This window comes from Cytobacillus sp. GQ23 (assembly GCF_059758675.1).
In genome coordinates, this window is record NZ_JCAXER010000014.1 from 1 (window position 1) to 57,671 (window position 57,671).

The 57,671-nt window shown below is 40.9% G+C and carries 54 protein-coding genes and 1 riboswitch (1 of these 55 running past the window's edge); of the genes, 22 read left to right on the top strand and 32 right to left on the bottom strand.

Annotated elements, in window-relative coordinates:
- The 3 genes from AC6CHU_RS12895 to AC6CHU_RS12905 form a co-directional block, all read left to right on the top strand.
- Positions 1-1,191, top strand: a 1,191-nt coding sequence (locus AC6CHU_RS12895) for an FAD-linked oxidase C-terminal domain-containing protein (RefSeq protein ID WP_498121971.1), incomplete at its 5' end; no start/stop codon positions are given.
- Complete coding sequence (locus AC6CHU_RS12900; protein ID WP_159870380.1) at positions 1,188-2,513, top strand: (Fe-S)-binding protein; 1,326 nt, start codon at positions 1,188-1,190, stop codon at positions 2,511-2,513. The genes AC6CHU_RS12895 and AC6CHU_RS12900, both read left to right, overlap by 4 nt.
- Before the next feature lie 111 nt (positions 2,514-2,624).
- Positions 2,625-2,825 (top strand): alpha/beta-type small acid-soluble spore protein, encoded by a 201-nt coding sequence (locus AC6CHU_RS12905; protein ID WP_159870378.1) that lies wholly within the window; start codon positions 2,625-2,627, stop codon positions 2,823-2,825.
- A 54-nt stretch (positions 2,826-2,879) separates the two neighbouring features.
- On the opposite strand, the gene AC6CHU_RS12910 is transcribed toward AC6CHU_RS12905, so the two are convergent.
- The 6 genes from AC6CHU_RS12910 to AC6CHU_RS12935 all read right to left on the bottom strand — a co-directional run bounded on the left by AC6CHU_RS12910 (position 2,880) and on the right by AC6CHU_RS12935 (position 12,590).
- Complete coding sequence (locus tag AC6CHU_RS12910; protein WP_498121974.1) at positions 2,880-4,073, bottom strand: anti-sigma factor domain-containing protein; 1,194 nt, start codon at positions 4,071-4,073, stop codon at positions 2,880-2,882.
- The gene (gene sigI, locus AC6CHU_RS12915) at positions 4,070-4,798 is read right to left on the bottom strand and encodes an RNA polymerase sigma factor SigI (RefSeq protein WP_396398227.1); all 729 of its coding nucleotides are present in this window, start codon (positions 4,796-4,798) and stop codon (positions 4,070-4,072) included. Before sigI ends, AC6CHU_RS12910 begins: the two co-directional genes overlap by 4 nt.
- A gap of 275 nt (positions 4,799-5,073) precedes the next feature.
- On the bottom strand, positions 5,074-5,550 hold the full coding sequence (locus tag AC6CHU_RS12920; RefSeq protein ID WP_251283137.1) for a hypothetical protein: 477 nt from the start codon (positions 5,548-5,550) through the stop codon (positions 5,074-5,076).
- 143 nt (positions 5,551-5,693) lie between these two features.
- The gene (locus AC6CHU_RS12925; protein ID WP_498121977.1) at positions 5,694-8,978 is read right to left on the bottom strand and encodes an efflux RND transporter permease subunit; all 3,285 of its coding nucleotides are present in this window, start codon (positions 8,976-8,978) and stop codon (positions 5,694-5,696) included.
- Positions 8,979-9,219: 241 nt separating this feature from the next.
- Entirely contained in the window at positions 9,220-10,617 is a 1,398-nt protein-coding gene (gene nhaC / locus AC6CHU_RS12930; protein ID WP_159870336.1) for a Na+/H+ antiporter NhaC, read from the bottom strand.
- A gap of 395 nt (positions 10,618-11,012) precedes the next feature.
- Positions 11,013-12,590, bottom strand: coding sequence for a peptide chain release factor 3 (locus AC6CHU_RS12935; RefSeq protein WP_159869449.1), 1,578 nt, complete (start codon positions 12,588-12,590; stop codon positions 11,013-11,015).
- A 189-nt stretch (positions 12,591-12,779) separates the two neighbouring features.
- Between AC6CHU_RS12935 and AC6CHU_RS12940 the strand changes: the two genes are divergently transcribed.
- Together AC6CHU_RS12940 and AC6CHU_RS12945 are read left to right on the top strand one after the other, a co-directional pair.
- Complete coding sequence (locus tag AC6CHU_RS12940) at positions 12,780-13,655, top strand: metal-dependent hydrolase (protein ID WP_498121980.1); 876 nt, start codon at positions 12,780-12,782, stop codon at positions 13,653-13,655.
- Between the two features lie 193 nt (positions 13,656-13,848).
- Positions 13,849-15,066: a NupC/NupG family nucleoside CNT transporter gene (locus AC6CHU_RS12945; RefSeq protein ID WP_159869455.1), complete on the top strand. Its 1,218-nt coding sequence runs from the start codon at positions 13,849-13,851 to the stop codon at positions 15,064-15,066.
- Positions 15,067-15,113: 47 nt separating this feature from the next.
- Here AC6CHU_RS12945 and treC read toward each other — a convergent pair whose 3' ends face one another.
- The 5 genes from treC to AC6CHU_RS12970 form a co-directional block, all read right to left on the bottom strand.
- Complete coding sequence (treC, locus tag AC6CHU_RS12950) at positions 15,114-16,799, bottom strand: alpha,alpha-phosphotrehalase (protein ID WP_159869458.1); 1,686 nt, start codon at positions 16,797-16,799, stop codon at positions 15,114-15,116.
- Positions 16,800-17,015: 216 nt separating this feature from the next.
- Positions 17,016-18,692 carry a glycoside hydrolase family 13 protein gene (locus AC6CHU_RS12955; RefSeq protein ID WP_498121982.1) on the bottom strand — a complete coding sequence of 559 codons (1,677 nt, stop codon included), beginning with the start codon at positions 18,690-18,692 and terminating at the stop codon, positions 17,016-17,018.
- A gap of 86 nt (positions 18,693-18,778) precedes the next feature.
- Positions 18,779-20,185 (bottom strand): PTS system trehalose-specific EIIBC component, encoded by a 1,407-nt coding sequence (gene treP / locus AC6CHU_RS12960; protein WP_498121984.1) that lies wholly within the window; start codon positions 20,183-20,185, stop codon positions 18,779-18,781.
- 271 nt (positions 20,186-20,456) lie between these two features.
- Positions 20,457-20,630 (bottom strand): twin-arginine translocase TatA/TatE family subunit, encoded by a 174-nt coding sequence (tatA, locus tag AC6CHU_RS12965; protein ID WP_035327434.1) that lies wholly within the window; start codon positions 20,628-20,630, stop codon positions 20,457-20,459.
- Between the two features lie 110 nt (positions 20,631-20,740).
- Positions 20,741-21,463, bottom strand: coding sequence for an NAD-dependent deacylase (locus AC6CHU_RS12970; RefSeq protein ID WP_159869467.1), 723 nt, complete (start codon positions 21,461-21,463; stop codon positions 20,741-20,743).
- Positions 21,464-21,611: 148 nt separating this feature from the next.
- Here AC6CHU_RS12970 and AC6CHU_RS12975 point away from each other — a divergent pair, with 148 nt between their 5' ends.
- From AC6CHU_RS12975 to AC6CHU_RS13005, 7 genes are all read left to right on the top strand, one after another.
- Positions 21,612-22,025, top strand: coding sequence for a YkvA family protein (locus tag AC6CHU_RS12975; RefSeq protein ID WP_159869470.1), 414 nt, complete (start codon positions 21,612-21,614; stop codon positions 22,023-22,025).
- A 77-nt stretch (positions 22,026-22,102) separates the two neighbouring features.
- A riboswitch (TPP riboswitch) is annotated at positions 22,103-22,211 on the top strand.
- Positions 22,212-22,321: 110 nt separating this feature from the next.
- Entirely contained in the window at positions 22,322-23,320 is a 999-nt protein-coding gene (locus AC6CHU_RS12980) for an ABC transporter substrate-binding protein (RefSeq protein ID WP_159869473.1), read from the top strand.
- Positions 23,321-23,334: 14 nt separating this feature from the next.
- The gene (locus AC6CHU_RS12985; RefSeq protein WP_159869476.1) at positions 23,335-23,628 is read left to right on the top strand and encodes a thiamine-binding protein; all 294 of its coding nucleotides are present in this window, start codon (positions 23,335-23,337) and stop codon (positions 23,626-23,628) included.
- Positions 23,625-24,392 carry an ABC transporter permease gene (locus tag AC6CHU_RS12990; RefSeq protein WP_159869479.1) on the top strand — a complete coding sequence of 256 codons (768 nt, stop codon included), beginning with the start codon at positions 23,625-23,627 and terminating at the stop codon, positions 24,390-24,392. Before AC6CHU_RS12985 ends, AC6CHU_RS12990 begins: the two co-directional genes overlap by 4 nt.
- Positions 24,389-25,123 (top strand): ABC transporter ATP-binding protein, encoded by a 735-nt coding sequence (locus AC6CHU_RS12995; protein WP_498121987.1) that lies wholly within the window; start codon positions 24,389-24,391, stop codon positions 25,121-25,123. The genes AC6CHU_RS12990 and AC6CHU_RS12995 overlap by 4 nt, the downstream gene beginning before the upstream one ends.
- A gap of 11 nt (positions 25,124-25,134) precedes the next feature.
- A complete protein-coding gene (locus AC6CHU_RS13000; RefSeq protein ID WP_159869485.1) occupies positions 25,135-25,902 on the top strand; it encodes a TatD family hydrolase in 768 nt (255 codons plus the stop codon).
- A 125-nt stretch (positions 25,903-26,027) separates the two neighbouring features.
- Positions 26,028-26,768, top strand: coding sequence for a hypothetical protein (locus tag AC6CHU_RS13005; RefSeq protein WP_498121989.1), 741 nt, complete (start codon positions 26,028-26,030; stop codon positions 26,766-26,768).
- A gap of 36 nt (positions 26,769-26,804) precedes the next feature.
- Here AC6CHU_RS13005 and AC6CHU_RS13010 read toward each other — a convergent pair whose 3' ends face one another.
- The 5 genes from AC6CHU_RS13010 to AC6CHU_RS13030 all read right to left on the bottom strand — a co-directional run bounded on the left by AC6CHU_RS13010 (position 26,805) and on the right by AC6CHU_RS13030 (position 31,622).
- Positions 26,805-27,674 (bottom strand): carbohydrate ABC transporter permease, encoded by an 870-nt coding sequence (locus AC6CHU_RS13010; protein WP_159869491.1) that lies wholly within the window; start codon positions 27,672-27,674, stop codon positions 26,805-26,807.
- Entirely contained in the window at positions 27,671-28,648 is a 978-nt protein-coding gene (locus tag AC6CHU_RS13015; RefSeq protein ID WP_159869494.1) for a carbohydrate ABC transporter permease, read from the bottom strand. Before AC6CHU_RS13015 ends, AC6CHU_RS13010 begins: the two co-directional genes overlap by 4 nt.
- 349 nt (positions 28,649-28,997) lie before the next feature.
- Complete coding sequence (locus AC6CHU_RS13020) at positions 28,998-30,290, bottom strand: ABC transporter substrate-binding protein (protein ID WP_159869497.1); 1,293 nt, start codon at positions 30,288-30,290, stop codon at positions 28,998-29,000.
- A 209-nt stretch (positions 30,291-30,499) separates the two neighbouring features.
- Positions 30,500-31,111 carry a hypothetical protein gene (locus AC6CHU_RS13025; protein WP_159869500.1) on the bottom strand — a complete coding sequence of 204 codons (612 nt, stop codon included), beginning with the start codon at positions 31,109-31,111 and terminating at the stop codon, positions 30,500-30,502.
- Positions 31,086-31,622 carry an RNA polymerase sigma factor gene (locus AC6CHU_RS13030; RefSeq protein WP_159869503.1) on the bottom strand — a complete coding sequence of 179 codons (537 nt, stop codon included), beginning with the start codon at positions 31,620-31,622 and terminating at the stop codon, positions 31,086-31,088. Before AC6CHU_RS13030 ends, AC6CHU_RS13025 begins: the two co-directional genes overlap by 26 nt.
- A gap of 698 nt (positions 31,623-32,320) precedes the next feature.
- On the opposite strand from AC6CHU_RS13030, the gene AC6CHU_RS13035 reads away from it, so the two are divergent.
- Positions 32,321-36,619 (top strand): S8 family peptidase, encoded by a 4,299-nt coding sequence (locus AC6CHU_RS13035; protein WP_201306599.1) that lies wholly within the window; start codon positions 32,321-32,323, stop codon positions 36,617-36,619.
- A 54-nt stretch (positions 36,620-36,673) separates the two neighbouring features.
- Here the strand turns inward: AC6CHU_RS13035 and abc-f are convergent, their stop codons facing one another.
- From abc-f to AC6CHU_RS13065, 6 genes are all read right to left on the bottom strand, one after another.
- The gene (gene abc-f, locus AC6CHU_RS13040) at positions 36,674-38,437 is read right to left on the bottom strand and encodes a ribosomal protection-like ABC-F family protein (protein WP_498121992.1); all 1,764 of its coding nucleotides are present in this window, start codon (positions 38,435-38,437) and stop codon (positions 36,674-36,676) included.
- Between the two features lie 334 nt (positions 38,438-38,771).
- Positions 38,772-38,972 carry a hypothetical protein gene (locus tag AC6CHU_RS13045; RefSeq protein ID WP_159869512.1) on the bottom strand — a complete coding sequence of 67 codons (201 nt, stop codon included), beginning with the start codon at positions 38,970-38,972 and terminating at the stop codon, positions 38,772-38,774.
- A 246-nt stretch (positions 38,973-39,218) separates the two neighbouring features.
- A complete protein-coding gene (locus AC6CHU_RS13050; RefSeq protein ID WP_019381584.1) occupies positions 39,219-39,356 on the bottom strand; it encodes a YjcZ family sporulation protein in 138 nt (45 codons plus the stop codon).
- A 45-nt stretch (positions 39,357-39,401) separates the two neighbouring features.
- Positions 39,402-39,506 (bottom strand): YjcZ family sporulation protein, encoded by a 105-nt coding sequence (locus AC6CHU_RS13055; protein ID WP_076256869.1) that lies wholly within the window; start codon positions 39,504-39,506, stop codon positions 39,402-39,404.
- Between the two features lie 198 nt (positions 39,507-39,704).
- Positions 39,705-41,237 carry a flotillin lipid rafts scaffold protein FloT gene (gene floT / locus AC6CHU_RS13060; protein WP_498121995.1) on the bottom strand — a complete coding sequence of 511 codons (1,533 nt, stop codon included), beginning with the start codon at positions 41,235-41,237 and terminating at the stop codon, positions 39,705-39,707.
- Between the two features lie 16 nt (positions 41,238-41,253).
- Positions 41,254-41,775 (bottom strand): NfeD family membrane protein, encoded by a 522-nt coding sequence (locus AC6CHU_RS13065; protein WP_159869627.1) that lies wholly within the window; start codon positions 41,773-41,775, stop codon positions 41,254-41,256.
- Positions 41,776-42,064: 289 nt separating this feature from the next.
- On the opposite strand from AC6CHU_RS13065, the gene AC6CHU_RS13070 reads away from it, so the two are divergent.
- Both AC6CHU_RS13070 and AC6CHU_RS13075 read left to right on the top strand, forming a co-directional pair.
- Positions 42,065-42,367 (top strand): hypothetical protein, encoded by a 303-nt coding sequence (locus AC6CHU_RS13070; protein WP_159869518.1) that lies wholly within the window; start codon positions 42,065-42,067, stop codon positions 42,365-42,367.
- A 90-nt stretch (positions 42,368-42,457) separates the two neighbouring features.
- Positions 42,458-43,264, top strand: a complete 807-nt coding sequence (locus tag AC6CHU_RS13075) for a glycerophosphodiester phosphodiesterase (RefSeq protein ID WP_236566312.1) — start codon at positions 42,458-42,460, stop codon at positions 43,262-43,264.
- A gap of 43 nt (positions 43,265-43,307) precedes the next feature.
- Here AC6CHU_RS13075 and AC6CHU_RS13080 read toward each other — a convergent pair whose 3' ends face one another.
- A complete protein-coding gene (locus tag AC6CHU_RS13080; protein ID WP_498121997.1) occupies positions 43,308-44,771 on the bottom strand; it encodes a UDP-N-acetylmuramoyl-L-alanyl-D-glutamate--2,6-diaminopimelate ligase in 1,464 nt (487 codons plus the stop codon).
- Positions 44,772-44,987: 216 nt separating this feature from the next.
- Positions 44,988-45,728, bottom strand: a complete 741-nt coding sequence (gene tgl / locus AC6CHU_RS13085) for a spore coat transglutaminase TGL (RefSeq protein ID WP_159869527.1) — start codon at positions 45,726-45,728, stop codon at positions 44,988-44,990.
- 224 nt (positions 45,729-45,952) lie between these two features.
- Here tgl and AC6CHU_RS13090 point away from each other — a divergent pair, with 224 nt between their 5' ends.
- The 3 genes from AC6CHU_RS13090 (at position 45,953) to AC6CHU_RS13100 (ending at position 47,949) form a co-directional block, all read left to right on the top strand.
- Entirely contained in the window at positions 45,953-47,389 is a 1,437-nt protein-coding gene (locus tag AC6CHU_RS13090) for a carbon starvation CstA family protein (protein ID WP_251283131.1), read from the top strand.
- Positions 47,390-47,545: 156 nt separating this feature from the next.
- Positions 47,546-47,668, top strand: a complete 123-nt coding sequence (locus AC6CHU_RS13095) for a 3-methyladenine DNA glycosylase (RefSeq protein ID WP_159869532.1) — start codon at positions 47,546-47,548, stop codon at positions 47,666-47,668.
- 14 nt (positions 47,669-47,682) lie between these two features.
- Positions 47,683-47,949 (top strand): YczO family protein, encoded by a 267-nt coding sequence (locus tag AC6CHU_RS13100; protein WP_159869535.1) that lies wholly within the window; start codon positions 47,683-47,685, stop codon positions 47,947-47,949.
- Positions 47,950-48,125: 176 nt separating this feature from the next.
- Here the strand turns inward: AC6CHU_RS13100 and AC6CHU_RS13105 are convergent, their stop codons facing one another.
- Complete coding sequence (locus AC6CHU_RS13105; RefSeq protein ID WP_251283130.1) at positions 48,126-48,695, bottom strand: HAD-IA family hydrolase; 570 nt, start codon at positions 48,693-48,695, stop codon at positions 48,126-48,128.
- A gap of 194 nt (positions 48,696-48,889) precedes the next feature.
- Here AC6CHU_RS13105 and AC6CHU_RS13110 point away from each other — a divergent pair, with 194 nt between their 5' ends.
- Together AC6CHU_RS13110 and AC6CHU_RS13115 are read left to right on the top strand one after the other, a co-directional pair.
- On the top strand, positions 48,890-49,123 hold the full coding sequence (locus AC6CHU_RS13110; RefSeq protein ID WP_076256850.1) for a helix-turn-helix domain-containing protein: 234 nt from the start codon (positions 48,890-48,892) through the stop codon (positions 49,121-49,123).
- A 154-nt stretch (positions 49,124-49,277) separates the two neighbouring features.
- Positions 49,278-49,610 carry a hypothetical protein gene (locus tag AC6CHU_RS13115; RefSeq protein ID WP_159869541.1) on the top strand — a complete coding sequence of 111 codons (333 nt, stop codon included), beginning with the start codon at positions 49,278-49,280 and terminating at the stop codon, positions 49,608-49,610.
- A 258-nt stretch (positions 49,611-49,868) separates the two neighbouring features.
- Here AC6CHU_RS13115 and AC6CHU_RS13120 read toward each other — a convergent pair whose 3' ends face one another.
- From AC6CHU_RS13120 to AC6CHU_RS13130, 3 genes are read right to left on the bottom strand one after another with little or no spacing between them, the layout of a single operon-like run.
- On the bottom strand, positions 49,869-50,597 hold the full coding sequence (locus AC6CHU_RS13120) for an exonuclease domain-containing protein (RefSeq protein WP_498122000.1): 729 nt from the start codon (positions 50,595-50,597) through the stop codon (positions 49,869-49,871).
- Complete coding sequence (locus AC6CHU_RS13125; protein WP_159869547.1) at positions 50,597-51,577, bottom strand: DUF294 nucleotidyltransferase-like domain-containing protein; 981 nt, start codon at positions 51,575-51,577, stop codon at positions 50,597-50,599. Before AC6CHU_RS13125 ends, AC6CHU_RS13120 begins: the two co-directional genes overlap by 1 nt.
- A gap of 33 nt (positions 51,578-51,610) precedes the next feature.
- On the bottom strand, positions 51,611-52,879 hold the full coding sequence (locus tag AC6CHU_RS13130) for an ammonium transporter (protein ID WP_159869550.1): 1,269 nt from the start codon (positions 52,877-52,879) through the stop codon (positions 51,611-51,613).
- A gap of 265 nt (positions 52,880-53,144) precedes the next feature.
- Between AC6CHU_RS13130 and AC6CHU_RS13135 the strand changes: the two genes are divergently transcribed.
- Together AC6CHU_RS13135 and AC6CHU_RS13140 are read left to right on the top strand one after the other, a co-directional pair.
- Entirely contained in the window at positions 53,145-53,339 is a 195-nt protein-coding gene (locus AC6CHU_RS13135) for an alpha/beta-type small acid-soluble spore protein (RefSeq protein ID WP_009331132.1), read from the top strand.
- Between the two features lie 77 nt (positions 53,340-53,416).
- Positions 53,417-53,542: a hypothetical protein gene (locus AC6CHU_RS13140; protein WP_268891682.1), complete on the top strand. Its 126-nt coding sequence runs from the start codon at positions 53,417-53,419 to the stop codon at positions 53,540-53,542.
- A 53-nt stretch (positions 53,543-53,595) separates the two neighbouring features.
- Here the strand turns inward: AC6CHU_RS13140 and AC6CHU_RS13145 are convergent, their stop codons facing one another.
- The 4 genes from AC6CHU_RS13145 to AC6CHU_RS13160 form a co-directional block, all read right to left on the bottom strand.
- Positions 53,596-54,504 (bottom strand): COX15/CtaA family protein, encoded by a 909-nt coding sequence (locus tag AC6CHU_RS13145; RefSeq protein ID WP_159869553.1) that lies wholly within the window; start codon positions 54,502-54,504, stop codon positions 53,596-53,598.
- A 165-nt stretch (positions 54,505-54,669) separates the two neighbouring features.
- The gene (menC, locus tag AC6CHU_RS13150) at positions 54,670-55,782 is read right to left on the bottom strand and encodes an o-succinylbenzoate synthase (RefSeq protein WP_251283125.1); all 1,113 of its coding nucleotides are present in this window, start codon (positions 55,780-55,782) and stop codon (positions 54,670-54,672) included.
- Positions 55,783-55,800: 18 nt separating this feature from the next.
- Positions 55,801-56,607 (bottom strand): GNAT family N-acetyltransferase, encoded by an 807-nt coding sequence (locus AC6CHU_RS13155; RefSeq protein WP_498122003.1) that lies wholly within the window; start codon positions 56,605-56,607, stop codon positions 55,801-55,803.
- 44 nt (positions 56,608-56,651) lie between these two features.
- Positions 56,652-57,671 carry the 3' portion of a YjiH family protein gene (locus AC6CHU_RS13160; protein ID WP_498122005.1) on the bottom strand. Its footprint extends 363 nt past the window's final position, so 1,020 of the gene's 1,383 nt are visible here — the last part of the coding sequence; the start codon falls outside the window, past its right edge; the stop codon is at positions 56,652-56,654.

Here is a 57,671-nt window from a genome sequence, read left to right on the forward strand (position 1 = left end):
AATTTATGTGCAGGCACCTGCCCTACAGAAGGAGGAATTGTACTTCTGTTTAAGCATATGAATAAAATTATTGAAATCGATCAGGAAAACCTTACAGTTACGGTACAGCCTGGTGTCATCACACTTGATATGATTAATCATGTTGAAGCAAAAGGACTTTTTTATCCTCCCGATCCAAGTTCAATGAAAATAAGCACAATCGGCGGAAACATCAATGAAAATTCAGGCGGACTCCGAGGATTGAAATATGGCGTTACAAGGGACTATGTGATGGGGCTGGAAGCTGTACTTGCAAACGGAGACATTATCAGAACGGGTGGCAAGCTTGCAAAAGACGTGGCAGGATATGATTTTACCAGGCTGCTTGTAGGGTCTGAAGGAACTTTAGGGATTATTACAGAAGCCACATTAAAATTAATCCCGCTTCCTGAAGCAAAAAAAACAATGCTTGCTCTCTTTCAGGATCTGGAACAAGCTGCAAAATCCGTCTCAAAGATTATCGCGGGCAAAATCATTCCTGCCACTCTGGAATTTTTAGATCAGCCTACACTAAAAGCAGTAGAGGACTTCGCTCAAATCGGATTGCCAACCGATGTTAAAGCTGTTCTTCTTATCGAACAGGATGGGCCGGTTGACGTTGTTGTTAAGGATATGCAAAAAATGGCGGAAATCTGTCAGGAGCAAGGTGCTGTTTCAGTGCAGCTTGCAAAATCCGAACAGGAAGCCGAAGCTTTAAGAACTGCAAGACGTGCCGCCTTATCGGCTCTTGCTCGCCTAAAGCCGACAACCATTCTTGAAGATGCTACAGTGCCAAGATCTGAAATTGCCAATATGGTAAAAGCCATCAATGAAATTTCCGAGAAGTACGATCTTTCAATCTGTACTTTTGGCCATGCCGGAGATGGCAACCTGCATCCAACATGCCCTGCAGATGCAAGGGATAAAAATGAAATGGAACGTGTTGAAAAAGCCTTCGAAGAGATTTTTATTAAAGCGATAGAACTGGGAGGAACAATTACAGGCGAACATGGAGTGGGGGTCATGAAAGCGCCTTATCTTGAACTGAAACTTGGCCAGGCAGGAATTAATGCCATGAAAGCGGTAAAAACAAGTTTAGACCCTAATAATATTTTAAATCCAGGCAAAATTTTTGCCAAGGACAACAGGAAACGTGTGGTGGTTACACGATGACAACATTAAAAGAGCAGAAAGTTATTCAGGATGAATTTGCGAAGCGAATGGATGAAGACGAGCTATTGAATTGCATGCGCTGTGGTTTCTGCCTCCCATCATGCCCCACTTATGTCGAATCCGGCTATAAAGAATCTCACTCCCCAAGGGGGCGGATTGCGCTAATGAAAGCTGTTGCTGACGGTTTGATTGAACCGGACGAAGATGTAGAGAGATCACTCGATCTTTGTCTTGGCTGCCGTGCATGTGAGCCTGTATGTCCTTCTGGGGTTAAGTATGGACACTTACTTGAAGATGCGAGGGATATCATTAATCAGAATAAGAAACACTCCCTGCCGGTCAGAGCAGTTCGCAATTTGGTCTTTGAAGGCCTTTTCCCCCATCAGAACAGAATGAGGGCAGCTGCTGGGCTTGTTGGTTTCTATCAGCGCTCAGGCCTGCAGGCAGCCGCCAGAAAATCTGGGATTCTGAATTGGCTTCCTGAAAATCTCAGCGCGATGGAAAAGGTACTTCCTCAAGTACCGAAATTAAAAGAAATGAAAAACAGGCCATCCTATCTCTCAGCAGATAAGCCGGTAAAGAAAGTAGCCTTTTTTACAGGGTGCTTAATGGATACGATGTTCATGGAAACAAATAATGCAACAATAAAACTTCTCCAGCTTGCCGGATGTGAAATTCATATTCCTGGAAATCAAGCTTGCTGCGGTGCTCTTCACGGTCATAGCGGCGAAAAAGAGACAGCTAAAGATCTGGCTAAGAGGAACATAGAAGCCTTTGAAAAACTGGAAGCAGATTATATCATCACAAATGCAGGCGGATGCGGGGCATTCCTTATTGACTACGGGCACCTCCTTAAAGATGACAGGGAATGGCATGAAAGAGCAGTAAAGTTTTCGGAAAAACTTAAAGATATAAGCCAAATTCTTTATGAACTTGAATTTCATAAAAAAGTTTATCTTAAGCTGCCTGGACAGATCGTAACCTATCAGGATTCATGCCATTTGCGCAATGTCATGAAAACCGCCATAGCACCCCGTACCCTTCTGAATTCAATCGAGGGCGTTGAATTCAGAGAAATGAAGGATGCAGACAGATGCTGCGGTTCTGCCGGTATTTATAATATTGTTGAATCTGAAATGTCTATGCAAATACTTGATCATAAAATGATTCAGGCCAAATCTGCAAATGCTGCAATGATTGTAACCTCTAATCCAGGCTGTCTTCTTCAGATGAAGCTGGGGATCGAGCGTGAAAGGTTGCAGCATAAGATTAAAGCAGTGCATATCGCAGACATCCTGTTAGAGGCTGCCAGTGAAAAATAAACCTGCTGCATATGCCGAAATTTTACCACTTATGAAACCCCCTTTTTAATTCATACTAGAAATACAGAGGGATAGTAACTCTGTAAGACCAATTAAAAGGAGTTGAATACAATGGCAAGAAGCAGCAATAAACTTTTAGTTCCTGGTATTGAACAATACATGGACCAGGTTAAATATGAAATTGCCCAGGAATTTGGTGTTCAATTAGGCTCTGATACGGTATCCCGGGCTAATGGGTCTGTTGGAGGAGAAATTACTAAACGTCTTGTCCAGCAAGCTCAGGCTCAAATGTCCGGGCATAATAATCAATAACAACTTCATATAAATGGAAAAGGTCCGGAGCATGCTCCGGACTTTGCTTTTCTTTTATCGTTTTCCTCTCTCCTGGTGTTTCCCTTGTTTATTTCCGCCGTGGTTATTTCGTTGGTCCCTTTCTTGATGCTTTCCCTCAGGACCGTTTCCGCCACTTTTATTCCACTGTTTTTTATCATCTTTATGATTTCTGTCAGGTTTACCCCTTTTTTCATTATCCGGCGCCGTGCGGCGAAATTGATTTTGATTATTTTGAGCTTTCCCCCTAAAATCTTTCTGATGTTTCTTATCTATATTATTTTGTCTATACTCATGCTTATTTTGATTGTGACTGCCATTTTCGTTCATTTGGCTGTTTTTTCCGCTGTTTTTCTTAACTTTGTTATTGTGCTGATTTTCGGATTTCTTACTCTGCCCTGGAACAGCTGGCTTTTTTTCCTTCTCTTTCTCTACACTAAGCTCTTCTTTTTTTATTTGGCTTTGTTGTGTTTTAGCAGACTTTTTTGGAGAATTTGACGGTTTATCAGCCTGTTTATTTTGATTCACCGGCTCAGATATTTTCTTATTGACACCGTCAGCCTTTATTTTATTTTCTTTATATAAACCAGGCGACAGTCCTTTATCAATAGCTTCGTCTCTTTCCTCTTTGCTTGCTTCCAATAAAGTTACTTCAAGCTGCTCTTTTTGTGCAGCTAGTTTTATATCTGCTAACTCTTTCTGAATACGCTCATCCGCTTTATTATTCTGATCTGTATAAACGGCAGCAATGACTACTTCCTTGTTTTCCTTAAAATAGCCCTGCTCCTTTATCTGGAGAAGAATTTTGTCAGCTACTTCATGAATACTGTTCTTTTTCCAGTCCTTTATATTCTGTATAATCCGTTTTCCTTCTTCATTGTAAGGAACAAGTTTCACTACCTGATATTCCTGATTGACCCCTAATTCAATGCTTGGATTAACGTCTATTGACATATAAGCGTAAACTTCGTCCTTTTGTAATAAGGGCAGAAAAGACACAATTGCGAGCATGATCGCAAATACTGCTGCCATTATTCCTTTTCCTCTTGATAAACTAAGGATAGGTAATAGACGCGACAACATTCCGTTTTTCAGTTCTATTGGGAAGAATACAATTTCCTGGCCTATTGCGTAAGCACGATTTTGTTTTCGGGCACGCAGAAATTCTCCTTCCGGGGTTAATAGTGTTAAAAAACGTTCGTTAATTTCCATGATTATACCTGTTTTCACGTTTCTAACACCCCTTTGATATAATCCTTTAAAAAGACATAATCGCCAGTTAATATCAATGATATGGCAATTATATATTTTCTATTTCTCTCTATTGTTTTTCTGCTTAAAGATACATAACCCTCCAGCTGCTTAATCGGCAGCTTTTTTTTATCCAAAAGAATACTTTTAAGTTCTTCATTTTCAACCAGAATTTTAGCAACTGTCATGGCATTTTTTCGTGCATCCGCATGTTTGGGGGACTGTTCGATCAGATCACTGAATGTCAGGCCGAATTCCTGAAGAATTTGCGTAAACTGGATAATTTCTTCTTTCCTCAGTTGTTCATCTGTTTTTTTTCTGTAGTCTTCAATGGACAATTCGTCTTCTATTGCCGAACCGGCCGTATCATCATCTTCAGGATTAGAAACTCCATTAAAACTGAGATTCTGAAATTTGGATTGTTTACGAATATAATCAATAACGCGCCTTTTAATCAGAACTTCAGAAAAACTGATGAGTGAACTGCCCTTATCTGGACTGTACTTTTGAATGGCTTCATTAAAAGCTATGAGGCCTATGCTAAATTCATCATCAGATTCATGAATATACCTTTTGCAGACTGATGATACGGTTTTTGCAATAAATGGCTTGTATGATTCTATTAGCTCATTATTTAATGCTGCATTTCCCTGCTGTATTAACTCTACCGTTTCTTCGAGCGATTTTTTTCGCTTTTTCGGCATAAACAATAAACCCAGCAATAGCCCCACCTCTTTTCAAAAAACATTATATCATACGGTGTCCATTCGTATTATGGATAGGGGCTATTGTAAAAGTATTGTAAAAGCTTTAATTCTCTATAAGATTTCACCTCATGATTTAAGTTATAGCGGCCGCTTGTTCATTACAACTGTACGGATTCATGAAGCAGGTTTGTGGGGGTAATGGAGGAAAATATAAAAAAAAGCCTTAACATCACTAAAGCACCAGTGTGTCAAAGCTTTTTCATTAAATTAACTTAAGTACTAACAGCCCGCTTTCTTAATTTTAGGATCAGCCACCTGACCAACAGGCCAGTTGCAACACCAGGAATAACAAAGAGCATGGGAAGAAAGACCGGACCAAAAAAAACCCCAAACAATTTCAGCCTAGTTGAGTACATAAGTCCTACAGTGACAAAATAGGCACTGAATACAAAAGGAAGGAATGATAATTCTTCCTTTTCCGGCATTGCACTGCGGTATGCATCCCACATTGCAAACATATAAAGACAAGGATAAAACATGAGCCACTGATAATTAAGGACATGAACAGCTTTATCAATTTCTCCCATGAAACTAAACATGATAGCCGAATTAAAATGGCTGTATACATTAATGATAAATTCAAGGACAACAAACAATGTCCCCTTCCACAGCTGCCCCACCAATAATTGGCTAAAACCTGGCAATGCAATACTCCAAAAAACTGCTTCTAGTTTACTGAGTTTTTTCATTTCATTACCACCAGCTACAAGTCGATAACTTTATTGTGCTCCGAATATTGGCCAATTATCAATTAATTTTCCAGCTTTTTTCCTAATACACATTCATAGGAGTGAAAAAGGACTCCTTCATCGGAAGGAGCCTTCATAAGGTTTTAGGAATTATCATTCCGTTTTTCTGTGTTCTTTTCTTCGCCATCTCTTTTTACAATTTTTAATAAGTCCTCCAGAATAGCTGCCAGATCCTCTCTGCTGTATGATTTAGCATCTGAGGATTGAAGCTGATTATTGTCATCATCATTATCGTTATTCCAGTTTCTGTCCACTCTTTCTTCTAGCAGGTAAGCAGGCACTAAGTGGCCATCCGGTGTGGCATACATTTTATTTAAACGCCGTGTATCCCTGTCAAAAAAGCTATATACAACAGGTATCACAAATAGCGTCAAAAACGTACTGCTAATCAGCCCGCCAATCAGCGTAATTCCCATCGGCTGGTTAATTTCTGTTCCTTCACCAATACCAAGAGCCAGAGGCACCAGTCCAAGTATAGTAGTTAAGGCTGTCATAAATATTGGCCTTGCACGGTCCTTAACTGAAATAATTATGGCATCATAGCTTTTAAGACCCTGTTCTTTCTTTTGGTTAATATAATCAACAATAACTATTGCATTATTAACGACAATTCCTGCAAGCACAATTATCCCGATTATGGCTGTTAAACTGATCGGTGTTTGGGTTATAGTAAGAGCAATTGCCACCCCTATCACCATGAGCGGCACAGTAACCATGATAACTAACGGATACTTCAGCGATTCAAATTGAGCTGCCATGACAAGATAGATAAATACGATTGCCAGTACAAATGCGAGAATCAGATCATCAATTGATGATTCCAGTAATTCCCGGTCACCGCTGAAAACAACCTCTGTTTCGTCCGGCAAGTCCAGATCAGCAATTTCTTTATCCACTTCTTTTGATATGGCACCCATGTTTGTAGAAGACTTGTACTTTAATGTAAATTGGACAGCATCCTGCTGATTAATGCGCTGTATATTTACCGGTCCTTCTCCCCGCTCTATATTGGTTACATCACTTAGAGCAGCGTAATTGCCATCAGGCTTTTTAATAAGCAATTTCTTCAAATTCTCTATATCCTGTGTGACTTCCCGATCGTACTCTACAAAAACGCCGTATATATTGGATTCTTCATCTATCATTTGTGTAGCACGATTGCCCCGGGTAACATCATTTACTGCCATTGCCACTTGGGCTGGAGCCAGCCCCTGCTCAAGAGCCTTATCACGATCCACAGTAATTTGAATCTCTTCAATGGTATCCATAAGATCAGTCGACAATTCGGTTACATCATCAAGGTTTTTCAGTGCATTATAAATTTTATCTACATTTTCCTTTAAACGGTTTGGATCTGTATCCCTCACACTGAAGGCCAGTGTATTAGGCGATGTACCTGCTGTTGATTGGGTATTAAACGAGAGTTCTGCAGTTGTATTTACCTTTGATGCAGCACTTTCCAGATCTTTTTTTACATCATCTGCAAATTCAAACGTAGACCTTTCCCTCTTGTCCAGCTCCTTCATCTTGATATACACTTCTGCGATATTGGCATTTTTCGAACCACGAAAGGATCCTTCCTGTGTAGTTCCGATGAGGCTGACAAATGTATCAATATCCTCTTCATTCTTTAATTCTTCCTCTAAAGCCGAGATAACCTTTTCTGTTTCTGAAAGTGCAGTACCGTTCTCAAGCTCAACTCTTACCGTAAAGAAGCCTTCATCTGCATTTGGGAGAAATTGTGTGCCTACCGTGGTCATTCCATAGCTCCCCGCTGCCAGCAACAGCATGGTAATAGCTATGACCGCTGCACGATTCCGCAAAGCCCACTTAATTGATTTTTCAAGTGAACGCATTGAGCCTGTTTCCTGCCTTCTTGCTTCCATGTTGGTTTTTGGAGCCTTCAGCAGCCTGCCCGCAAGCATCGGGACAACTGTCAGGGCAACAGCCAGAGATGCAAATAAGCTAAAGGAAATGGTCAGAGCAAACTCCTTAAACAATTCACCAATGATGCCAGTTATAAATACTACGGGAAGGAATACTGCAACTGTCGTAAGTGTGGAGGCAGTAATTGCACCTCCTACTTCTTTTGCCCCTTCACTTGCAGCCGTTTTAGGATCTTTTCCCATTGATAAATGGCGGTAAATATTCTCTATAACAACAATGGAATTATCCACAAGCATTCCTATTCCAAGTGCCAATCCTCCGAGAGTCATAATGTTTAAGGTGAAATCGGAAAAATACATTAAAACAAATGTAAAAATAACTGAATAAGGAATAGAGATGCCAATGATGAGCGGACTTTTAACATTTTTCAAGAAGAAAAACAGGACAATCATGGCAAAAATACCGCCGAGAATCAATGAATTGGAGATATTCCCTATTGCAAGATTTATGTAATCTCCCTGGTCAAAAAGTATTTCTGATTCAATATTTTTAAACTGTTCCTTTTCAAGAAGAGTATCCAATTGTTTTATAAATTGATCTGAAACCTCTGCTGTATTAGCATCTGACTGCTGCAGAACACTAAGCAGGACAGATGGAGCCTGGTTTGTGCGTGTAATAGTGCGATCATCCTGGCTGGTCAGCTGAACCTCCGAGATGTCGTCAAGGCTTACTTTATTTCCTGATGCGGGGTCAACTGTTACTGTTAGCTTTTTCAGAGTGTCAAGAGAATCAATGGAACTGATAATTCTGGTTGTCAGCTCTTTTCCCTCAGTCAAAACCGGATCACCCGGCATGGAAATATTATTGGATTCAATTACATCCACTACATCCGCCTGGCTTAATTTGAAGTCCCTCAGTTTATCCTGGTCAAGCTCCACTCTTACTTCCTTAATGGCCGTTCCGGAGAGGTTAACACTTGCTACTCCCTCAATTTTAGCCAGCTCGAGATTCAGTTCGTCTGCAAGCTTTCTTAATGCTTCAGGTTCCTCTTCTCCACTAAGGGATAATTGAATTATCGGAAACTGGGCAGGATCAAATTTCATAAATCGCGGTTTATCAGCTTCATCAGGAAGCTGTGTCTGATCCAGTCTTTGAATTACTTCACTTTGTATTTCATCAATATTTGTAGTCCATGAAAATTGCATTAAAATGAAGTTTGCGCTTTCCTGCGAGGTAGAGGTCAATGTTTTAATCCCCGGCAATGTTGCCAGATTTTCCTCAAGCGGCTTAGTTACTTTTTCCACCACTTCATCGGGACTTGCTCCAGGGTAGGAAGTTACTACAACTCCTACAGGAGGGTTAAGGTCTGGAATGAGTTTTAATGGAATATTTAAGAGGGAGACAACCCCTAAAATAAGCACTAAGAACATGGTAACCAATGTAAAAATTGGCCTTTTGATTGAAAAATCGCTTATTCGCACACTTTTCTGCTCCTTTCAATGACTGTATGGATAACTGACCTATGCATTTGGTAGAATAACACATTCTAACTATATTAAAGCAGGTACAGCGATGCAAGCAATCAGTGTGCTGTATGAGTAATCAATTTGCAGAATTTCTATCTCCAGAAAAAAAACGCTTCATCATAATAAATTACCGCGGTGAATTGATGAGGTTAATGATAAAAAAAGCTGCCGAGAGTTTCTCGACAGCCTGAGCAGCCTAATCAGCTGCTTTTCTTTGTAATTTTTCAATCTTAAAGCCAGTAAATCCATAGATTAAGGTGATTACAGGACTGAGCAGACAGAATAAGGCAAATGGAAGGTAAGCTGTTGTTTCTACACCTAATACTCCTGATAAAAATACTCCGCAGACACTCCAAGGAACTAATGGATTTACAACAGTGCCTGCATCTTCAAGAATTCTGGAAAGATTCTTTGGATGAAGCCCGGCTTTTTCAAAGGGCTCCCTGAAGGTATTTCCTGTTAAAAGAATTGAAAGGTACTGCTCGCCTAGCAGGAAATTAATTCCGACTGCTGTTCCTGCTGCTGCCGCTACTAGAGTTGACACCCGATTCAAAAACCGTTTGATTCCTTCAAGCAGAGCTGGAAGTATGCCAAGCTTAAAGAATAAACCGCCCATAGAAAGCGCGAGCAAAACCAGAGAAATAGAAAACATCATGCTTTCCATGCCGCCTCTTGATAAAAGGGCGTCAACTTCCTCTGAACCGCTTGTCGAAGCATATCCCGAAAACAGCAATGTCATAACTTTTTCAATGCCAAAGCTGCTTTGGACGATAACAGCTAAAATTAATGCGGATATAATGCCAGCAGACAGCGTAATAAAAGCTGATACTTTTTTCAGGGCCAATATAGCCAAAATCACAAAGGGAATTAGGGAGTACCAATGTACTAATCCCTCATCCAGTAAAACTTTTTTCAATTGGGCAATCTTTGAGAAATCAGACGCTGCTTCCGATGGTGATAGAAAAGCAAAGATTGCCAGTGAAATGATAAACGAAGGAATGGTTGTCCAGGCCATCGTCTTGATATGCTCAAATAAATCCACCTTAACTGTCGATGATGCCAGGTTGGTTGTGTCGGATAGGGGCGACATTTTATCACCAAAAAATGCACCTGAAATAACTGCACCAGCCGTAATTGCATCCGAGAGGCCCAATGCGGAACTGACTCCCATAAAGGCCACTCCCAATGTTGCAGCTGTTGTAAGTGAGCTTCCTATGCTCATTCCGATCACAGATGTTACCATAAATACAATGGCATAAAAGAACTTTCCATTGACAGCTTCCAGAGCCATGTAGATAAATGTAGGAATCGTGCCGCTCGCCATCCAGCTGCTTATCAGCATCCCGATTAAAAAGAAGATAAAAATTGCTCCTAATCCGGACTGAGCACCTTCAATAAGCCCCTTTTCCAGCTCTGCTATAGATACTTTTCTTAATAAACCGTAGGCTATTAATCCCATTATCGCGAAAACAACAGGAATATGGGGAACTGCCCCGGCAAAAATAATTGAATAGCTGATTCCGCCTAAAATTATGAAAGTGACAATAAGTGCCTCCAAGGGCTTTATATTTAATACTGCCTTATCTTGATGCATAACGTTTTCCTCCTAAAGTTGCCTGTAATTTAATACAAACAAAAAGAGCCCTCTCGCCTATAGGGACGAAGGAGCTCCGCGGTACCACCCTAATTGATAAGCAATTGCTGCTTACCCACTTAAAAATATATTGTCCATTTTGGTTGCAGTTGTATTTCGACCATTGCTGCCTGGATTTTCATCAGCCATCCAGTTTCTGTTTGCTGCCGGCAATTACTCTACTTTTGCTGCGGACAAGTTCTTCAGTTGAGATTACACTTTCTGCTTTTAAACTTAAACGCTTTTTAGCGTTAAAGTGCATGTGTTAATACTATATTATCTATTAATAAATATGTCAATAGGATTGAGTAAGGAATATATGTATAGCTAAAACGGCCCTTAAAGGGCCGCCATTTTTATTCCGAATCCATCGGGTTATATAGATTTACATCCGGATTTTTTTCCTGGAACCATCTTAGTGCAAAGTCATTTTCAAATAAGAAAACGTTTTTGCCATAACGGTCTTTAACCAGGAGACTTCTTCCGCTGGAAAGGTTTTCGTTGACCTCATCGCCTTCTACCCAGCGTGCAATCTTAGAGCCTTGTCTTTCCATATAGACTTCTGTGTTATATTCATTTTTCATTCGGTGCTCAAAAACTTCAAACTGAAGCTGGCCCACTGCACCCAGGAGATATTCTTCCATTTTGACAGTCTTAAATAGCTGGATGGCTCCTTCCTGAACCAGCTGCTGAATGCCCTTATGAAAATGTTTTTGCTTCATGACATTTTTAGCTGTTACTTTAACAAAGAGTTCAGGTGTAAACTGAGGAAGACGCTCATATTGAAAATTATTTTTGCCAACTGTTAATGTATCGCCTATTTGGTATGTTCCCGGATCATAAATCCCGATGATATCCCCGCTTACTGCCGAATCAACTGTACTCCGGTCATCAGCCATGAATTGAGTGGACTGCGCAAGCTTAATGGACTTCCCGATTCTTGGAATATTCACGGCCATGCCCCGCTCAAATTGGCCGGAACAAATTCTTAAGAATGCTATCCGGTCGCGATGTGCAGGATTCATATTTGCCTGAATTTTAAATATAAATCCGGAAAATTCCTCTGATAGCGGATCAATTTCCCCTGCAGTCGAATTTCTCGGCTGCGGCGGAGGTGCAAATTGCAAATAAGACTCAAGAAAAGTCTGTACACCAAAGTTTGTCAGTGCACTCCCGAAAAACACTGGGGTCAGTTCTCCATTTGCGATTTTCTCTCTTGAAAACTCATTGCCTGCTTCATTTAAGAGCATAATCTCTTCAAGCGTCTGATCATATAGCCCAGTATCCTTAATCGAATGGCTTCCCTCTATTTCTCCGTCCTGATTTAAGGGAAGAAAGCGCTCATCGTCCTCTACTCTGAACTGCTCGATTCGATTATTAAACCTGTCATAGATTCCAAGGAATTCTTTCCCCATTCCAATTGGCCAGTTCATTGGGTAAGATTCAATTCCCATAACTTCTTCTAATTCAGCTAGGAGCTCAAGAGGTGCTTTCCCCTGGCGGTCAAGCTTATTCATAAAAGTAAAAATCGGAATTCCTCTCATTCGGCAGACTTTGAATAATTTGAGTGTCTGCTCCTCAATACCTTTTGCTGAGTCGATGATCATAACAGCACTGTCAACGGCAGTCAGTGTGCGGTACGTATCTTCACTGAAATCCTGGTGACCAGGCGTATCAAGAATATTAACGCGTGCACCCTCATATTCAAACTGCATCACACTGGAGGTAACAGAGATACCACGCTGCTTTTCAATTTCCATCCAGTCGCTAGTCGCATATTTGCCTGTCTTCTTCCCTTTAACTGTTCCTGCATCACGAATGGCACCCCCGAATAATAGGAGCTTTTCGGTCAGCGTGGTTTTACCGGCATCCGGGTGGGAAATGATCGCAAACGTTCGGCGGGATAAAACTTCTTCTTTAAAATTTTTGGACATAGTCGTTCCTCACTTACTTATATGAAAATTTGTTGATCTAGCAATCAATGTGTCACTTAATTATTGCAATACCTTCAATTTTATCTCTCTCATGTAAAGTTTGCAACGCATTTAAGATTGCATATTTCTTTTTATTACTCTTTTTGAGGCTTATAATAGGGAAACTAAATGTAAAAAAGAGGTGAAAACATGGACACAATTACTCATACTCTATTCGGCTTGAGTCTTTATGGTGCAGTTGATAAGCGGAAGATGGATAAAAACTCTAGAAGAGCGTATTTGCTTACCACTGTTGGGGCAAGCCAAATTCCGGATATTGATGTCATTTCGCGCTTATGGGATACAGAAGGACTTTATCAAATGTGGCACAGAGGGATTACCCATTCCGTTTTCCTGACTCCACTGTGGGCTATACTGTTTCTGCTGCTGTCTTATCTGCTTTTCAGAGTCAAGGATAAGAAGCTTTTTCTGCTGGGATGGCTTGCCGTTTTCATACATAATACAAGTGATTTATTCAATGCATGGGGAACGGGTTATTTAGAGCCATTTTCATCTATGAGGGTAACTTTTGGAACGATTCCAATTGTTGATTTAGTGTTTTGGATTATAATAGGAGCGGCCTTTTTCTTTACAAAGAGGAATAAATCAAAATCACCCTATTATTTTAAAATGGCATGGGCTTTTATGCTGCTGCACGTGGTAATCCAAAGCACACAGGGATACCTGATTTATAAGCAGTATGATGTTCACTATGAGCAGGTTGCTCTATCGGCAGAATTTATACCATGGACTTACTCTGTTATTACAAAAAAAGATGACGAAGTGACCATATTTAAAGATGCTCTTTTTACCGAAAAGAAAACCCGGTATGTGCTTAAATCGAAAGAAACTGCTGATTTGGACAAGTTGTTTTCACAAGCTCCTGAAGCTAAAACCCTTTATGAATGGTCCCCATTTGTTGTACTTGTTGATGATGATGAAAGGCTCGGACTCTACGATCCCCGTTTTTACAGGAACGGCCAGTCATTTTTATTCGAATATATTGAAAAAAATGCTAAAAGATGAGCTCAGCGCTCATCTTTTTCCGTTTATTCCCATTATTTTCTTCATGCATACTGGTTTCATGAATTTATTCCTTTTGCACATAATACAAGTATTGAGCTTTACAAGCAGTTTCATAAGGGAATAGGATTACTGGCCAGAACTTTCCCCGCTGATTTGGCCGGGGGAAACTACTACATAGTGAAGAGGTGTTAACATGAACTTTATTTGGGGGATTTTCGGTATTATTGTTGTTTTAGGAATTGCTTTCCTGCTTTCAAGCAATAGAAGGGCAATAAGTTTAAGAACAGTAGCGGGAGGTCTTGCCATTCAGCTGATTTTCGCCTTTCTCGTTCTCAAGTGGGAAGGCGGCAGAAAGGCATTAGAATGGCTCACAATGAAGGTAAACGATATAATCAATTACGCCAATCAGGGGATAAATTTTCTATTTGGCGGCTTGTTTACAGATGAATCGGGCATTACTTTCGTTTTCGCACTTCAGGTTTTGCCTGTTGTAATCTTTTTTTCATCACTGATTTCTGTCCTTTATTACTTAAGGATTATGCAGTTTTTTATTAAAATTCTCGGCGGGGGGCTTGCAAAGCTTCTCGGAACCAGAAAAGCTGAATCGATGTCGGCAGCAGCCAATATATTCGTGGGTCAAACGGAGGCACCACTTGTGGTCCGCCCATATATCGCCAATATGACAAAATCAGAGTTATTTGCGGTCATGACTGGAGGCCTGGCTTCTGTGGCAGGATCTGTTTTGATTGGCTATTCCTTATTGGGAGTGCCTCTCGAATATCTTCTGGCCGCAAGCTTCATGGCTGCACCGGCTGGGCTGATCCTTGCCAAAGTAATGATTCCTGAAACCGAAGAAAAAGAAGAGCCTAAAGAATTTGATATGGAAGTGGATAGCGATTCTGCTAACGTCATTGATGCTGCTGCAAAAGGAGCTAGTGTCGGATTGGAGCTCGCTTTAAATATCGGAGCCATGCTGCTGGCCTTTATTGCATTGGTTGCTTTGATTAACGGACTACTTGGATGGGTTGGAGGATTATTTGGATTAGAAGGCTTAACGCTCGAAATCATTCTTGGATATGTTTTCTCACCTCTCGCGTTCGCTATAGGAGTTCCATGGTCGGAAGCCGTACAGGCAGGAAATTATATTGGCCAGAAGCTGATTTTGAATGAATTTGTTGCTTATTCTGCTTTTGCGCCGGATATCCCAACCTTATCTGATAAAACAGTGGCGATCATTAGCTTCGCCCTTTGCGGATTTGCCAATATCTCTTCATTAGGCATCCTTCTGGGAGGGCTTGGCGGTTTAGCCCCAAACCGCAGGCAGGACATTGCACGTCTTGGCTTAAAGGCAGTCGCTGCAGGCGCTTTAGCATCTTTGTTAAGTGCCTCAATAGCTGGAATGCTGTTTTAAAAAAACTAAGAAAATGAAAAATCCTCCCTTCAGCGGGAGGATTTCTTTTATTTCTTTAAGTAATAGATAACGGATTCGTATGGCCTTAACTGGATGGTCTCAGCAGCTGAAGGTGACTGCTTGTAGTTGGTCAGTAAGATTTCTCCTTTAAATTCATTTGCGTGAATATGTTCAGGAAGGGGAAATGATGTTTCTTTCCCATAAAAATTATTTACGACCAACAGCTTTTCATTATCACCATTTCGAACATAAGCAAATACATCAGGATGATCTTCTGAAATCAGTTCATAGTCGCCATAGGTGATAATATCGTACTGCTTGCGAAGCTGAATCAGCTTTTTATAATGATAAAATACAGAATTCTCGTCCTTCAAGGCTTTTTCGGCGTTGATTTCCCTGTAATTGGAAGCAACATGAATCCAAGGCGTTCCATCGGTGAAGCCGGCATTTTCAGAGCTATCCCACTGAACCGGCGTCCGGGAGTTATCGCGCGATTTGCTTTTGAGAATATTAATAATTTCTTCCTCATCCATTCCCTTTTCCTTAAGGATAGAATAAACGTTCAGTGATTCCACATCTCTGTAGTCCTCAATGCTCTCAAAGCCCGGGTTCGTCATGCCAAACTCTTCACCCTGGTAAATATATGGAGTCCCCTGCATCATATGAATGGCTGTCGCCAGCATTTTTGCAGATTCCCGATGATATTCTTTGTCATCACCATATCTTGATACAATCCGAGGCTGGTCATGATTGCACCAAAACAAGGCATTCCAGCCTCCGCCCTTGTGCATTTCTGTTTGCCATTTCGATAATATCTGCTTTAAGGCCTTAAAATCAAATTCTGCGAGTGCCCATTTCTCCCCATTGGGGTAGTCCACTTTTAAATGATGGAAATTGAACGTCATGCTTAATTCTTCCCGCTCGGGGTTTGAATATTTTATACAATGATCAATTGTAGTGGATGACATTTCCCCGACCGTCATACTGCCGTACTTTGAGAATACTTTTTCATTCATTTCGTGCATGAATTCGTGAACACGGGGGCCGTCAGTATAGAACTTCCTGCCATCACCCGGAGGGACTGAACCGTCATCATCAGGAAAATCCTGATCTTTAGAAATTAGATTGATTACATCAAGTCTAAATCCATCTACACCTTTTTTAAACCAAAATTCCATCATGTCATACACTTTACGGCGCAGGTCTTCATTTTCCCAATTGAGATCTGCCTGTGTAACATCAAAAAGGTGAAGATAGTATTGGCCAGTTGCTTCATCATATTGCCATGCATTTCCGCCGAATTTGGATTCCCAGTTTGTCGGCTCGCTTCCATCCTCCTTAGGATCTTTCCAGATATAAAAATCCCGGTATGGATTGTTTTTTGCTTTTTTTGCTTCCTGGAACCATTCATGTTCAGTGGAAGTATGGTTAACAACAATATCCATAATGATTTTTATGTCACGATTATGGGCTTCTTCAAGAAGCTTATCAAAGTCTGCCATTGTTCCATATTCTTCATGGATGCTGAAATAATCGCTGATGTCATACCCGTTATCACGCTGTGGAGATTTATAGATCGGTGTCAGCCAGACAACATCCACACCTAATTCTTTTAAGTAATCCAGTTTGGCAATGATTCCAGGAATGTCTCCAACTCCATTTCCTGTCGTGTCGTTAAAGCTTTTCGGATAAATTTGATAGACTACTGCTTTTTTCCACCACGGTTGTTTCATTTAGAATCACCCTGTTTTATTTTTTTTGAAATTTTTTTCAAAGCTTGCTGTTTTTTGTTTTGAATTATGCCCGTTGATTTGCAGCCAACCCGCGGGAAGTAATGTGAGCCTCCTCGGCTTAGCCTGAGGAGGCTCAGCTGTCCTGTCCCTTACCTGCCACCCCGGATTACATTTAACAACATGAGTGAACCATGCTGCTCATCAACTTATCTTTTATCAGCAGTTAAATAGAAGCACTTGAGCTTCATAAGGACGAAGCTTGATTGTTCTGCTGATTTGTACATCTTTATAATTTCCAATCAGTTGTTCGAATTTTTTATCCTGGATGTCTGCAGGAAGTACTGCTTCAGTGTTTTCAACATAGAAGTTGCACATAACAAGGAGTATCTGATTGCCAAGTGTTCTTGTATAGGCATAGACTTCGGGATGATCATCTAGTATAAGGTTATACTTTCCGTAAACAATAACCTCATTTTTCTTCCTGAGTTCAATAAGCTTTTTATAATACTGAAAAACAGAGTCAGGGTTTTTCATGGCCTTTTCGACATTAATCTCTTTATAGTTAGGGTTTACTTTTATCCATGGTGTTCCTTCCGTAAATCCTCCGTGCTCAGAAGAATCCCATTGCATTGGTGTCCGCGCATTATCACGCCCTTTTGCATAGATAGCTTCTAATGCCTTTTCCTCGGTCCAGCCATCATCAAGAGCTTCATTATAAAAATTAAGTGTTTCTATATCTCTGTATTCATCTATGCTTGAGTAGCGGACATTGGTCATTCCAATTTCTTCGCCCTGATAAATATAAGGAGTTCCTTTCATCATATGCAGCAATGTTGCCAGCATCTTTGCCGACTTCTCCCAAAACTCTTCATCATTCCCTAATCTTGAAACAGAGCGTGGCTGGTCATGATTATTAAAGTAAAGACTGTTCCAGCCAATTTCATCCAGCTCATTTTGCCATTTGGTCAGATTTGTTTTTAAGTCAAACAGATTGAGGGGTTTAAGGTCCCATTTGCCGTTTGGCCCGTTATCCAGGCTAACATGTTCAAACTGGAAAACCATATTTAATTCATTGCGTGATTCTCCTGTATACTGCCTTGCCCACTCAGGATTAACACCAGGCATTTCGCCGACAGTCATAACATCATACTTCGATAAGGCCTTTTCATTCATCTCCTGCAAGTATTCATGAATTTTTGGGCCATTTCGATAATACTTGCTGCCAGAAGCATACTTCTTCCCGGGCTTTGGTTCATCATCAGGGAGTCCCTCCACTTTGGAAATAAAGTTGACTACATCCATTCTGAACCCATCAATCCCTTTCTCAAGCCACCAGGTCATCATGTCGTATATTTCTTCTCTTAATTTTTGATTCTCCCAGTTTAGATCAGGCTGTTTTTTTGAGAACAGATGCAAATAATATTCTCCTGTACTTTCATCAAGCTCCCAGGCAGATCCGCCGAAATTACTGCCCCAGTTATTCGGCTCTTTTCCATCTTTTCCTTCACGCCATATATAGTAATCCCTATATGGATTATCCTTCGATTTCCTTGCTTCTGAAAACCAGATATGTTCATCTGAACTATGGTTTACCACCAGATCCATTATGAGTTTAATGCCTCTTTTATGCAGCTCGTCAAGAAGCAGTTCCCAATCCTTCATGGTGCCAAACTCTTCCATAATATCCTGATAATCACTGATATCGTAGCCATTATCATCATTTGGCGATTTATAAACCGGTGATAGCCAGACCACATCAATTCCGAGCTCTTTCAAATAATCCAGTCTTGAGATAATTCCCTGCAAATCTCCTATTCCATCTCCATTGCTGTCCATGAAGCTCCGAGGGTAGATTTGGTAAACTACACTTTCTTTCCACCAATGCTTCTTCATAATGCGACCTCCGGTATAATAAAATTTCGAGAAAGCCTAAAAATGGTGATACCATGGAATCATAGAACCCCATGGCATCTTCAAGTTTATTCGGCTTTTTTAAATTTTGAGAAAGCTAAAGTTAATAGAAACGGAACTATGAGTGCAATTCCCATTCCAATAAAGAAAGGAATCCAATTTTCCGCAAAGATGGAGAAGAACGCCGGCAATCCGCCTACACCTATTGACGGTGCCTTAACTCCATTAATAGTGATGAATATGCCAGCAATCGCCGACCCAATAATCGCTGCAAAGAACGGATACTTAAAGCGAAGATTTACCCCAAACATAGCCGGCTCGGTAACGCCCAGCCATGCTGATATTGAAGATGTAAGCGCAAGACCTTTCAGCTTTTCATTTCCTCTGCTAAGCAGCATCATGGCAAAAGCTGCGGAACCCTGTGCAATATTAGACAATGCAACCATAGGCCATAAAAACGTGCCGCCAATGCTGCCGATTAACTGCAAATCAACAGCAAGGAAAGTATGATGCATGCCAGTGATTACAAGCGGTGCATATAACCCCCCATAAATTAATCCTCCAAGTGCCGGAACAGCATCAAAGATTCCGACAACACCATTTGTAATCCAGCTGCCGATTGTAAAAGTAATTGGTCCAATGGCAATAAAAGAAAGAAATCCTGTTACTAATAATGCAATCGGTGCAACAGTCAGAAGCTGAAAAGCATCAGGAATTCTTTTTCTCAGGAATACTTCTATCTTAGCCAACACATATGAAGCAAATAATACCGGCAATACCTGACCCTGGTAACCTACTTTCTCAATTTCAAAACCAAATAAATTCCACTTTGGAACTTCCTCTGCAGCACCATAGCCCCATGCATTTAAAAGATCCGGGTGCACGAGCATCAAACCAAGCACAATACCCAGAAGCGGACTTCCGCCAAACCTGTTAACAGCACTCCATCCAATCAAACCGGGTAGGAATACGAAAGCAGTATTGGCAATCAGGTTAATGATCGCAGCCAGATCAGCCCAGTTTGTATAAACTTCAACAAACGACTTTTCATCAAAGAAAATACCTGGCGCAGTCATAATGTTGTTGATTCCCATCAGCAAACCAGCTGTTACGATAGCTGGCAGGATAGGAATAAAAATATCGGCAAGTGTTTTAATGCCGCGCTGCAAGGGATTTAAGTTTTCGGCAGCAGCACTTTTGGTCTCTTCCTTTGACGATTCGCCAATTCCGGTAGCCTCTGTCATTTCTTTATATACTTTATCAACGAGGCCTTGTCCGATTACAACCTGGAATTGTCCATTGGTGAAGAAGGACCCTTTCACTATATCAATATTTTCAAGTTTTTCTTTATTGACTTTGCCTTCATCTTTTAAGGCAAAACGCAGCCGTGTTACACAATGAGTGGCCGCAGCGATATTATCTTTGCCCCCGATAGCTTCTACGATTTGCTCTGCTGACTCTTTATTTGTAGCCATTCTTCGCTCTCCTCCTGTTACCGTTTTCAAATAAAAGAAAAAAACAGTTATAAGGTGCTTATTTATGGTCCTCAATTTTGATAAATATAAACCAAAGCAACTTGTATATACATGATCTGTTTACGCTTTCATTTTATCTTGTATATACATGTCAGTCAACTGTTTTTTCTTTTCCTTGTTTTATATACCCATTCACACCGTTTGGAAGCCATAAAAAAGAAAAACCGGCTTTGAGACCAATCGTCTGCAAAGCCGGTTCTAAACCGGTAGGCTATTTTCTTTTATCATCGTCATCATCTTTAGTGAGATCACGAGTAGATTTCTTAAATTCCTTTAAAGTTTCCCCGAATGCTCTCCCTATTTCGGGAAGTTTTTTAGGCCCAAAAATAATAAGAGCCAGAACGAGGATGAGAATTAAGCCTGGAATTCCGATGTTTGATAACATGCTGAACACTCCTTATATATCATATCGCTTGAAGCGGTAGTAATCATGTTCACTGTCTATTATAGGGGACTTGCTCAAAAAATCATAGTACGAGACTTATTATAAGATACTCATTCTCCCGCTGTTAAAAGGCCATCTAGTTCTTCGAGTACGTCACCAATTTTGCGGTCATGGATTACTTCATCTGCATAAAAGTCAAAATCAGTGGGTTCCATATTAATTATCACCAGTTTTGCTCCGTTTTGTTTCGCTATCAGCGGAAACTGATTTGCCGGGGTCACAGTCAAGGATGATCCCAGTACAATAAATAGTTCTGCCTTGTCTGATTCATCTGCCGCAAAATCTAATGCCTGCTCCGGCAGCATTTCTCCAAACAGAACTACTGAAGGACGAAGCATTCCCCCGCAATTACATTGAGTATGCCCATGCAAATAACCCTCGCTTGGGAACACTTCTTTACATTCCTGGCAGTGGAGTGTCTGCAGATTACCATGAAGCTCTGATACATTTTTACTGCCAGCAAGCCGATGAAATCCATCAACGTTTTGAGTTATAATACTCTTTATCATGCCTCTCTTTTCCCAATCAGCAAGAATATAATGGCCTTTATGAGGATTACACTCTTTCAGTCCGATTACCCTGTGCCGATAAAAATCTATAAATTCATTCACATTTTGATTTAATGCTTCCGTACTGGCAATTTTTCCAGGATCTTTCCCGTTCCATAATCCATTGTTGGCTGACCTGAAATCAGGCAGCCCGCTTTCCGTTGACATCCCTGCTCCAGTTAGTATTACTGTATATTTTGATTCCTTCAGCCATTTTTCAATCATAAATACCAGCTCCCACTAAATATATTGATACAGCTTAATGCTTATTTCCATTTTTTTCTTCAGGTTAAATGTTTATGTCATGTCACGTATGCGGTAAATAATAGAATTATAACTGTTTACCCGAATTATCAATATAGGAGTGATGGCTATGCCTGAAATAGAAACGAAAGACTATAAGGATGGCTATAAAAAATTTTCTTCCAGGGCAAAACGCTACGCAGAGGATCCCGAAAAAACGAAAGGACTGCTAAAAAAGGCGACACTTAAAGCAGATAAAAACAAATCCTCATTAAATGATATATGGGAAAAGTTTCAGCTGCTTATTGATTTAGTCAGGGCATGGTCAAAAGGTGATTACCGGCATATCTCCAAAAAATCAATTATCTTTATTATTGCTTCCATTCTATACTTTGTTTCCCCTATCGACCTGGTTCCAGACTTTTTAATTGGAATGGGGATTTTGGATGACGCAGCAGTACTGGGCTTTGCCGTCAGTCAAATATCAGGGGAGCTTGAGAAATTCAAAACCTGGAAAGACAGCAGGACAATTGAAATGAAATAAATTTCAAATGCTGTCCTTTTTTATATTGTCTGCTATAATAATGATGGAAAGTATTCATGTCTGTTAAAATTATATAGCAAGAAATGTAGGGGAACCGGTGTGCCGGTTGAGACTTCATCCTTAAGATGCTGACCCTTTGAACCTGATCTGGCTAATACCGGCGTAGGGAACATATTCTTAAACATCATAAATGTTTTTTTATATGCGTCCCGGTATTATGCCGGGGCGTTTTTTAATTTTCAGGGCAGACTAATACCCACTTTCCTTACTACATAAAAGCTTTTGGAGGTTTCATTATGAAAAAATGTATAGCTGCTATTTCTGCGCTTCTTCTGCTGCTTACCGGATGTGCCGGCAGCGGCCAGACTGGAAAAGAAGATGCAGGCAGCAAACAAGAATTGAAAAAGGTTACTGTCGTTCTGGATTGGACACCCAATACCAATCATACCGGCTTATACGCCGCAAAGGAAAAAGGCTATTTTAAAGAAGAAGGACTTGATGTCGAAATCATCATGCCAGGTGAGGCAGGAGCAGATCAATTGACCGCATCAGGCAAGGCAGATTTCGGTGTCAGCTATCAGGAAAGCATTACGGAAGCGCGGGTACAGGGTGTGCCACTGGTTTCAATAGCTGCTGTCATTCAGCACAATACTTCCGGTTTTGCATCCCCTGCTGAAAAAAATATTAAATCGCCGAAAGATTTTGAAGGAAAAACTTATGGCGGCTGGGGGGCACCTGTAGAAAAATCAGTAATTGACTCTCTAATGAAAAAGGAAAATGCTGATGTCGATAAAGTGTCAATTGTGAACATGGGAGATGCAGACTTTTTTACAGCCGTTAAAAGAGATATAGACTTCGCATGGATTTATTACGGATGGACAGGTGTAGAAGCTGAGCTTCGAGGGGAAAAGATTAATATGGTCTACCTTACAGACTACTCTGATAAACTGGATTACTACACGCCTGTACTGGCAACTAGTGAAAAAATGATTGCAGATGATCCGGAGACTGTCAAAGCATTTGTAAAAGCAGCAGCCAAAGGATATGAATTTGCAATCAACGAACCTGGCGAAGCAGCTGATATTTTGTTAAAGCATGCTCCTGACCTTGACAGTGACTTGGTCAAAAAGAGCCAGGAGTGGCTATCTCCGCGCTATCAGGATGATGCTTCCAGATGGGGAGAACAAAAGCTTGAAGTCTGGGAAAACTATGCACACTGGATGCATGAAAATGGTCTTTTAGAAAAAGAATTAGATGCCGGCAAAGCATTTACAAATGACTTCCTGCCGGAATAAGGGGAGTTTATAAAATGGCAAACGCACTTGTAAGCATTCAAATCATACCAAAAACAAAAGATGGGGAAAATGTTATACCATATGTTGATGAAGCAATCAGTGTCATTCAGCAATCGGGTGTTAAATACGAAGTTCATCCCCTGGAAACAACGATGGAAGGCGATTTAGAACATTTATTAAAAATCATTGCTGACATGAACAGAAAAATGATTGAAAAAGGAAGCAGCAATGTCATTTCACAGGTTAAGATCCTATATCAGCCTGCTGGAATTCAAATGAGTGATTTAACGGAGAAGTACCGTTCATGATCAGTGCAGTCAGAAAAGGATGGAGGCCGGCAGCGGTTCTCCTTCTTTTATTCATTTTTTGGGAGCTGGCGGTGAATCTGGCAGATGTCCCATCTTGGCTGCTTCCTCCCCCGACAGACATTATTCAGGAGGCGTTTTTAGGCTGGGAGGGCTTCCGCCTGCATCTTCAATCGACAATCCTGCTTTCACTATGGGGATTTGGCATAGGCACTGTCATTGGATTACTAACAGCTGTGATACTGCATTTATTGCCTTTTATTAGGGAGTCTGTTTACCCGCTTCTTATCCTTTCTCAAAATGTGCCAATAATTGTTCTGGCTCCTTTACTGGTTGTATGGTTCGGATTTGGCATACTGCCAAAGCTTATTGTCATTACGCTGGTATGCTTCTTCCCGATTACTGTTGCAGCATTGGATGGTTTTCGGCAAACACCGGGAGAACTCAGGCATTATATGCTGATGGCAGGGGCGAGCAGCGGACAGCTATTTTGGAAGCTGGAGCTCCCCCATTCCCTTCCATCTTTATTTTCAGGCCTAAAAATCTCTGCAACCTATAGTGTGATGGGTGCTGTCATATCTGAATGGCTTGGAGCTAAAGCCGGAATAGGGGTTTATATGACCCTAGCCTCTTCCTCATTTCGGACAGACCGTGTTTTTGTAGCCATTTTTGCGATTATGCTGTTAAGTTTGCTCCTTTTTGGAGCCATTTTACTGGCTGAACGTTTGCTTATTAAATGGAAGTCCCAGGAGAGTGGCAGGAAATGATACAATTATCGGTTAATTCTATATCGAAAAGTTTTGATTCCAATCAAGTATTAAACAATTTAAGCTTTCAAGTAAATGAAGGTGAATTTGTTTCGATTCTTGGTCCATCCGGCAGCGGAAAAAGCACTATATTCAACCTGATTGGCGGTATGCTCCTGCCAGATGAAGGTTCCATTAAGCTTGGGAATACAGAAATCAGCGGAAAACGCGGTTCAATTAGCTATATGCCCCAGACACCTTCCCTGATGCCATGGAGAACCATCCTCCAGAATGTTAAGCTTGGCCAGGAAATTATGGGAAAAGCCGATCCGGAAACGGCCAGAAACATGCTTCAAAAAGCAGGACTCGGCGACTATGAAAATGCATATCCTCATGAATTGTCGGGAGGAATGAAACAAAGGGCTGCCTTTATCCGGGCATTATTGAGCCCGCAGCCGATCATATTGCTGGATGAACCTTTTTCAGCTTTAGACGAGCTCACCCGCCATGATATGCAAAAATGGCTTCTTGATATTTGGAACGAGCATAAACCGACAATCCTGTTTGTAACACATAATATTGAAGAAGCCCTTTACTTGTCTGATCGAATTTTGGTCCTGAGCAGTAAGCCTGCTAAAGTAATGAATGAATATGTGGTACCCTTTAACAGGCCAAGGGTGGAGGAACTTCTTCTCAATGAGGAATTCCTTGCCTGCAAAAGAAGTATCCATCATGCGCTGAAAAACCATTAGGAGGCAGGAGCATGGATAAATATATTGATTCCCATATTCACCTTGATAAATATAGTCATATGGATTTAGAAAGAATGTTTAATGAGCTGCCATTTCAGCTATCCCTTGTAACAGTTTCAAGCGATTTAGCCTCCTGTAAACGAAACCTTGCTCTTTCGGAAATTTATCCTTTTGTTAAACCTGCCTTTGGTTTTCATCCTGAACAGGCACTGCCCAGTGATCATGAAATTTCAGAGCTTTTCAGCTGGATGAAGATTCACAAAGAGCAAATGGCTGCTGTTGGCGAGGTTGGCCTTCCATACTATTTAAAATCTGAAGGAGTAAAGCAGCTTGGCGGGTATATTGAACTTCTCGAAGAATTCATTAAGCTTGCAAAAGAATGGGATAAGCCTATTGCCCTTCATGCAATTTATGATGATGCACCGACTGTATGCAATTTATTGGAAAAGCACTCAATTAAAAAGGCTCATTTCCACTGGTTTAAAGGTGACACCGCAGCCATAAGCAGGCTGGTTTCAAATGGATATTATATCTCCTTTACACCTGATATTGTGTACGAAAAAGAAATACAGCTCCTTGTACGGGATTTCCCTATCGATAAATTGATGGCCGAAACAGACGGTCCATGGGAATTTGATGGCCCTTTTAAAAACAAACCTGCCCATCCGGCCATGATGGCCCATTCGATCAGTGTCTTTGCTGAACTAAAAGAAATTACTTTCAGCAGTGCCCTTAAGAAGCTGAATGATAATACAAAAGCCTTTTATAATATTGATTAAAACATTTACAATAAGACGGTTTTTTTAGAGAAAATATACTAGATAAATATAATCACTTCGCACCATTCCTAATTTTGGAAATATGGGTTAATCTTATATTGGACAATACTTTTAGGAGGTATGTGATGAAAAAGTATATTTTCTTATTATTGACTATTTTACTAGTTTTCTCGGGCAATGTTTCTGCACAGCCCAAAAGCAAATCGGCAATTTCGACTGAGAAGGATTTCATGAAAGCCGTTTTAAAATCTGATGAGTATAAGGAATTCAAATCCTCTATCTTAAAAGATGCAGCTACCAAGCCAAAAGCTCTTATCGATGATAAGGGAATGCAATATGGCTGGACAGTGCAATATGAAATTGAATACAATGAAAAAAATATATTCCTAAATGAAAAAGCTCTCGTAAATTTCTCCTCTCTCCTTTCTTTCTCATTAGAGTCCGGAAAGGAATTAAAAGTGCGGCTGGTTGATTACAGCAGGCTCATTGAGGATCAGGCATTTTATGTAAAAGACCTGAAGTCTGAGGAAGAGACCAAAATAGATATATCAAAAGACGTTGCCTTTACTGATTATTTAACAGAAGTAGAAATGAAAAAAACTCAGCTGATTAAAGAAGCGGCTCAGATTAATACTGTTACTTCCGATAAGGCTGAAGCATCAGGCCAGCTATGCTACTATTGCACAAAGTATGAATGGCGCGGCGGCTATCCCTGTTCATCCGCTAATATTGAATCTGAAGCTTCAGTATCATCGCAGCTTGAACAAAACGGGCTGAATCCGAATTCAGTGGTCATTGAATGCTATGTCCCCCGTCATAAGGTGTGTGTTGATGGAGAATGGAGAACCTATTGCCCTATACAATGAACAAAACCGGCTAAGCGAATCGCTTAGCCGGTTTTGTTAACCTTTCGTACCAGATGCAATATTTGAACCTTCTATAAAATGTTTCTGAAAGAAGAAAAATAACAGGACCACAGGCAGTAATACCATTACTGACATGGCCATCAGGTAATGCCATTGTGTCTGTACAGTTCCCTTAAAGGTTTGAAGACCAATTTGCAGCGTGTAAAGACTCTCATCATTTAAATATAATAATGGTCCAAGTAAATCATTCCATGCGCCATTAAATGAGAAAATCGCTACAGTAATAAGCGCAGGCTTCGTCAACGGCAGCATAATATGCCACCAGATCTGAATATGATTTGCGCCGTCCAGAACAGCAGCTTCAATCAGTTCATTCGGAATGGTCATCATAAACTGCCGAAGCAGGAAGATGAAAAAGGCACTCCCCAAAAAGGCCGGAACAATCAGCGGCAGATACGTATTTCCCCAGCCAAGTTTGGAGAATAAAATGTACTGTGGCACCATAGTGACAAACCCTGGTATCAGCATGGTTGATAACACAACTATAAACAAGGTATTTCTTCCTTTGAAACGGATTTTCGCAAATGCATAAGCAACCAGCGAATTGACAATAACGCTTCCCGCCATTCCGCAAAAAGCAATAAAGAATGTATTCATAGCCCACCGGGTAAAAGGTGCCGTTTTCCATGCTTCCACATAATTCGAAAAATGAATTTCTTTTGGCATAAAGGTCGGCGGATATTGAGCTATCTCAGCAGGAGATTTCAGAGAAGTTGATATCATCCACCACAGCGGCGATATTACCAGTACACTTCCTGCTAGCAAAACGATGAAAACAAACGTCTGCTTTAATTTATCTTTGAACTTTTTCGTCTCATAAAACTTCGGTGCGGCAGCTGTTCTCATTTATTATCTCCCCCCTCATAATGAACCCATCTTTTACCGATTTTCATGTTAATGATTGTCAGTATCATGACGACAATAAACAATAGCCAGGCCATTGCAGAGGCGTAACCCATGTCAAACACCTCAAACGCATTATTCCACATATGGAGATTATAAAACAGAAGTGAATTTCCAGGTCCTCCACTTCCATTCTCTGTCATGACATAAGCTTCCTGGAAGATTTGAAATGAACCAATTGTACTTGTCAGCACATCAAAGAAAATAATCGGCGAGATCATCGGCAATGTGATATAAAAGAATTTCTGAATTACACCTGCCCCATCCAGGTCCGCTGCTTCATAAAGGGAATTAGACACCCCCTGCAGACTTGCCAGATATAGAAGCATCCCTCCTCCGACACTCCACATTTTCATCAATAGCAAAGCTGGCTTTGTCCACTCAGGGTCAAACAGCCATGCCGGCCCCTCAATCCCAAACCATGCCAGGAACGTATTAACCAGGCCTGTTGATGGACTCAGCAGCTGCATCCATAAAAAGTAAACCGCTACACCTGAGAGGATAGCAGGCAGATAATAAAGTGTGCGGAAAAATTTCATGCCTTTTACTTTCTGATTCAAAAGAACCGACAGAAATATCGCCCCTGCAGTGGTCAGCGGGACAGAGAAAAAAACGTAATAAAGAGTATTCCACAGTGATGTTTTAAAAAGGTCATCAATTGTAAACATTCGTTTAAAATTATCAAGTCCGATAAAGTTCATTCTTGAAGTAATATTATAATCTGTAAAACTGGCGAATAAGGAAAATAATAGCGGCCCAAGTGTCAGTCCCAGAAACCCGATTATCCATGGGCTGATAAAGAGATATCCAAAGATATTGTCTCTTGTTTGGCGGGACAGCCGTTTGTGTGATCCTTTTTCCTGTTTCTCTGCAAGAGCTGATCCCCGGCGTTCAATCGTTGTTTCGTATAATTTCAACCCATACACCTTCTTTTTATTGTATTTATAAGGCTCTTTTCGTATAAATTGTTGTTTTTCACTTTTCAATATTGTCCGTTGATTGCAGCGAGAGGATGCTCTCTTTACGCGGGCAGGCGGTGAGCCTCCTCGGCGCTACGCGTCTGCGGGGTCTCACCTGTCCTGCTACTCCCGCAGGACATTGAATATGTTTCCCTGAGTACACACCGCACGAAGAAAATGCGTATGCATTTTCGAGGATCTCTCACCTTCCGCTACAATCAACTCAATAAATATAATACAAATAGCAATAGCCTTTACGAAAACAGCCATTTATAAAGAGAGAAGGATGGCTCCTTCTCTCTTTGTTCTAATTTTTCTTTAGTTTTTCAACATCGTTTTCCGCTTTTTCCAGCGCTTTTTCTGGCTTGGTTTTACCAAGCAGAACATTGTCTATATGCGGATTAATGCGATTCTGGTAATCAGGGTACTCTGTCGGAACAGGGAACATTTGCGTTTGATCCAGATTTTTAACTGTAGCCTCATACACATATTGATCTTCGCCTTTAAGCTCTTTAACCACGGCTTCTGCTGCTTCTATATTTGCGACATTATCATAATTCTTCATAGCCCAGTATTTTTGGGCCTCAGGACCTGTAAGATATTCGATAAACTTCATAGCTTCCTCAGGATGTTTGGCTCCTTTCGGTATTTCAGCTACGAACCCGCCTCCATCACTCCAGTTCCCAGAACCTTCTTCAAATGCAGGAATCGGCGCAACACCAAAATTTATATCATTTCCATAATCACGAATTTGTGTGTAAAATGTACCGATATCAACCCACATGGCCACTTTGCCGGCAATGAACGGATTGGACTGTTCACTTCCAAATTCCGCTTCAAAAGACTGAACCGTTTTTTCGCCTAGACGCTCCTTCCATCCCAGCAGCCACTGTAACGCTTCCTGTTTTTTAGGTGTATTGATATAAAGTTCGCCATCTTGAATAAATCCTTTTCCACCATCAGCGCTTGTCATCCAGCTGGCAGCACCAATACTGCCCCAGAGCGGATAAAAGCCAACTCTCTCATAACGATCTCCGTCTTTAATATCCAGCTTCTCAGCATACTCCTCCAGCTCATCCCATGTCGCAGGGGGTTTTTCCGGATCAAGGCCTGCTTCTTTAAAGGCATCTTTATTGTAAAATAGCAATCTTGTATCTGTGTTAAATGGAACGGCATAAGGCTTGTCTTCGTACATTACCGACTCCCATAAATGCGGATAAAACTGGTCTTTAAACGAATCATCGATATACTTGCTTAAATCTTCTGATTGTCCATTGTCTGCCCGCTGGGCGACTGTGTTAATATCGTTGATGATAACATCTGCAGGATTACCTGCAGCAACGGATGCCAGGTTCTTTGTCCAAATATCTCCCCAAGGCAAATATGTATGCTTAACAAAAACTTCATCCTGTGATTTGTTAAAATCATCTATAATTTTTTCAATGATTGGCCTTCTTGTTTCTGAACCCCAAAAACTCCAAAAATCAACAACGACCTTTCCATCCTTAGTCTTTTCTGCCTGAGCACTTTCTCCGGAACAGCCTGCTAATGTGCCAATAAGCAGGCATGCGGAAATAATAAAAAGAAGTCCCTTTTTCATGATGCTCCCCCTAATTTTTATAAATTTCAGCTTCATGCGTAAGCCTATTCCCTGCGCACAGGAATAAAATGGCCGGCAAATTAAAATTCATTAACTAAGTATGTAGTACCCTGCCAATCGGGAATAAAACATTTATTTGAAAAATATCTCGATATTTGGCAAATCTCAGCCGTTTCTCCCTAAAAAAAAGACCCCTTACAGGAGTCAAATTAATGGGGGTTATGAAGGCTTTGTGTGATTGCTTCTAAGTATTCAATAAATATATCACCTTCTGAAGAAGGAACTGAATAAATGTCTTCACTGTTCATTAGCTTGAAATAAGTTTTCCCTTGCCCGTTCCAGACTTTTATCTTTACTGGCTCTTTTCCCTTTAAATTAAATTGGATATCATAGGAAGGGCTGGCATCTTCAATGACTGTCTCTGCAGGAATGGCCGAGTTTATGGTATTTCTTGCCGTGTTTTCCCACTTTGGATCTTTTACAATCGCCGTTTCAGCGGTATATTTTCCATCCGCTGAGAAGGATTTCTCATCATCTGATAAAGCAATCATTGTTTGGCTTATTATACTATTTCCGAGAATCTCTGAACTGCTGCTGCCTCTGGACATAGAATCCTCTGAAAATATAATGAAAGCGAACATCACACAAGCAGCCATAACAGCGGCGGCAGATAAAATTCCCGGGAAAATATCTTTCTTTCTTTTAGGTTTTTCTTCAATGCTGCTCAATATTTTTTGCAGACTCTCCTGCTTTTGCTTTTGCGACCGCGGAATATGTCCTAATTCTCGAAAGGAATTATCGGATCCGAATGAGCTCTTCATGGATTTCCCCCCTTTTCTGCAATTCTTTTTTTAGCGCTGCGAGTGCCCTGGAAGTGGTGATTTTCACTTTGTTTTCGGTCCAATTCAAGATTTCGGCCGTTTCCTTGATCGAAAACTCCTTTATTTTTCTCAAAATCAGCACTTCTTGGTAGCTTAATTTCAAGCGGCGTATTGCTTCATATAAGAGTGTAACTTTTTCACCCTTAATCATTATCTCTGTAGGAGTAGCTTCATCTGATTGGAGCTGGAATTTTTCAATTGAGAAAAATTTGAATCTGCTTTTTTTGCGCAAATAATCAATGGCTACATTTCTTGATATCCGGACAAGCCAAGTAAAGATCTGGGACTCTCCATTAAATTGATTCATATATTTGTAAGCTTTAATAAATGTGTCTTGAGTCAAATCTTCGGCCACTTCCTTATCATTTACGAGAAGAAATATGTATCCATAGATTCGATCGCTGTATTCGCTGTATATTTCTTCAAACACTTCTGCCGATATTCTCTCCATAGTGGCGCCCCCTCGCATATTATTAGACGAATAAGAATCAGAAAAGAAACACTTTACCATTGTTTAAATAAATTTTTAGAATTTCTTTAAGGATAGTCATAATCCAAATCCCGATCATTTTTCCTATATTTCAAAATAATATGATTATTTAGTATCAATATTGGGGTGAATACGAGAAAGTGCCTTTTTAACTGTAACTTTTTTTCACCCGCATTTTATCAGTAAATAATAGCTAAAGTTTCACTCCAGACTACCCATCTTTATATTTCAATTTTGGAATTTCGGATACTGGTATCCTTTAAATGCTTGCCCCTTATATTTATTTTAACATTCTGCAAAATTACCGCCTCCCTCCTTTTCCTTATTTTTCCCAAGAAAAATAAGATTGTATGGAAAAGCGATACTTTTAATCTATAAATAACCATAAAAAGTTCATTCTTTAAGCCTGTAACCCTGAGTGAACCATGAAACCAATTAGCTATTTTAATAAAGCAGCTTCAAAAATCTCTGTTTTTCGACAATCTCCGCCCATTAATTTAGCTAAAGTACATGATAACGGAAGGGTTTTCCATTTTTGGAAATACCCACAGGAGGTGGTTGTGTTCTGAATTTCAACCTGCATTTTTAATGAATTGCCAAAACAAGGAGGGAATTTTTTGAAAAGAAAAAGGAAAACAATTAATCGCATTCTTTATGTGATGCTGACAGCTTTTCTGATTTTGCCGCTGATGTTCCCAGGCATGGGATCGGCAGAAAGCAAAAGCTCTCCGCATACTTCAGTGAAGAAAGCGGCGCCTCAAACCGCAAAAAGCAAAATTAACAGCTCTCTGCTAAAACAATTTGATAAGGAAGATAAAGTAACATTCCTGATAAAATTCAAAGAACAAGCTGATGCTCAAGCAGCAGCCAAGAAGGCTGCAAAAGAGGCTGCAACTCAAAAATTGACTGCCTCTAAATCAAAATACATGAAACGATCTGCAGTACTCTCCTCACTAAGATCTACAGCAATTGAAACTCAAAGCCATGTCGCCGATTTCCTTCAAAAACAGGAAAAAGACGGCAAAGCAAAAGATGTTCAATCCTTCTATATCGTCAATGCAATTGCAGTAACAGCCACAAAGGACGTTATGGAGCAAATCGCAGTATTTCCTGAAGTAGAAAAAATTCTTCCAAATGAAACAAGACAGCTTCACAAGCCGGTAAAAGAGGCCAAAAAATCTCTTAAAACACAAGCAGAAACCAGCTCGATCGAATGGAATATTGATCGTGTCGGAGCTCCTGCCGTATGGGAAATGGGAATTGACGGATCCGGTACAGTCGTTGCTTCCATTGATACAGGTGTTCAGTGGAACCACCCGGCATTAAAAGAAAAGTACCGGGGCTATAACCCAGCACAGCCAGATTCCCCATCACATGAATACAACTGGTTTGATGCCACTGCAGGCCAATCAGTTCCTTATGATGATCAAGGCCACGGAACACATGTAACAGGAACAATGGTCGGATCCGAACCAAATGGAGCCAATCAGATCGGAGTTGCACCTGGTGCGAAATGGATCGCGGTAAAAGCCTTTACTGCAAGCGGCGGAACTGATGTAGATCTTCTCGAAGCCGGTGAATGGATCCTTGCTCCAAAGGATGCAGACGGAAACCCTCATCCTGAAAAAGCGCCTGATGTTGTCAATAATTCTTGGGGCGGCGGACCTGGATTGGATGAATGGTATCGTCCAATGGTGCAGGCATGGCGTGCAGCTGAGATTTTCCCTGAGTTCTCCGCAGGAAACACTACTATATTTAATCCAGGCGGACCTGGTTCAGTTGCTACACCAGCAAACTACCCGGAATCATTTGCTACTGGTGCAACTGATATAAACAACGGCTTAGCAAGCTTTTCACTGCAAGGTCCATCTCCGTATCAGGAAGTAAAGCCTGATGTATCAGCACCTGGAGTTAACATACGTTCCTCAGTTCCAGGAAGCAGTTATGAAGGCGGCTGGAATGGAACCTCTATGGCCGGGCCGCATGTTTCTGCAGTTGCAGCATTGCTCCGTCAGGTAGACTCAAGCCTGACCGTGGAAGAGATGGAGGAAATTCTTCTTACAACCTCTACTCCTTTGACAAATGGTACTTATCCTGAGACACCTAATAATGGTTTTGGTTACGGACTCGTCAATGCCTTCGATGCGGTTTCTTCCGTATTGACCGGCCTGGGTAAAATTAAAGGGCAGGTTGCAAAAGAAGGAGATGACTCCGAAGCTCCTCAAGCCAATCATGAAGCACCTCAGGAAACATATGCAGGAATGGATCTCGCACTTGACTTGACTGCATCCGATAATGTAAGTGTCACAAGAGTGGATCTCGAATACTTAAAAGCGGACGGCAGCTGGGCCGCCATCGAGGCCAATAGAACAGCTGGAAACTACAAAGATGGTACTTACCAGGCAGTAATTCCTGGAGAAGACATCGCAGAACCATCTGTAACTTATAAATGGAAGGTTAATGATTTTGGCGGAAATTTAATTGAAACGGAATCCTATGAAGTGGCAGTAAGACCTGGAATCAGCATTGGCTATTCTCAGGACTTTGAATCACAGCCGGCCGGCTGGACTTTATATGGACCGGAAAACAGCTGGGAGTGGGGAGTTCCAACTTCAGGTCCTGGCAATGCGGCATCCGGTGAAAAAGTTTATGCAACAAAACTTGACGGCAACTATGCAAATAGCGCAAACATGAACCTGCAAATGCCACCAATTGACCTGCCGGAAGGAAATGCCTACCTTCAGTTCAAGCAATGGCATGAGCTTGAAAATAATTATGATTACGGCCATGTATTCGTTTCGACTGACATGGAAAACTGGGAACAGGCTCTTCGCGTTAACGGCACTTCAACAGACTGGGGTAATGCAGAAGTTGATTTAAGTGCTTATGCAGGACAAAGAATCTATGTAGCCTTCAATGTGACTACAGATGGTTCTGTTCAAAAGCAAGGCTGGTATATCGATGATGTCCAATTATCTGATACTCCTGCTCAACCTGCAGGCAAAGCCAAGCTTGGCATCAGCAAAGAAAAACCTTCCACAGAACTAAAGAAAGATAAAGTGAACCCTGATAAGATTGCTCCAAAGAAAGATGTCCCTGCGAAAGAGGATAATAAACAGCAGCAGCCAGCCCCAGTATTATTACCGCTTACAGCTGAAGTAAGTGTACTGGAATCTGGCAGGTCAGTATTTACTAATCCTCAAAACGGATCTTTTGAAATGACGCATGCTTCAGGTGATTTCACTGTAAAGGCAGAAGCATACGGATATCGTTCTCAAACACAAAATGTAAATATTCCACAGGATGGAGAAGCAACTGCTAACTTTGTCCTTGAAGAAATTCCAAAGGGAACAGTTACAGGTGTTGTGACTAACGAAGCAACTGGCGAGCCTGTTGCGAATACTACTCTTCTTTTAGTAGAAGACGCAGCAGTACAGCCGGTAACAACTGATGAAAACGGTGAATATACACTAACAGCATACGAAGGAACATACACATTAAAAGCAATGGCACCTTCCTACTATAGCACCGAGCAGAGCATCACGATCGAAGGCGGTTCTTCAATAGAGCAAAATATTGGACTGAAGCCATTTATCGGATATCCGGGTGAAATTGGATATGATGATGGTACAGCTGAAAATGCACGTGCATTCTACGATGCCGGCAATGGCTGGGCAGTTAAGATGTCTCTGGCATCAGGCCATGACAGCGCAATGGTTACCGGCGGCTTATTCCGCTTCTGGGATACCAGCTGGCCGACTCCGGGCGGTACAGACTTCAAAGTGGAAGTATATGATGCAAGCGGACCGGATGGAGCCCCAGGCAAGAAACTTGCTGGACCATTTGAAGCAACAGCATTAAGAAACGGTGAATGGACACATGTAGACCTCAGTGACGAAGGAATCGTTGCAAACGGCGACTTCTATATGGTATATATCCAATCAGCACCAAATCCTAATGCTCCTGGCCTTGGCACAGATGAAGATGGAGAGAATGCAGGACGCAGCTGGCAGCTTGTAGGCGGAGCATGGTCACCGGCGCCTGAGGATGAAGGAAACTATATGATTCGCGCGACAGTGAATTATGAAGTTACAGCACCTGTCATTACTTCTCCAGCGGACGGAACATTTACGAATGAGGGTAAAGTTACAGTTGAAGGTACTTCCGCTCCTACAACTACTGTAAAAGTATTTAATAATGGAGAGGAAGTCGCATCGGCTGAGAGTACAGACGAAGGCACTTTCTCAGCAGAAGTTTCACTTACTGAAGGGGAAAACACTCTTACTGCCAAAGCATCAACAGAGTCAGGGTCCACTGATGCCTCTGAACCTGTAAAAGTAATATATGACAAGACAAAACCCGAACTGTCCATAACAAGCCCTGCAGATAAATCAAAAACAAATAAAGAAACAGTCACTGTTAAAGGAACCGTTTCTGACGATAACCTTGATTGGGTAAAAGTAAACGGCCAGACAGCAAAGGTTACAGACGGTGAATACTCTCTTCGCATCCTGCTGGATGAAGGTGAAAACACCATTACGGTAACCGCACAGGATAAAGCGAAAAACAGTGAAGAAAAAACAATCACAGTCGATGCTAAATATACCGCTCCAGCCATAGAAAATCTTCTTCCTGCAGAAGACAAGGAACTCAAAAAAGGCGAATCGGTAAAAATCGAATTTGATAGTGAACCAGGGTTAGAATCGACCTTTGTCATCAGAATGCCATTAACAAATGCTGGCGGCAAGCTGAATAACGCTACTGAGCTTCCAATGATGGAAACTTCCCCAGGCCATTATGTCGGCTACTATACTGCCACTTCAAATGTAAAAGCGCCTGGTGCCGAAATTGAAGTGAAAGTGACCGATGACTACGGCAATGAAACCCGTAAGACTGCAGAAGGCAAACTATGGATTAATGCAAAAAAGAAGGATAACAGCAGCACTAAAAAGAAGTAAATGTCAGATGGAAAGGCAGGCCCATTTTATTGGGGCCTGCCTTTTTGCAATTATTTATTTAATAATGTTCTTTTTTTCATTTAATAAGGCATTAAACTCCTTATCCAATTGGGCATATTTGCTGTCACCAGGAGCAAGCAGACTGAGTTCACCAAGTACCGCATTAATACGGTTATCAATAACCATAATCTGCTCCTTTATCGAATCATGATCTTTCTTCTGCTCGGCGCTTCTGGATTTCATAAGATATTCCTTCAGATTCATTTCAAATCTGGTAATTTTATTATTTTCAAAAACAAGCAATCTTGTGCTCAGCTTCTCCAAAAAGTATAAGTCATGCGAAATAATGATGAGTGTTCCGGTAAACTCCTTTAGCGTTTTTTCGAATTGCTCCCTGCTCGGCAAATCCAGGTGATTGGTAGGTTCATCTAAGATAAGAACGTCATATTCCTTTAAAAGCATGTCTGTGAGCTTAACCCTGATTCGTTCCCCCATGCTAAGCTGTCCAATCGGCTGATTCAGCTTCGCTTCCTTCATGCCCAGATTTGCTAAAAGAGTCCTTGCCTTGTAAATCTGCTCACGTTCGCTGAGGTCAAGTACTTCCATGGCGTTTTTTGTTAACGGTAAATCATTAATAGCCTGGCTTAAATAGGCAATCTTTAAGGTGCTGCTAATCCAGAGTTCCCCATCAGAAGGCGATACCTCTTCGAGCAGCATTCGGATTAAAGTTGTCTTGCCGGACCCATTGGATCCAAGAATCCCTATTTTTTCACCATGCTTTATATAAAACTGGCTATCCTTAAAAAGAATCCGGTCTCCAAACCTTTTTGAAAGGTTTTTTGCTTCGATGATCCTCTTCCCTCTTTTCCCGGACGAATCAAATTGAAAGTGAACTTTCGCCTCTTCTGCCGGCTTCTCTATTTTATTTTTATCCAGTTCCTGCTGAAGCCTTTTCATTTTTGACTTAACCTGCTGATCCATCTTTTTGGCTTTCACCCTGTGATATTCTTTAAAGCCCATCTGTCTGTTTTCGGATGGGCTCCCGCCTTTAGTTGATTCCCTGTGAGCCTTTTCCGACCATTTTTTTAAATTGGCCATCTGATGTTCAATCCGTTCGATTTCTCTTTGCTGTACATCAAATTGATGAAGCTGATCATCATAATTTTTCTGTTTTTGCTCCCGGTAGGCTGTGTAATTTCCGTTATACATGGATATTATGCCTTCCTGGAGCTCAAAAATCCTGCCGACAGCCTGATCAAGGAAATGACGGTCATGAGAAATGATCATAACAGGGCCACTGAATTGGCCAATTTCTCCAATAAGCCACTCAATCCCCTGTAAATCCAAATGATTGGTTGGTTCATCCAAAATCAGCATATCTGGCTTTGATGACCAAATTTTAGCTAATGAGAGCTTCAAGCTTTCTCCCCCGCTTAAAGAATCAAACCTTTCAGGTTGCCATTCATGAAGTTTTGAAAGTCCTAATCTGCTTGCCTGATGAAGAACTTCTTCTTCCGGACTTTTATCAGTAACATGAATATCACTGACAGAATAATCTGCTGACTGGTGCAGATAGCCAATTCTATATGGATCCTTCATCCGTTCAATTGTGCCTTTATCCGCCTGAATACTGCCGAATAAAATATTGGCCAATGTAGTTTTCCCTGTGCCATTTAAGCCAACAAGACCAATACGATCCTGCTGATAAATATCGAATCCTATATTAGAAAAAACCGTTTTTTCTCCGAATGATTTTTGAAGATCCCTTGCCATAATAACCGGTATGCTGTTGTAGCTGCTGATTTTATTTGCACACATAAAAAAACCTCCCCCATACCCGGAGAGGACTGTGCACCCATTATTGTATGTGGTGCAATACATAAAAAACGCGCGCCTAAAAAGATTTAATCAGCTTACAGACAAATAAGCAGATGTTACTTCCGATAAGGAATGACTAAAAAAGGGCACACTAATCCTATGTTCTCCGGGTTAAACTTTTTAAAATATAAAAAGATACCAGAAAAAATAAGATTATAACTTCATGCCCCTAAATCATCCTTTCAACCTGTTTGATTGTAGTATATAAGCTTCTGGCTTTTATTGTCAATAGGCTCACGTTCGGCCATTCAATATTTGCATCTGCCGGAAATCATTAATCAATTCGGATATGCTTATTGGTAAGCTCCTTCAGCAAATTTAATATCACAGCTCTTTCCTCCAGATTAAAGCCGCTTACCCATTCCGAAACAAGTTTATACTCGCTTTGATGCATCTCCCGCTGAAGTCCGCCCTCCAAAATGGAGTATATTTCCATCATTGTGTTTTCCCGATCCTGTGCTTTAAGTTCATCCAATTTACAAACCTCCTAGTTCTTTTATGCTGCTTCTTTTCCCCATTTGGCACCTTTGGAAACACATGATGGAAGTGCAGTTCGCGGTGAGATCTACTTTCCCGCAGTAATACCCCTTTAGTACCCAGGTTTCTTCCGGTTTGCGGGGCCAGCACTCCGTCTGCGGGCAAGTCCCCTTCTGTCTGGCACATTTTGAAATATGTATGAATACAAAAGAAAAGCAGGTCTCCCTGCTTTTCTTTAAATCTATTACCATTTGAAGCAAGAAGCTCCTACGATGATTAACAGGATAAATAGAACCACAATTAGCGCAAAACCGCCGCCGTATCCTGCGCCGCCGTATCCTGCACCGCCGTATCCACAGCCGCCATAACCATAGCCATACATTATAAAATCCCCTCCCTTGCCGATTAAATCTGTCTGCTTATTTTATTAGTAGAATCCACCGTAACCCCAAGAAGCACCGATAATAATCAGTAAAATAAACAATACAACTAAAAGGGCGAAACCGCCGCCGTATCCGCAACCGTCTGACATAGTCAATTACCTCCTTTGTTTGATTCAATATATCCTATTCAATTCACCCAGATTGTGCGATAGACGAATACACAGTTTTCTCCACAAAAAAGAAGCCTCCGTGTGAAGGCTTCAGATTTATGTTGATACAACAGTATTTCCAGGTTATTTCCCCAGATAAAAATAGGCATTTTCATTAATTCTTATAATCGAGTGTGATTAGATATCTTTAGGTTGCTCCACTGGTTCTTTCTGTTTAATTTCCTCGGTCAGCTGCTCCAGGCTTTGGCGGACATTTCCTTTGCCCGAAAAGTTTTGGAGAAGCTCTTTCACGTCAATGCCGGAAGAAGCTTTCAGGCTCTCCTGCATCGTGGACATCAGGTTGGTGGCATAGCCTGTTACTTTATTGGCACCTCCATTACTGCTGTCGCTTCCTGTATCAACCACTGTAATCTTATCAATATTCGATAACGGACTTGCAAGCTGTTTTGCATATTCCGGAAGCATTTTAATAACCATATCCATTATAGCCGCCTGGCCGTACTGTTCAAATGCCTCGGCGATTTTTCTCTTTGCCTCAGCTTCAGCCAGACCTTTGAGGCGAATAATTTCCGCATCAGTTTCACCTTGTGCGCGCTGTGAATCAGCCTTGGCTAATCCATCTGCCCTAACCCTTTCAGCTTCCGCGCGGGCCTGTGATTCAATCCGGTATTGGTTAGCATCCGCTTCGGCAATTTGTTTTTTCTTTTCTGCCTCTGCTGCCTGCTCAACAGCATACCTGTCTGCGTCTGCTTTTTTCTTCACTTCGGAATCATATTGGCGTTCTCTTCTTAATATTTCTTTTTCTTCAAGCTCAATTTGCTTTTGGCGTTCTATAATTCTGATTTGCATTTCATGCTCCGTAACTTCCTGCTTGGCTCTGGCTGTCTCAAGGTCATATGCCTGGTCAGCCCGTGCTTTGGCAATATCCTGTTCCCTTCTGTAGTCAGCCATTTTCATTTGATTTTCTTTCTCGGCTTCAGCTATTTCAGTTGCTCTTTCAAGTTCTGCCTTTTGGGCATCCTTAGCTGCTTCTGCCCGTTTAATCCGGGTTTCCTTTTCAGCTTCAGCTGTGGCAATATCTGCATCCCGCTTAACCTGGGCAATTCTTGGCCTTCCTAGTGAATCAAGATATCCATTTTTGTCGCGGACATCTTTGATTGTGAAAGAAACGATGATCAAACCCATTTTTGACAGATCCTGTGACGCTACTCTTTGAACCTCCTGGGAAAATTTATCCCTGTTTTTATATATTTCTTCGACAGTCATAGATCCCAGAATTGATCGCAAATGCCCTTCAAGTACTTCTTTCGCTTCATTTTCACGATCTTCCTTCGATTTTCCAAGGAACTGTTCTGCAGCAGTAGCAATTTCCCCAATACTTCCGCCAATTTTTATTATTGCAGTTCCGTCCGCCATAACAGGAACTCCCTGTTCGGTATATACCTCCGGAGTGGTCACCTCCAGTTTGCTTGATAGGAGGCTAAGTGGCTCGGCCTGCTGAAAGACAGGAAGTACAAAAGTTCCTCCGCCTCTGATTATTTTTATCTTGTTTCCTGATTCGTCTACATGCACATTTTTGCTGCCCAAATAACTGCCTGTAACGATTAGCGCCTCATCAGGCCCTGCAGTCCGATATTTTGTAATGAACACACCAAGAAGTGCAATCAGCAAAAATGCTGCAATTCCAATGACAACCCAAACCATCAACATATTGTGTCCCCCTCATCTATAATTCTTTATAATCGATTACTTTAATAACTCCATTTGCAACTTCAACAATCAGCACTTTGCTGCCTTCCGATATAGACGTATTTTCGTAGCTTGAAGCAGGCTTGGAAATTCTCCCGCTTATATTTTCTATTAATACCTCACCGAAACCATTCTCCGGTATAGGGATTAATACCGTACCTACTCTTCCCCTTAAAGATTCATCTGTATAAACGAGAGATTCTTCCGCAGATGATAATGGTATAAGAACAAAGATATTCAGTAATATATCCAGCAATACAGCAATAACAGCTGCTGTCAAGAGAATGACAACGTTATTAAGAGAGGTTGTCATTTCTAAAATGTATCCTGCAGCGGATAGAAAAGTGATAAACGCCAGAATCAGTACTGGGTTTAGAAAACTGCTCTCACCAGCTCCGTCTGCCATATCTCCGAAAAATACATACAAAATAATTAAGATGCCAGAAAAAATAAGTGTGCTGAGATAAACCGTCTGAATAGGAAAACCAAATAGTTCCATAACATGCACCCTATCCATTTTTATTGTCCGTTTATTAACCACATGCCTCCTTCCCTTTTACTTTTTCAGTTTAATTTATATACGGGCAGAGACCTGTAATTGTTTCATTTTTCTAAAGTTTTCCCATATTAATCCTGCTAGCTGTTCAGCTTGTCTGACTTTCAGCCTACTTTAGTCATTTTCTTTACTATTTCCGCATACCTTATTTGAGGATTAAAATCCCCATTAGGATTAAACCGAGAGAAATGGTGGAATAAACACTATATCTTGTTAGCGGAGGGATAGGATTATGACAAGATCTGAATTGCATAAGGAGAAGCCCGGGAGCAAAATTATGCTAATGTCAATTTTCCTATTGGGATGCTTAGCTGCTGCCTTTACAGCATTATATTTTTATTCTCAAAGCCTCATTACAATAGAAGCCCCCAAAAAAGAACTGGGGGAGAAAATTATTATTAAGCTCCCTTCCGGAAAGAGTGTATTTACATATGAAAACCTTGTTGTTGAAGAAGAAGGAAAACTTTTTTATAAAGGAGAAAGAAATACTCTGGATTTAACAGGCGGTACCATTGTTTATGAGGAATGGGAATGAACAGGAAATAAGACTCGTTTTCAAAGGAATTCTCTGCATTTGACAAAATGTTTTCACATCCTTTAAGATGAGCAAAAATGGCGAGGAGAAATGACTTTGAAGGTAATGAAAAATATTTATTTTACAGCTTTAGCTACAGTTATTTCATTTTTCGGCATTAAAAAAATGGCAAATACTGCACATAAGATAAAAAAAATAGGCCACCGGGGAGTTGCCGGCTACTGTCCGGAAAACACTTTTCCTTCATATGACCGTGCAATTGAAATGGGAGCAGATTATCTGGAAATTGATGTTCAATTAAGCAAGGATGGAAAGCTTGTCGTGATTCACGATTCCCTTGTAGACCGTACAACTGACCATAAAGGAAAAGTCTCGGACTTTACCTTTGATGAGCTTAGAAAAATGGATGCCGGCAGCTGGTTTTCTGCAAAATTCAGCGGTGCCTGTATCCCTTCTTTTGAAGAGGTCTTAGACAAATATGCCGATCGTGTCGGGCTTTTAATTGAATTTAAAAAACCGTCCCTCTATCCAGGCATTGAAAAGATGATCGCCGAGGAACTTAAAAATAGAAAACTTGATGCAAAAGGTAAAGACCATATTATCGTGCAGTCATTTGATACAGCTTCCATGAGATTATTTCATGATCTGATGCCGGAAATCCCAGTCGGCGTCTTAATTAACTATCCTCCAGACAAAATAGAGATAAAAAATATTGCCGAATATGCAAGCTACCTGAATCCAAAGTGGACTGTGGTTAATAAGCGCCTGATTGATCTGATTCATTCAAATGGCATGAAAGCAATCGCCTGGACTGTGCGTTCAAAGAAAGAAGCAGAAAAATTGAAACATTATCCACTTGATGGCATTGTTGCAGATTATCTAGATCTTATTGAATAGACAAAAATAGGGTGCAGTCCGAATAATGGCCTGCACCCTTTGTTTATAAAACAGCCTGTTTACTTCCAGTTTCCAGCAGCAGCTTTAAGGTTTCCAAATCATTTTTAGCCGGCAGAACAAATGCCTTTTGATAAGCTTCAGGCCCCTTCCCAGTTATAAAGATCCAGTCATTTCCCTTTGCTTCTGCCCAAGCTTTCCGGATAGCCAATGTCCGGTCGGCGATCACTTCACCCTTACCGTCTCCATACTCTTTATTCAGAGAATTTAATTGACTTAACATTTCACTTTCACATTCATCATTAAGGTCATCAGCGGTCAAATAAAATTTATGGCAGTATTTTGCTGAAGCTTTAATCATATCCACACGCTTTGATTGATCTCTTCCGCCCCGGAATCCATAAATTTGAAAGATTCTTCGAGCTCCCTGCTGTCTCGCTGTATCAAGACAATATTCAAATGCATCTACTGTGTGGGCATAATCCACGACAAACTTAGCTCCTGATGGATGAATTATCATTTCAAAACGGCCAGGTATACCCGGAAATAAAGCCAAAGCCTTAATCATATCTTTTGGGTCAACCCCCAGATCAAAACCTGTCAGGAAAGCCATTGCCGCATTATAAACATTATGGTGGCCAGGAAGAGGAAATTCAATTTCATAAGACTCACCTCTCACCTCCAGAGTAAAAACTGTCTTCCCATTAATAGCGGTGACTTTTATTGAACAGCACTTTTGTTCACCTAGCATAATCATAGGAATCTTTTCATTTTGCAAATGCTCTGCCATCTTTTCTCCCCATGTATTATAAAGGTTGACAACTCCTTTACCGCCTTCTTTTAACAAGGTGAATATTTTCTTTTTATCATAAAAATACTGATCCATATTTTCATGATAATCAAGATGGTCATGAGCAAGATTAGTAAATAGTGCATAGTCCAATTCCAGGCCTTCTGTTCTTGACTGTTCCAGTGCATGAGAAGAAATTTCCATAACGACAAACTCATCATGGCTTTCACTCAGCATTTTTTGAATCTGCAAGGCGTCCGGCGTCGTATTGCTTGTCCTATATTCCTTATTATTTATTATGTTGGATACAGTTCCCAAGAGGGAGCAGGTCCTGCCTGCAGTCTCCAAAATATGCTTTAAAATATAGGCAGTGGTGGTTTTCCCATTAGTTCCTGTTATGCCTATTATTTTATGCTTTCTTGAAGGGCGATCATAGAAACAGCTCGCCAGTTTCCCCAGACAAATTCTGCTATCTGTTACTTGTATGTAGGGAACAGTTAATTCAATTGCTTCCTCTCCTAATACAGCAGCCGCCCCATTTTCAACAGCTTGTCCAATAAAATCATGTCCATCTGCCTGAAAGCCTTTAATAGCAACAAAAAGGCTCCCTTTCCCCACTTTTCGTGAATCCATTTCAATCCCTGTAATATTAGGATCGTTTGAAGGCTCACCCATCTCCCCGCTATCCTTAAGGCAATTTATAACCTGGGATAATTTCATTCTTCTGTCTCCTTTAATGTATAAACATCAAGTAATTTGGTGTATAGTCATTATCTTTTGTTTTCCCTCATTCACAGGAAATATGCCATCTTGGGGATAGAAATATAGGGGTTTGGAGAAATTCGTCTTTATATACTAGAACTAAGGATAAATCTGGGTGAATCGCTTCTGAAAAATAAGCGATTCACCCTATTGAATTGTCGGCTTATTTGAATTTCACACTAAAGACAAGGGCCTCTTGGCAAACTGTGATAGATATTTCACGTTCAATCGGCTATGCTGTGAAATCAGATAAGCATCCCTTGTAGCACCTGGCTTTCTTAGCGTATTTAGAGCTCTTATCATCCCTGCCTCATTTTCCATGCCTATCCCATGCCCAAAGAACATGCCCCCGCCCAAATAAACGGAATTCTCACCTGTCCAAACTGGATGATCATAATCAGGATTATAAAAATAAACAACGTCACCAGGTATGAAATTCCGGCCCCTTTTGGTAACAATCGACAGGTCATGGTCATAATTCCAGTCCCAGACAAGAAGTCCCTGAAATAATGTATTGAAGCGGCTGACAGAAATGGAGTCCAATACAGCTTTATAAAAAATCAGCACAATGGCTGTTGTACATTCAAAGGCATATTCCCAGCTGTTCATGAACACATCCATGATCGCATCTGACGGTAAAACAGATGGATCAAGCAGGTAACCATATCTTGTTCTTCTCCATATGCGCGGATTGAAGCGTGATGTGTTAAAGGGTGCAAACTCTACACGGCTCGCATGAAGCTGCCTGGCTGCTTTAATAATATTTTCCCTTAAAAGGATATCAAATAGCAGTTCATGCATTGAATCGTATTGATGAGTCTCAGGGCTGCTCTCCAGCGCCAGATAAATTTCACGCTGAACTCCAAAAAAGCTGGATGGCCCCGGTTTATTCTGATTATTCGAAAGGATAATCATTGTCTTCCCCCCTTCAAATGAACTTATAGTAGCTTATGGTTTCATTTGCAGGAGGGTTCCTCCATTATTTCCTTCCTTTATTGTCACAAGCATGTTAATTATTATCGGAAAATATCTTTTTTTCTGAAATAAGCTTGCATTTTATTATGCATTACTTGTACAATATTCCACATATTCTTAAGTTTCAGATAATAATTATTATTTTACAACAGGGGGATTTTTTCATGGCTACTTTTTTAGGTTCGATTGTTTTGCTGATTGCTGGCTATGCCATTTACTCCAAAGTAGTAGAGCGTATCTTTGGCATAAATGACAGCAGCCCTACACCCGCATATACAGAAAAAGATGGAATGGACTTTGTTCCGATGAGCTGGTGGAAAGGCAGCTTAATTCAGCTCCTGAATATCGCAGGGTTAGGTCCCATATTCGGAGCAATTATGGGCGCATTATACGGACCGACAGCTTTTATCTGGATCGTGGCTGGTTCCATTTTTGCCGGGGGTGTTCATGATTATTTTTCCGGAATGCTTTCTTTAAGGCATAATGGGGAGCAGTTTCCAAACATTGTCGGCAGATACTTAGGAAAACCGGCCAAAACGTTCATAAATATATTCTCAATTCTTTTAATGATTTTGGTTGCCGCAGCATTTACTGCAGGGCCGGCACAGCTGATTTCAAGCATATCTCCATTGAGTTTTATGGCCTCATTGCTCATTATTTTTAGTTACTTTATCCTTGCAGCTGTTTTGCCTGTAAACCGTATTATCGGGAAAATTTATCCTCTATTTGGAGCTATATTAATTTTTATGGCAGTTTCCATTGCAATCGCACTGCTTTTCAGCGAAAAATCCATACCGAATGTAACTCTGTCCAATCTACATCCCGGTGAACTTCCAATCTGGCCATTACTGATGGTTACCGTTTCATGTGGAGCAATCTCAGGATTTCACTCAACACAAAGTCCGATTGTTTCACGCACATTAAAAAAGGAAAGTGATGGACGAAAGGTTTTCTATGGCGCCATGATCGGCGAAGGAATTATTGCCTTAATCTGGGCCGCTGCAGGCATGACTTTTTTCGGCGGAACAGGAGGGCTTCAAGAAGCATTAGCGGCTGGTGGTCCAGCGGGAGTGGTTAATGAAATTTCCGGCAGCCTCCTTGGAACGTTAGGAGGAATCCTTGCCATACTGGGTGTAATCATCCTGCCGATTACAACAGGAGATACAGCACTTCGTTCCTCAAGAATGATGCTTTCAGAATCACTTTCATCTTTATTGAAAATGGATGGAAAATGGAAGTTTGTCATCACCACTTTACCTGTGGCTCTTCCTACCTTATATCTTGCAACAATCGATTACTCATTCCTTTGGAGATATGTCGGGTGGACAAACCAGGTTACAGCAGCGGTCATGCTTTGGACAGCCACTATGTATCTTTTGAAACATAACAAATTCCATTGGATTTGCGGTGTTCCTGCATTGTTTATGACTGGGGTGGTATCCACCTATATCTTCTATGCGCCTGAAGGCTTTCGAATGGACTATCAACTATCTATGATAATCGGATCAGTCATTACACTCTTTATTACTGGCTGGTATGTTTTTCAAATCGTCAAACAAAAGCAGCTGAACAAGAATAACTCCAAACTAAAAGCTGCTTAATACATTAAAGCGCACCTCACATAAGCGTGAAGGTGCATTTTTTTTATGGCTGATCCATACTGGTCCATTCTCTTCACGGCTCTGCTAATCAATCACTCAGGTTTTGCTTTAATTTAAGAGGGTAATGAATACTAACAGTTTAAGGAGGGGTTAACTATGGCGGATAAAACCAATTCAGAAAAAAATAATTCTATAGAACAAAACAAAAAGAAAGAGAACGATAAAGATATCGAACCCCAAAGAGAGCCTGAAAAGCCTCAGGAAGAAAACCGAAAATAAGGAGAGGGACTTATATGGCTGACAAAAACATGCAGGATGGAAAGATGGATAACCCGGAGCAATATAAAACCGAAAAGGCAAGTTTATTTGATAAGTATGAAAGCGAAAAGAATGTTGATCCTATTCCAATGGAAGACTTGAAACAGGAAAATGAAGAAGAAAAAAACGGATCAAAAATAAAAAGCAGTTCATCTACAGAGGAAAAGTACAAAGCAGACTTTGAAACAATAAAAAAGAAAAAGCTGTTCGGCGATAAATATGACGATGGAACAAGAACATAAGTCTGCGGGAGTAACGGGACAGGTGAGACCCCGCACGCGCAGAAAGCTTGAGCATACCTTCGCTGCAATTAACGGACAACATTGTTAAGAGAAATCACTAATGAATCGAAAAGAGCCAAGTAAAAAGAAATATGGAAATTAAACGCCTGGCACTAAAAATTGCCAGGCGTTTTTTCTTAATATGGATTTATTATTTTATTAAAATCCCTGTAATGATTCAGATAGTAATCTGCTCCAGGGGCTTCATTCTGAAAAAGGCAGGTCTTGATGCCAAGTTGTTTTGCCGGCAGAATGTCTATCTCCCTGTCTCCTATTGCTAAATCAACCTTATGCTTTTCATGCAGAAATGCATAAGAAGCTGTGTGAGGCTTGCGTGGATAGCCATCGTCTCCTGCTACCATATCGGTAAAGTATTTATCTAACTTATGGAAGGTTAATATAGAAAGAACATCATCTCTTTCCTTGTGAGTCATAATCACATTCTTATCAGCCTGTTTTAATACCTGCACCACACCAGGAAAAGGCTTTAGATCATTTGGTCGCAATTGTCTCACATTCATCCTGATCGTTTTTATTTGTTCCTCATTTAATTTAAAATGATGGAAAGCATCGCTGAATGAAACTTTTAACTGACAAAAAATCTCTTCATCGGAAACCTTCTTATCACCCATCACTTCTCTTACGATCGCTGTATAAGCGGGATATGTATCCATTAAAGTGCCATCAAAATCCCAAAGTATATTCACCAGGCAAACCCCCCCTCTATATTGCTATTTACCCCCTCATATTAATAATTATACGTCCTGTCAATCTATTAAACTGCTTTTCCATTGTAATTAAATAACTTTGACAAACATATGGCACAATGCTAATTTAATAGCTATAAGACAAATAAACAGTGCCCTGAGAAAAAGGGTCAATTGTTAAAGGATGAATAAGAATGAACAAAGAAATTATTAAGTTAATCAGAAAGAGTTATAACATGACACAGCGTGATTTCGCAAGAGTTGTCAGCTGCAGCTTCTCTTTGATAGCTCTGGTTGAGGTGGGTAAGAGAAGGGTAACAGCTGATCTGGAAAACAAGATCAAAATTGCTTTTGACCTCGATGACCAGCAGATGCAGTCACTTGCTTCCCTTGTTTCAGAAATCAGCAAAGTCCCCCCTTTTATGTAAACAGCGGCGGCAGTTATAAAACCTAACCTTCTAAGTTAATACCAACCACAAAGCAGCAGCCACCAATTAAAATGGGCATTTGCCGTGTCTCTCCGCCCATTAATGCATACATTATATGGAGTTATTGGATTTTTGCATAAAAGGAGAGTGCCCAATGTACCCATATGGCTATTATCAAGGTTATCTTCCGCAGCCAGCAGCCCACTTCACCCCTGAATATGAAATTCAGCATTACGAACAATATGATACTGATAGACAGCCACAGCAGCTCGAAAGAAGGGTTACTGCGCTGGAAAGGCAAAATCAGGATCAATCCAGAGAGATTACCCGCCTTAACAGGCAGCTGGTCAATTTGACTGACCAGGTTAGAATGTTAAACCAGACTGTTGACCGCCATACACGAAGGCTTAATCGCTTAAACCAAAGACTAAGAACTGTTGAGAATAGACTTAACATCCCTTTTACTCCATTTGACGGGGAATTCTAAGAGAGTCTCTTGCCCCGAGCATCAAGAATGCCAAATTCACCCCAATCTCATATTGATTGGGGCTTTAATTTGTTTAATAAGATTTAATCGCAGTGTTTTTGTGACTTTCAGGATTAGAAGTTTGTACAGTGCTGCAGAACTCTAGGAAGGCTGAGCCGAAAACACTCCAGGTTCTGACTTTATCTGCCTTAATCACTGCAGTTCTGTCCGAAGTTTAGCTCTGCTGACTTCATCTTCATCCGTTCAAAGCCGCCTTTTTCACTTTAATCTGGCGAGGCGCTCATACACTTCTTTTAAATTTGAGCACCCTATTTTATGGACTTCCTCGATCAGGCAGCACCAAAGGAGAGCAGTCAGCTTTGCATCACCCAGAGCATGATGACGATCCTTCACAGGAATGTTATAAAATTCACACATATCTTCTAATTTCCATAATACTTTATGACGATCAGTTATCCTATAAAGGAAAGAAGTATCTAATATCCTGTGCTTGAATGGCGTGCGAAAAAGCTTCCAGCTGCTGTGCTGCATAAAGCTTTTTTCGTGGTTCGCATGATGGGCAACAAGCGGCAACCCCTTTACAAATTCAAGAAAGCTAATGAATACCTCTGAGAGGGGTGGAGCACTTTCTAATTCAGTCTCTGATAAATTTGTCAGCTCCTTTATTTCACTAGGAAGAGGCTTATCAAACTGAACAAGTGAATAAAAACTGTCGTCACTGACTTTCCCGCTGATAATTTTAACTGCACCAATCGAAATAATTTGATCACCTTTATCCGGATAAAATCCAGTCGTCTCAATATCAAAGACAGCCACATTCAAATTTCCTAAGGAAACAGACATTGAATCAGCATTCTGCAGCTCCCTCTGCATTTGCCTGATGAATGCTACATGATTCGGATTTTGACCATTTATTCCACCTAACATACTAGTCTGAAGTTTGCCCTGAATACCTCTGACAAATTGGACAAAAGGATTGAATCTCATTAGCCTGCACCCTTTTTAATGGACTTAATCACAAAGAGATGTAGTTTTTTGGCATCCTTTAAGATATCTTTCAGTATATTTCGTTCTGATATTGTTAAAGTTTTAGGCTGAATATAGTGAGTATCTTCATAAGAATCTGACTGCCTGTATGAGTGAAGCCTCCATTTTAACAACACAGCAAAATTCTTTTGATATTTCCACATTCCCTCATAACCATTAATTTTCATAATCTTATTCAGTCGGGCAATCGTTGATGTGTCCTGGATTCCTTCCTTCAGAGCAAGAATTCTCACTGCATTTACATAAGGAATAAATGCAGAATATTTTAGATCCAGTTCCCCTTGATGCCTTCCCTTTTCTTCTGCCAGAAGCTGGCCAAATGGACCAACTGATTTTTTTATATGCATGCTGGTCTCTACCATTCTGGTCAGCAGATGCGGGCTTTTTTGAAAATTCTCGTAAATTAAGGATTTCAATTCAGCAATATACTTTTCCTCGCCTGCCAGCACTCTGCTGTCATAAAAAATATGAAGATTTCTCATCGTCTGGAGACTCCCCTCATGCATCCATGAAAGGATTTGTTCTTTCCATTGAGAAAGCGATTTGCACCATAGCGGATTAGAACTCATGACATTTCCTTGGCAATATGGATAGCCCACTGTCTGTAAACCTTTTGAAATTTCCTCCCCAAGCTCTAAAAAATATGCTTCCGCTTCAGGAGCCGCGGGTTCATACACCAATCCATGATCCTGGTCACTCAGAAAGCCCAGCTCCCTTCTCCCTGAGCTCCCCATTGTGAACCAGGCAAATTTCCACGAGAATGGTCTTTCAGTTTTGATCCTCTTCAGCGCTATACGGATAACAGACTTCATGATTGTGTCGTGAAATTCATTCAGCGCACTAACATTTGACCAGTATGTTAAAATCCGTTCCTCTTTCCACTCTTTTAGGGATTGGTAAGAATTCAATGATGCTTCCATCGAGGCACTTCCTTTAAGAAAGCTCGAGCCTTCTTACGAGCTTAACTTTTTGTTTTCATCAGCCATGAAGACTTCGGGATACCCATAGCTTCCATGTTCACTTAAATCCAACCCCATAATTTCTTCTTCTTCTGTTACCCGAAGTCCTCCCAATACTTTCTTGGCAGCTGCCAAAATAATAAAGGATGCAGCAAAAGCATAGAGACCGGATACAGCAACACCCATGAACTGAACTCCCAGCTGTTCAAATCCTCCCCCATAAAATAATCCAGGCTTTCCGACTGCTGCCAATTCTGGTGTTGCAAAGAAACCAGTGGATAATGTTCCCCAAACCCCAGCTGCACCATGAACAGAAAGCGCAAATATGGGATCATCGATTTTTCTCTTTTCAAAGAAACGAACACTGTAAAATACCAGGATTCCCGCTACAAACCCTATGACAGCCGCCGCCCATGTATCCACAAATGCACAGGAAGCTGTAATAGCGACCAGACCTGCAAGAGCACCATTGAGCATTGTCGGCACATCGGATTTTCCCATAACCACCCATGAAATAATCAATGCCGATACTGCACCTGCTCCAGCGGCAAGATTTGTGTTAAGAGCGACAAATCCAAAGAAACCATCTTCCACAGTCAATGTACTGCCAGCGTTGAACCCGAACCAGCCGACCCACAGGATCAGAACACCCAGAGCTGTATATACTTGGTTATGACCATAGATATTGTTAGCGGAACCATCTTTATTAAATTTTCCAATTCGGGGCTTAAGCAAGATAGTAGCTGCCAAGGCTGCCATAGCACCTGTTAAGTGTACAACTGTGGAACCCGCAAAGTCCTGCTTGCCATGTTCTGCAAGCCATCCTCCTCCCCAAATCCAATGTGCTACGACAGGATAAACAATGGCGGAAAATAGTACGGTGAAGATAAGGTAAACAGATAGTTTTGCGCGTTCAGCAAATCCGCCAAGCGCAATTGTGATGGCAATACCGGCAAATGCCAGCTGAAATACGAAGAAAACTGAAGAAGATAACCCCATTCCTTCAAGTTCAGCACCTGAGTAGAAGAAATTTGAAAGCCCAACCATGATATTTGCATTATCGCCAAATATGAAGCCAAAGCCCACCGCCCAAAACAGCAATGATGATAAACCAAAAGTAAAAATTGTTTTTCCTGCGATGTGCCCAGCGTTTTTCATTCTGGTTGAACCGGCTTCGAGCATAATAAATCCGCCAAGCATAAAAATAACTAAAATAGCTCCCAGCATAACCCATAGACTGTTCATTAAAAATATGGCGTCCATTTGTTATCCCCCCTGATTTTTATTTTGATGTTAGATAATATCGATATCTTATGTCATATTATCTAACATCAATTTATTTAATCTTTATTTTACTCAGTTTTCAGCAGAAGTCAATCTATTTTTTGAAAATTTATAATTTTTATGTAAGATAATCTTACATAAAGGTTTCTATTGGCAATTTTATTGTTGCATCTGTCTTTACTTAATCGGTTAAGTTAAAAACGAGCATACTATTTGCTCAAATAATCGTCGGGAGTGAGGTATCATGGCAAGAAACAAACTATTGGTACCCGGTGCAGGAAATGTATTGGATCAAATGAAGCAGGAAATAGCCAATGAGTTTGGAGTTCAGCTTGGTGCTGATACGACCGCACGAGCAAACGGTTCTGTCGGCGGGGAAATGACAAAACGCCTTGTTGCAATGGCAGAGCAGCAGCTTAAAAACCAGCAAAATCAGTAATAATGTTTGCTGGGCAACCGGTCCTGAAAAGGACCGGTCTTTCACTATACGTACACTTACCTAACGGAGGCAGACCTATGACCAACAAAAATGACAACCGCGAAAGAAAAAACAAATATCCCAACAATAAAAAACAGGATGCTGAGTTCTCAAGAGACGCAGATATCAGAAGTGAAATTACGAAAAAAGATCTCCAAAAATAAACTGAAGCAAAACAAAAAGGCATGTCACCTGACTGCCTTTTTTTGTTTTGCTATCATCCATAATAATGATTGTTGCTTTTTTCCCCTTGTCTGCAGATCCTGCCGAAAGAGGAGGCAAACACCCACGCCTCACAAATAATTGCAAATAAGGCAGTTCCAAAAGCAAGATGGAGAACAGCCCAGGATATTTCAATATAACTGATAATCGTCAATACTCCGACAATAATTTGACTTAAGACCAGTACGGATGCAGCCATAAGCCGATTCTGCAATCCAGCCTCCCATTTACTCTTTATTGAAATATATGTAAGAATAAATATATAAAAGGCCAAAATCCCCGCAAGCAGCCTGTGTCCGGTCTGTATCATTTCGGGATAGGTTTCTGGCAAAATGCCATATGCACATTCCAGCCAACTGCACGCTAATCCGAATGTTTGGTGCTTAATATAAGCACCAAGAAATAAAGTAAGAAGGAGCAACACAAGCAGGATTTTAAATTTGTTTCGAATACTCTGGTCGTTTCTTGTTTTAGTCCGAGATGTCTGTTCACCAGCACGTCTCCATATCCAGATTAGCAAAGCAAGAAAAGCCATTGCAACCAGAAGGTGAACAGACACAATGATAGCCGGCAAGTCTAACCAAACCACAGCTGCTCCAAGTAAAATTTGAATTATTAAAAGAAGCATCAGCGCCTTAGAAACACCGCCAAGTTCCCGTTCCTGGTTTGATTTTTGAATGCTAAGGTATAATACAGCTGTCATTATTGCAAGTACTGCACCTACAATTCTGTGAGCAAATTCAATTAAGGTATCTCCTTCTAATACCGGAATCATAAGCCCATTGCATAAAGGCCATTCCGGCCCGCACCCCATGCCAGATTCCGAAGATGCCACATACCCGCCAAATACAATTAAAATATAGGTAAGGATAATTGTTAAGAACGCCAGCCGCTTCACCTTCATACTACACACCCCTTTGTATCGCAAAATTTAGAAAGTTACATTCAGTTTATCAAAACCCGGACAAACCCTCGGTGATATGTGTCACAATATAGGTAAAATAGGGAATCAAGATGCAAATCCCAAAATAAAAACGCCAGAGTTCCCTCTGGCGCAGCATGGCTTATTTTATGATTTTGAGAAAGTCCGGCTATATAATGTTACATCCTCAATTTTAGAACGATCAGGCTCATACCCTATTCCCGGCCCCTGCGGCACTAAAATAAAACCATTTTCCATAGTGACTTCAGGTTCAATTATATCTTCTTTCCAATAATGGGAAGACGGGGCTGTATCACCAGGAAGCGTAAAATTAGATAGTGAAGTAATGGCAATATTGTGCGCACGACCTATTCCAGCTTCAAGCATTCCTCCACACCACATCGGAACGTTATGATTTCTGCAAAGGTCATGAATTTTCCTTGACTCTGTAAGCCCGCCAACCCGGCCAATTTTCAAATTTATGATTCTGCAGCTTCCAAGCTCAATCGCCTTTCTGGCATCCTCAAATGTATGTATGCTTTCATCAAGGCAAATTGGTGTTTCCAAATGACTTTGAAGCTTGGCATGATCGATAATATCGTCATGATCCAAAGGCTGTTCAATCATCATTAGATTAAAATCGTCCATCTTCTGAAGGTGGCCAATATCATTAAGCGTATAGGCGCAATTAGCATCAGCCATAAGCTTAATATCAGGAAACTGGCGACGGATTGATTTTAAGATTTGCACATCCCACCCTGGTTTAATTTTTACTTTAATCCGCTTAAAGCCATCGTTTAGATATCCTTCAATTTGCTTAAGCATTTTTATTTCCGACTCCTGTATACCGACACTAACGCCAACTTCTATTTTTTCCTTTTCTCCGCCCAGAGCTTTTGAGAGCGAGACCCCTTTCTCCCTGGCATAAAGGTCCCAGACAGCACACTCCAGCGCTGCCTTGGCATTAAAATTTCCCCTGATTGGCCTGAAAGCCTCTGAAACATCATCAGGGTGCCGAATGTCTGATGCAAAAAGGATCGGTATTAAATGATCACTCATCATATGCCAATTAGTTTTTACTGTTTCTTCATTGTAAATGGGCTCCATTATGGAAACCGACTCTGACCATCCTGATTGCCCGCTTTTTGATTTTGCTTCTACCAGAATAAAGTCCTTATCCACTTCTGTTCCGACACTTGTCGTAAACGGATTCAGCAGCTCCATTTTCACGTGCCTTAAAACGATGCTTTTAATTTCCATATTCCCATTCTCCCGGCATTATCTCTTTTCCAAGAGATATAAGTATTGGTTTTTCGCATCTGCGTCCTTTATAAGATCTGTCGCAATCCAGCCTTTGCTTAGATACTGAACAAACGCTTCTTTCGTACTTTTTCTCCATTTCAAAGCCAATTCAATATCTCGCTTTTTAATATCCTGAAAATTCCCAGGAACCGGAATGTAAACCTTTTCATTTCTACAGTCCAAATTTACGCTTACAGGGACTCTGAAACCATCAGCGACCTCTGTTTCTATTGCCCTTGGCAGAACCTCATCAGGTCTTTGGCGCACGGGAAACACGTCTTGTATTCGCCACTCCACCAGAAATCTGTCAGACGGTATTCCGGCATTCATCTGGTCCGACATTTCACCGTAAGCATTCTCCATATAATGAGTGCATACAGCACCGAGCTTATGGAGATTAAGATTGGCATTTACGGTTTCAAGAGGATCGTATGTCCAGGAAATGAGATCATAACCTTTTTCAATCGCTGTCTGTTTTTGAGCATTTTTTAGCTTTTCTCCAATTCCAAACGCCCGGTACTTCTGATGAATTCCAAGGCTGTGGGAGCAAAGATATACCTTTGTGCCGTCAAAGCCGGGAAAGCTGTATTGAAAACCAATCAGCTCCTCTCCAATAAACGCGCCTAACACAAACCCGCCATTTTTTACCGTCGCCACTGTATGATTAACCGGCACAGCTTCTTCTACACTCCATATTCTTGCTTCAAGTTCGTATACCGCTTCAAGGTCCTTAACTGTGTGAAGGTTTTTAATGACCAGTGATGTTAATGCCGCTTGCTTCATAACCTTCCCCTTTCCTGGAAAACCGATAAAATTGAGTTAATTACTTAAAATATTATATGAGCTACTACAGCTACAATCGGCAGCGTAATAATCGTGCGAAGAAGGAAAATAAGAATTAAATCCTTAATGCTGACAGGAAGATTTGACCCTAAAAGCAGACCGCCCATTTCAGACATATAAACCAGCTGTGTTACAGAGACACAAGCAATAACAAATCTTGTCATTTCACTTTCTATGCCGCTCCCAATGACAGCCGGAAGGAACATATCAGCAAATCCAACTACCATTGTCTGGGCCGCATCTGCAGCTTCCGGAATTTGCATGAGAGCCAGGATCGGTTCAAACGGCTTTCCAAGAATCGTAAATGCAGGAGTGAATTCTGCAATTACAAGGGCAACAGTCCCAATCGCCATAACAATTGGCAGTACACCCATCCACATGTCCAAAACATTCTCAAAGCCTTCTTTTACAACTGCTGCAGCACTATTATTAGTACGCGCCTTTTTAATTGCATTATTTAATCCCCATTTAACAGGTGTAGTATGAGCAGGAATGGAGGTTTCCTCCTTCATCACAGTCCCTTCATAAGCAGTATCAGCTTTTCTGGATAATGGGGGAATCCGCGGCATTACTACAGCTGCCACCAAACCAGCAAGGATAATTGTTAAATAATAATGTATAAAATATTGTTCTAAATTTAAATATTGAATAATAACGATCGTAAACGTAATGGAAACAACCGAGAAGGTAGTGGCAACAACTGCCGCCTCCCGTTTTGTATAATATCCTTCTTCATATTGTTTAGTTGTTAACAAGACTCCAATCGTCCCATCACCTACCCATGATGCCAGACAATCTAGAGAGGAACGTCCCGGCAGCTTAAAAACTGGCCTCATCACCTTAATCAATAATGCTCCAAAAAATTCGAGCAGGCCAAAATTTAATAGAAGCGGCAGTAATAAACCTGCCAGAAGAAATGTTGTAAACAGGATTGGAATTAGATCATAGATTAAGAGTGCGCCAGTATTCTCTGAATATATTGGCTCCAGACCTATTTCAAATAA

Bases quoted from the DNA above. Each gene is read 5' to 3' on its own strand.
- AC6CHU_RS12940 (WP_498121980.1), top strand. From the start codon at position 12,780: ATGGACACAATTACTCATACTCTATTCGGCTTGAGTCTTTATGGTGCA.
- AC6CHU_RS13050 (WP_019381584.1), bottom strand. From the start codon at position 39,356: ATGTATGGCTATGGTTATGGCGGCTGTGGATACGGCGGTGCAGGATAC.
- AC6CHU_RS13080 (WP_498121997.1), bottom strand. From the start codon at position 44,771: ATGAAATTATCCCAGGTTATAAATTGCCTTAAGGATAGCGGGGAGATG.
- AC6CHU_RS13115 (WP_159869541.1), top strand. From the start codon at position 49,278: ATGTACCCATATGGCTATTATCAAGGTTATCTTCCGCAGCCAGCAGCC.
- tgl (WP_159869527.1), bottom strand. From the start codon at position 45,728: ATGATTATCCTTTCGAATAATCAGAATAAACCGGGGCCATCCAGCTTT.
- AC6CHU_RS12905 (WP_159870378.1), top strand. From the start codon at position 2,625: ATGGCAAGAAGCAGCAATAAACTTTTAGTTCCTGGTATTGAACAATAC.
- AC6CHU_RS13005 (WP_498121989.1), top strand. From the start codon at position 26,028: ATGAAAAAGTATATTTTCTTATTATTGACTATTTTACTAGTTTTCTCG.
- treP (WP_498121984.1), bottom strand. From the start codon at position 20,185: ATGGCTACAAATAAAGAGTCAGCAGAGCAAATCGTAGAAGCTATCGGG.
- AC6CHU_RS12985 (WP_159869476.1), top strand. From the start codon at position 23,335: ATGGCAAACGCACTTGTAAGCATTCAAATCATACCAAAAACAAAAGAT.
- AC6CHU_RS13145 (WP_159869553.1), bottom strand. From the start codon at position 54,504: ATGAAGGTGAAGCGGCTGGCGTTCTTAACAATTATCCTTACCTATATT.
- tatA (WP_035327434.1), bottom strand. From the start codon at position 20,630: ATGTTATCAAACATCGGAATTCCAGGCTTAATTCTCATCCTCGTTCTG.
- treC (WP_159869458.1), bottom strand. From the start codon at position 16,799: ATGAAACAACCGTGGTGGAAAAAAGCAGTAGTCTATCAAATTTATCCG.
- nhaC (WP_159870336.1), bottom strand. From the start codon at position 10,617: ATGCATCAAGATAAGGCAGTATTAAATATAAAGCCCTTGGAGGCACTT.
- AC6CHU_RS12900 (WP_159870380.1), top strand. From the start codon at position 1,188: ATGACAACATTAAAAGAGCAGAAAGTTATTCAGGATGAATTTGCGAAG.
- AC6CHU_RS13135 (WP_009331132.1), top strand. From the start codon at position 53,145: ATGGCAAGAAACAAACTATTGGTACCCGGTGCAGGAAATGTATTGGAT.
- AC6CHU_RS13100 (WP_159869535.1), top strand. From the start codon at position 47,683: ATGGCTGACAAAAACATGCAGGATGGAAAGATGGATAACCCGGAGCAA.
- AC6CHU_RS12970 (WP_159869467.1), bottom strand. From the start codon at position 21,463: ATGATTGAAAAATGGCTGAAGGAATCAAAATATACAGTAATACTAACT.
- AC6CHU_RS13125 (WP_159869547.1), bottom strand. From the start codon at position 51,577: ATGGAAGCATCATTGAATTCTTACCAATCCCTAAAAGAGTGGAAAGAG.
- AC6CHU_RS13140 (WP_268891682.1), top strand. From the start codon at position 53,417: ATGACCAACAAAAATGACAACCGCGAAAGAAAAAACAAATATCCCAAC.
- AC6CHU_RS13035 (WP_201306599.1), top strand. From the start codon at position 32,321: ATGCTGACAGCTTTTCTGATTTTGCCGCTGATGTTCCCAGGCATGGGA.
- AC6CHU_RS13020 (WP_159869497.1), bottom strand. From the start codon at position 30,290: ATGAAAAAGGGACTTCTTTTTATTATTTCCGCATGCCTGCTTATTGGC.
- AC6CHU_RS13070 (WP_159869518.1), top strand. From the start codon at position 42,065: ATGACAAGATCTGAATTGCATAAGGAGAAGCCCGGGAGCAAAATTATG.
- AC6CHU_RS12990 (WP_159869479.1), top strand. From the start codon at position 23,625: ATGATCAGTGCAGTCAGAAAAGGATGGAGGCCGGCAGCGGTTCTCCTT.
- AC6CHU_RS12980 (WP_159869473.1), top strand. From the start codon at position 22,322: ATGAAAAAATGTATAGCTGCTATTTCTGCGCTTCTTCTGCTGCTTACC.
- sigI (WP_396398227.1), bottom strand. From the start codon at position 4,798: ATGCCGAAAAAGCGAAAAAAATCGCTCGAAGAAACGGTAGAGTTAATA.
- AC6CHU_RS13055 (WP_076256869.1), bottom strand. From the start codon at position 39,506: ATGTCAGACGGTTGCGGATACGGCGGCGGTTTCGCCCTTTTAGTTGTA.
- AC6CHU_RS12995 (WP_498121987.1), top strand. From the start codon at position 24,389: ATGATACAATTATCGGTTAATTCTATATCGAAAAGTTTTGATTCCAAT.
- AC6CHU_RS13130 (WP_159869550.1), bottom strand. From the start codon at position 52,879: ATGGACGCCATATTTTTAATGAACAGTCTATGGGTTATGCTGGGAGCT.
- AC6CHU_RS13010 (WP_159869491.1), bottom strand. From the start codon at position 27,674: ATGAGAACAGCTGCCGCACCGAAGTTTTATGAGACGAAAAAGTTCAAA.
- floT (WP_498121995.1), bottom strand. From the start codon at position 41,237: ATGTTGATGGTTTGGGTTGTCATTGGAATTGCAGCATTTTTGCTGATT.
- AC6CHU_RS13090 (WP_251283131.1), top strand. From the start codon at position 45,953: ATGGCTACTTTTTTAGGTTCGATTGTTTTGCTGATTGCTGGCTATGCC.
- AC6CHU_RS13000 (WP_159869485.1), top strand. From the start codon at position 25,135: ATGGATAAATATATTGATTCCCATATTCACCTTGATAAATATAGTCAT.
- AC6CHU_RS13030 (WP_159869503.1), bottom strand. From the start codon at position 31,622: ATGGAGAGAATATCGGCAGAAGTGTTTGAAGAAATATACAGCGAATAC.
- AC6CHU_RS12945 (WP_159869455.1), top strand. From the start codon at position 13,849: ATGAACTTTATTTGGGGGATTTTCGGTATTATTGTTGTTTTAGGAATT.
- AC6CHU_RS12920 (WP_251283137.1), bottom strand. From the start codon at position 5,550: ATGAAAAAACTCAGTAAACTAGAAGCAGTTTTTTGGAGTATTGCATTG.
- AC6CHU_RS13025 (WP_159869500.1), bottom strand. From the start codon at position 31,111: ATGAAGAGCTCATTCGGATCCGATAATTCCTTTCGAGAATTAGGACAT.
- AC6CHU_RS12935 (WP_159869449.1), bottom strand. From the start codon at position 12,590: ATGTCCAAAAATTTTAAAGAAGAAGTTTTATCCCGCCGAACGTTTGCG.
- AC6CHU_RS12955 (WP_498121982.1), bottom strand. From the start codon at position 18,692: ATGAAGAAGCATTGGTGGAAAGAAAGTGTAGTTTACCAAATCTACCCT.
- menC (WP_251283125.1), bottom strand. From the start codon at position 55,782: ATGGAAATTAAAAGCATCGTTTTAAGGCACGTGAAAATGGAGCTGCTG.
- AC6CHU_RS13095 (WP_159869532.1), top strand. From the start codon at position 47,546: ATGGCGGATAAAACCAATTCAGAAAAAAATAATTCTATAGAACAAAAC.
- AC6CHU_RS12975 (WP_159869470.1), top strand. From the start codon at position 21,612: ATGCCTGAAATAGAAACGAAAGACTATAAGGATGGCTATAAAAAATTT.
- AC6CHU_RS13120 (WP_498122000.1), bottom strand. From the start codon at position 50,597: ATGAGATTCAATCCTTTTGTCCAATTTGTCAGAGGTATTCAGGGCAAA.
- abc-f (WP_498121992.1), bottom strand. From the start codon at position 38,437: ATGTGTGCAAATAAAATCAGCAGCTACAACAGCATACCGGTTATTATG.
- AC6CHU_RS13155 (WP_498122003.1), bottom strand. From the start codon at position 56,607: ATGAAGCAAGCGGCATTAACATCACTGGTCATTAAAAACCTTCACACA.
- AC6CHU_RS13065 (WP_159869627.1), bottom strand. From the start codon at position 41,775: ATGGAACTATTTGGTTTTCCTATTCAGACGGTTTATCTCAGCACACTT.
- AC6CHU_RS13110 (WP_076256850.1), top strand. From the start codon at position 48,890: ATGAACAAAGAAATTATTAAGTTAATCAGAAAGAGTTATAACATGACA.
- AC6CHU_RS13075 (WP_236566312.1), top strand. From the start codon at position 42,458: ATGACTTTGAAGGTAATGAAAAATATTTATTTTACAGCTTTAGCTACA.